General features: G+C 72.7%; 41 protein-coding genes and 1 pseudogene (1 of these 42 running past the window's edge). 25 read left to right on the top strand and 17 right to left on the bottom strand.

What is annotated here, in order from left to right; all coding sequences use genetic code 11:
• The 3 genes from meaB to ACTWP8_RS15665 are packed head-to-tail and all read right to left on the bottom strand — an operon-like array spanning nucleotide 1 to nucleotide 5,091.
• Nucleotides 1-984, bottom strand: coding sequence for a methylmalonyl Co-A mutase-associated GTPase MeaB (gene meaB / locus ACTWP8_RS15675; RefSeq protein ID WP_443322765.1), 984 nt, complete (start codon nucleotides 982-984; stop codon nucleotides 1-3).
• Between the two features lie 4 nt (nucleotides 985-988).
• Nucleotides 989-3,214, bottom strand: coding sequence for a methylmalonyl-CoA mutase (scpA, locus tag ACTWP8_RS15670; protein WP_443322764.1), 2,226 nt, complete (start codon nucleotides 3,212-3,214; stop codon nucleotides 989-991).
• On the bottom strand, nucleotides 3,214-5,091 hold the full coding sequence (locus ACTWP8_RS15665) for a methylmalonyl-CoA mutase family protein (protein WP_443322763.1): 1,878 nt from the start codon (nucleotides 5,089-5,091) through the stop codon (nucleotides 3,214-3,216). The genes scpA and ACTWP8_RS15665 overlap by 1 nt, the downstream gene beginning before the upstream one ends.
• Nucleotides 5,092-5,214: 123 nt before the next feature.
• On the opposite strand from ACTWP8_RS15665, the gene cobF reads away from it, so the two are divergent.
• The gene (cobF, locus tag ACTWP8_RS15660; protein WP_443322776.1) at nucleotides 5,215-5,991 is read left to right on the top strand and encodes a precorrin-6A synthase (deacetylating); all 777 of its coding nucleotides are present in this window, start codon (nucleotides 5,215-5,217) and stop codon (nucleotides 5,989-5,991) included.
• Between the two features lie 65 nt (nucleotides 5,992-6,056).
• Here the strand turns inward: cobF and ACTWP8_RS15655 are convergent, their stop codons facing one another.
• Complete coding sequence (locus tag ACTWP8_RS15655) at nucleotides 6,057-6,860, bottom strand: cobalt-precorrin-6A reductase (protein WP_443322762.1); 804 nt, start codon at nucleotides 6,858-6,860, stop codon at nucleotides 6,057-6,059.
• A gap of 121 nt (nucleotides 6,861-6,981) precedes the next feature.
• Between ACTWP8_RS15655 and ACTWP8_RS15650 the strand changes: the two genes are divergently transcribed.
• From ACTWP8_RS15650 to ACTWP8_RS15610, 9 genes and pseudogenes are all read left to right on the top strand, one after another.
• Nucleotides 6,982-7,380, top strand: a complete 399-nt coding sequence (locus tag ACTWP8_RS15650) for a MerR family transcriptional regulator (RefSeq protein ID WP_443322761.1) — start codon at nucleotides 6,982-6,984, stop codon at nucleotides 7,378-7,380.
• A 61-nt stretch (nucleotides 7,381-7,441) separates the two neighbouring features.
• A complete protein-coding gene (locus tag ACTWP8_RS15645; RefSeq protein ID WP_443322760.1) occupies nucleotides 7,442-8,380 on the top strand; it encodes a hypothetical protein in 939 nt (312 codons plus the stop codon).
• The gene (locus ACTWP8_RS15640) at nucleotides 8,377-9,402 is read left to right on the top strand and encodes a zinc-dependent alcohol dehydrogenase family protein (RefSeq protein WP_443322759.1); all 1,026 of its coding nucleotides are present in this window, start codon (nucleotides 8,377-8,379) and stop codon (nucleotides 9,400-9,402) included. Before ACTWP8_RS15645 ends, ACTWP8_RS15640 begins: the two co-directional genes overlap by 4 nt.
• A 177-nt stretch (nucleotides 9,403-9,579) precedes the next feature.
• Nucleotides 9,580-10,080 carry a helix-turn-helix domain-containing protein gene (locus ACTWP8_RS15635; RefSeq protein WP_443322758.1) on the top strand — a complete coding sequence of 167 codons (501 nt, stop codon included), beginning with the start codon at nucleotides 9,580-9,582 and terminating at the stop codon, nucleotides 10,078-10,080.
• Between the two features lie 383 nt (nucleotides 10,081-10,463).
• Nucleotides 10,464-10,709: pseudogene (locus ACTWP8_RS15630) on the top strand (cytochrome P450); the annotation flags it as partial.
• Nucleotides 10,710-10,812: 103 nt separating this feature from the next.
• Nucleotides 10,813-11,643, top strand: a complete 831-nt coding sequence (locus tag ACTWP8_RS15625) for an HAD-IIA family hydrolase (protein WP_443322757.1) — start codon at nucleotides 10,813-10,815, stop codon at nucleotides 11,641-11,643.
• 4 nt (nucleotides 11,644-11,647) lie between these two features.
• Entirely contained in the window at nucleotides 11,648-12,340 is a 693-nt protein-coding gene (locus ACTWP8_RS15620) for a DUF429 domain-containing protein (RefSeq protein WP_443322756.1), read from the top strand.
• A gap of 91 nt (nucleotides 12,341-12,431) precedes the next feature.
• Entirely contained in the window at nucleotides 12,432-13,220 is a 789-nt protein-coding gene (locus tag ACTWP8_RS15615) for an Fpg/Nei family DNA glycosylase (protein ID WP_443322755.1), read from the top strand.
• 43 nt (nucleotides 13,221-13,263) lie between these two features.
• Nucleotides 13,264-13,878: an MBL fold metallo-hydrolase gene (locus tag ACTWP8_RS15610; protein WP_443322754.1), complete on the top strand. Its 615-nt coding sequence runs from the start codon at nucleotides 13,264-13,266 to the stop codon at nucleotides 13,876-13,878.
• Between the two features lie 60 nt (nucleotides 13,879-13,938).
• Here the strand turns inward: ACTWP8_RS15610 and ACTWP8_RS15605 are convergent, their stop codons facing one another.
• The gene (locus ACTWP8_RS15605; protein ID WP_443322753.1) at nucleotides 13,939-14,127 is read right to left on the bottom strand and encodes a hypothetical protein; all 189 of its coding nucleotides are present in this window, start codon (nucleotides 14,125-14,127) and stop codon (nucleotides 13,939-13,941) included.
• Nucleotides 14,128-14,360: 233 nt separating this feature from the next.
• Between ACTWP8_RS15605 and ACTWP8_RS15600 the strand changes: the two genes are divergently transcribed.
• On the top strand, nucleotides 14,361-15,494 hold the full coding sequence (locus ACTWP8_RS15600) for a glutathione-independent formaldehyde dehydrogenase (RefSeq protein ID WP_443314981.1): 1,134 nt from the start codon (nucleotides 14,361-14,363) through the stop codon (nucleotides 15,492-15,494).
• Between the two features lie 42 nt (nucleotides 15,495-15,536).
• Here ACTWP8_RS15600 and ACTWP8_RS15595 read toward each other — a convergent pair whose 3' ends face one another.
• The 3 genes from ACTWP8_RS15595 to ACTWP8_RS15585 all read right to left on the bottom strand — a co-directional run bounded on the left by ACTWP8_RS15595 (nucleotide 15,537) and on the right by ACTWP8_RS15585 (nucleotide 18,163).
• Nucleotides 15,537-17,366 (bottom strand): AMP-dependent synthetase/ligase, encoded by a 1,830-nt coding sequence (locus ACTWP8_RS15595; RefSeq protein WP_443322752.1) that lies wholly within the window; start codon nucleotides 17,364-17,366, stop codon nucleotides 15,537-15,539.
• 107 nt (nucleotides 17,367-17,473) lie between these two features.
• A complete protein-coding gene (locus ACTWP8_RS15590) occupies nucleotides 17,474-17,731 on the bottom strand; it encodes a hypothetical protein (RefSeq protein WP_443322751.1) in 258 nt (85 codons plus the stop codon).
• A gap of 216 nt (nucleotides 17,732-17,947) precedes the next feature.
• On the bottom strand, nucleotides 17,948-18,163 hold the full coding sequence (locus tag ACTWP8_RS15585) for a hypothetical protein (protein ID WP_443322750.1): 216 nt from the start codon (nucleotides 18,161-18,163) through the stop codon (nucleotides 17,948-17,950).
• Nucleotides 18,164-18,297: 134 nt separating this feature from the next.
• Between ACTWP8_RS15585 and ACTWP8_RS15580 the strand changes: the two genes are divergently transcribed.
• The 3 genes from ACTWP8_RS15580 to ACTWP8_RS15570 all read left to right on the top strand — a co-directional run bounded on the left by ACTWP8_RS15580 (nucleotide 18,298) and on the right by ACTWP8_RS15570 (nucleotide 20,978).
• Entirely contained in the window at nucleotides 18,298-18,471 is a 174-nt protein-coding gene (locus ACTWP8_RS15580; RefSeq protein ID WP_443322749.1) for a hypothetical protein, read from the top strand.
• 105 nt (nucleotides 18,472-18,576) lie between these two features.
• Entirely contained in the window at nucleotides 18,577-19,866 is a 1,290-nt protein-coding gene (locus tag ACTWP8_RS15575) for a cellulase-like family protein (protein WP_443322748.1), read from the top strand.
• Between the two features lie 89 nt (nucleotides 19,867-19,955).
• Nucleotides 19,956-20,978: a serine hydrolase gene (locus tag ACTWP8_RS15570; RefSeq protein ID WP_443322747.1), complete on the top strand. Its 1,023-nt coding sequence runs from the start codon at nucleotides 19,956-19,958 to the stop codon at nucleotides 20,976-20,978.
• A 9-nt stretch (nucleotides 20,979-20,987) separates the two neighbouring features.
• Here the strand turns inward: ACTWP8_RS15570 and ACTWP8_RS15565 are convergent, their stop codons facing one another.
• The 4 genes from ACTWP8_RS15565 to ACTWP8_RS15550 form a co-directional block, all read right to left on the bottom strand.
• A complete protein-coding gene (locus ACTWP8_RS15565; protein ID WP_443322775.1) occupies nucleotides 20,988-22,088 on the bottom strand; it encodes a magnesium and cobalt transport protein CorA in 1,101 nt (366 codons plus the stop codon).
• A 183-nt stretch (nucleotides 22,089-22,271) separates the two neighbouring features.
• Nucleotides 22,272-24,245 (bottom strand): ABC transporter permease, encoded by a 1,974-nt coding sequence (locus ACTWP8_RS15560; protein ID WP_443322746.1) that lies wholly within the window; start codon nucleotides 24,243-24,245, stop codon nucleotides 22,272-22,274.
• A gap of 16 nt (nucleotides 24,246-24,261) precedes the next feature.
• A complete protein-coding gene (gene modA, locus ACTWP8_RS15555) occupies nucleotides 24,262-25,074 on the bottom strand; it encodes a molybdate ABC transporter substrate-binding protein (protein ID WP_443322774.1) in 813 nt (270 codons plus the stop codon).
• Nucleotides 25,075-25,179: 105 nt separating this feature from the next.
• A complete protein-coding gene (locus ACTWP8_RS15550) occupies nucleotides 25,180-25,575 on the bottom strand; it encodes a TOBE domain-containing protein (protein ID WP_443322745.1) in 396 nt (131 codons plus the stop codon).
• A gap of 273 nt (nucleotides 25,576-25,848) precedes the next feature.
• Between ACTWP8_RS15550 and ACTWP8_RS15545 the strand changes: the two genes are divergently transcribed.
• Nucleotides 25,849-26,268: a cell wall hydrolase gene (locus ACTWP8_RS15545; RefSeq protein WP_443322744.1), complete on the top strand. Its 420-nt coding sequence runs from the start codon at nucleotides 25,849-25,851 to the stop codon at nucleotides 26,266-26,268.
• A gap of 8 nt (nucleotides 26,269-26,276) precedes the next feature.
• On the opposite strand, the gene ACTWP8_RS15540 is transcribed toward ACTWP8_RS15545, so the two are convergent.
• A complete protein-coding gene (locus tag ACTWP8_RS15540) occupies nucleotides 26,277-28,385 on the bottom strand; it encodes a SpoIIE family protein phosphatase (RefSeq protein ID WP_443322743.1) in 2,109 nt (702 codons plus the stop codon).
• Nucleotides 28,386-28,597: 212 nt separating this feature from the next.
• On the opposite strand from ACTWP8_RS15540, the gene ACTWP8_RS15535 reads away from it, so the two are divergent.
• Both ACTWP8_RS15535 and ACTWP8_RS15530 read left to right on the top strand, forming a co-directional pair.
• Nucleotides 28,598-30,355 carry a SpoIIE family protein phosphatase gene (locus tag ACTWP8_RS15535; RefSeq protein ID WP_443322742.1) on the top strand — a complete coding sequence of 586 codons (1,758 nt, stop codon included), beginning with the start codon at nucleotides 28,598-28,600 and terminating at the stop codon, nucleotides 30,353-30,355.
• Nucleotides 30,356-30,700: 345 nt separating this feature from the next.
• Complete coding sequence (locus tag ACTWP8_RS15530; protein ID WP_443322741.1) at nucleotides 30,701-31,303, top strand: TIGR03086 family metal-binding protein; 603 nt, start codon at nucleotides 30,701-30,703, stop codon at nucleotides 31,301-31,303.
• 26 nt (nucleotides 31,304-31,329) lie between these two features.
• Here ACTWP8_RS15530 and ACTWP8_RS15525 read toward each other — a convergent pair whose 3' ends face one another.
• The 3 genes from ACTWP8_RS15525 to ACTWP8_RS15515 form a co-directional block, all read right to left on the bottom strand.
• On the bottom strand, nucleotides 31,330-31,749 hold the full coding sequence (locus tag ACTWP8_RS15525) for a TOBE domain-containing protein (protein ID WP_443322740.1): 420 nt from the start codon (nucleotides 31,747-31,749) through the stop codon (nucleotides 31,330-31,332).
• Nucleotides 31,750-31,971: 222 nt separating this feature from the next.
• Nucleotides 31,972-32,484 (bottom strand): methylated-DNA--[protein]-cysteine S-methyltransferase, encoded by a 513-nt coding sequence (locus ACTWP8_RS15520; protein WP_443322739.1) that lies wholly within the window; start codon nucleotides 32,482-32,484, stop codon nucleotides 31,972-31,974.
• Nucleotides 32,481-34,190: an AlkA N-terminal domain-containing protein gene (locus ACTWP8_RS15515; protein ID WP_443322738.1), complete on the bottom strand. Its 1,710-nt coding sequence runs from the start codon at nucleotides 34,188-34,190 to the stop codon at nucleotides 32,481-32,483. The genes ACTWP8_RS15520 and ACTWP8_RS15515 overlap by 4 nt, the downstream gene beginning before the upstream one ends.
• A gap of 228 nt (nucleotides 34,191-34,418) precedes the next feature.
• Between ACTWP8_RS15515 and ACTWP8_RS15510 the strand changes: the two genes are divergently transcribed.
• Nucleotides 34,419-34,781, top strand: a complete 363-nt coding sequence (locus ACTWP8_RS15510; protein WP_443322737.1) for a chaplin — start codon at nucleotides 34,419-34,421, stop codon at nucleotides 34,779-34,781.
• A 113-nt stretch (nucleotides 34,782-34,894) separates the two neighbouring features.
• Here the strand turns inward: ACTWP8_RS15510 and ACTWP8_RS15505 are convergent, their stop codons facing one another.
• Nucleotides 34,895-37,036: a SpoIIE family protein phosphatase gene (locus tag ACTWP8_RS15505; RefSeq protein ID WP_443322736.1), complete on the bottom strand. Its 2,142-nt coding sequence runs from the start codon at nucleotides 37,034-37,036 to the stop codon at nucleotides 34,895-34,897.
• A gap of 149 nt (nucleotides 37,037-37,185) precedes the next feature.
• On the opposite strand from ACTWP8_RS15505, the gene ACTWP8_RS15500 reads away from it, so the two are divergent.
• From ACTWP8_RS15500 to ACTWP8_RS15470, 7 genes are all read left to right on the top strand, one after another.
• Complete coding sequence (locus tag ACTWP8_RS15500; protein WP_443322735.1) at nucleotides 37,186-37,719, top strand: (2Fe-2S)-binding protein; 534 nt, start codon at nucleotides 37,186-37,188, stop codon at nucleotides 37,717-37,719.
• Nucleotides 37,716-40,100 (top strand): xanthine dehydrogenase family protein molybdopterin-binding subunit, encoded by a 2,385-nt coding sequence (locus ACTWP8_RS15495; protein ID WP_443322734.1) that lies wholly within the window; start codon nucleotides 37,716-37,718, stop codon nucleotides 40,098-40,100. The genes ACTWP8_RS15500 and ACTWP8_RS15495 overlap by 4 nt, the downstream gene beginning before the upstream one ends.
• Nucleotides 40,097-40,954, top strand: coding sequence for an FAD binding domain-containing protein (locus tag ACTWP8_RS15490; RefSeq protein ID WP_443322733.1), 858 nt, complete (start codon nucleotides 40,097-40,099; stop codon nucleotides 40,952-40,954). Before ACTWP8_RS15495 ends, ACTWP8_RS15490 begins: the two co-directional genes overlap by 4 nt.
• An 18-nt stretch (nucleotides 40,955-40,972) precedes the next feature.
• Nucleotides 40,973-41,962, top strand: coding sequence for an AAA family ATPase (locus ACTWP8_RS15485; protein ID WP_443322732.1), 990 nt, complete (start codon nucleotides 40,973-40,975; stop codon nucleotides 41,960-41,962).
• Nucleotides 41,963-41,967: 5 nt separating this feature from the next.
• A complete protein-coding gene (locus tag ACTWP8_RS15480; protein ID WP_443322731.1) occupies nucleotides 41,968-43,239 on the top strand; it encodes a vWA domain-containing protein in 1,272 nt (423 codons plus the stop codon).
• Nucleotides 43,232-44,344, top strand: coding sequence for an XdhC family protein (locus ACTWP8_RS15475; RefSeq protein ID WP_443322730.1), 1,113 nt, complete (start codon nucleotides 43,232-43,234; stop codon nucleotides 44,342-44,344). The genes ACTWP8_RS15480 and ACTWP8_RS15475 overlap by 8 nt, the downstream gene beginning before the upstream one ends.
• A gap of 75 nt (nucleotides 44,345-44,419) precedes the next feature.
• Nucleotides 44,420-44,954, top strand: partial view of an SRPBCC family protein gene (locus ACTWP8_RS15470; protein WP_443322729.1) — the 5' portion only. Its footprint extends 98 nt past the window's final position; only the first 535 of its 633 coding nucleotides appear in the window; the start codon lies at nucleotides 44,420-44,422; the stop codon falls past the right edge of the window.

Genomic DNA, 44,954 nt, shown 5'->3' with positions numbered 1-44,954 from the left:
CTACCGGCCGAACGCCGCCAGCAGGCGTTCGGCCGCCAGCGTTGCGGTCAGGGTGCCGTCGCGGACCTGCTGTTCCAGACTGGGCGCGAGGCGCAGGACCTCGGGATGGTCCCGCAGCCGCGCCAGCAGCTGCTCGCGGACCATCGACCACGTCCAGCCGACCTGCTGGTCGCGCCGCTTCTCCGCCAGCCGCCCCGTCGCGTCCAGCACCTTCCGGTGCTGCTCCAGCCTCTCCCACACCGTGTCCAGGCCAGTGCCCTCCCGGGCGCTGCAGGTCAGCACCGGCGGATTCCACTCCGCGTCCACCGGCTGCAACAGCCGCAGCGCCCCTGCCAGTTCGCGCGCCGCCGACCTGGCGTCCCGCTCATGTGGCCCGTCGGCCTTGTTGATGGCCACGACATCGGCCAGCTCCAGCACGCCCTTCTTGATGCCCTGCAGCTGGTCGCCCGTCCGCGCGAGCGACAGCAGCAGAAAGGTGTCGACCATGCCCGCGACGGCCGTCTCGGACTGGCCGACGCCCACCGTCTCCACCAGCACCACGTCGTAGCCCGCGGCCTCCATCACCACCATCGACTCGCGCGTGGCCCGCGCCACCCCGCCCAGCGTCCCGGCGCTCGGCGACGGCCGGACGAAGGCCGCGGGGTCGGCCGCGAGGCGCTCCATCCGGGTCTTGTCGCCGAGGATGGAGCCGCCCGTACGCGTCGACGACGGGTCGACGGCGAGCACCGCGACCCGGTGGCCCCTCCCCGTCAGCATCGATCCGAAGGCGTCGATGAACGTCGACTTGCCGACCCCGGGCACCCCGCTGATCCCGACCCGCCGCGCCGCGCCCGTATGCGGCAGCAGCTCGATCAGCAGCCGCTGGGCGAGCTCCCGGTGGTCGGCCCGGGTGGACTCCACGAGGGTGATGGCCCGGGCGATGTGGGCCCGGGATCCGTCGAGAACGCCCTTGGCGTACGCGTCGATGTCGACCGTCCGCGCCATGGGCTCACAGCTCGTGGCCGAGGACCCCGGCGAGGGTCTTCAGCAGGTCGTGGGCGGCGTCCGGGATGACCGTGCCGGGCAGGAACACCGCGGCCGCGCCCATCTCCCGCAGCGGCTCGACGTCCTGGGGCGGGATGACCCCGCCGACCACGATCGTGATGTCCTCCCGGCCCTGGGCGGCGAGTTCGTCGCGCAGCGCGGGCACCAGCGTCAGGTGCCCGGCCGCGAGCGAGGACACCCCGACGATGTGCACGTCGGCCTCCACGGCCTGGCGGGCGACCTCGGCCGGGGTCTGGAACAGCGGGCCGACATCGACGTCGAAGCCCAGGTCCGCGAAGGCGGTGGCGATCACCTTCTGGCCACGGTCGTGGCCGTCCTGGCCCATCTTCGCGACCAGGATGCGCGGCCGGCGGCCCTCCTCGCGCTCGAAGGCGTCGACCAGCCCCCGGGTGCGCTCCACTCCGGACGACGGACCGGCTTCCTCCCTGTACACACCCGAGATCGTACGGATCTGGCCCGAGTGCCGTCCGTACACCTTCTCCAGGGCGTCCGAGATCTCCCCGACCGTCGCCTTGGCGCGGGCCGCGTTCACGGCCAGGGCCAGCAGATTCCCCTCCAGACCCGCTCCGGCCCCGGCCTCCGCGGCCCGGGTGAGGGCGTGCAGCGCGTCCTGGCACGCGGCCTCGTCGCGCTCCGCGCGCAGCCGCCGGAGCTTGTCGATCTGCTGGGCCCGTACGGCCGAGTTGTCGACCTTGAGGACCTCGATCTCCTCGTCGCCCCCGGCCCGGTACTTGTTGACCCCGATGACCGGCTGGCGCCCGGAGTCGATACGGGCCTGGGTGCGCGCCGCGGCCTCCTCCACCCGGAGCTTGGGGATGCCCGCGTCGATGGCCTTGGCCATGCCGCCCGCGGCTTCGACCTCCTCGATGTGCTGCCAGGCGCGGCGGGCGAGGTCGTGGGTGAGCCGCTCGACGTACGCGCTGCCGCCCCACGGGTCGATGACCCGGCAGGTCCCGGACTCCTGCTGCAGCAGCAGCTGGGTGTTGCGGGCGATGCGGGCGGAGAAGTCGGTGGGCAGGGCCAGCGCCTCGTCGAGGGCGTTGGTGTGCAGCGACTGGGTGTGCCCCTGGGTGGCGGCCATGGCCTCCACGCAGGTGCGGGTCACGTTGTTGAAGACGTCCTGCGCGGTCAGCGACCAGCCGGAGGTCTGCGAATGGGTGCGCAGCGACAGCGACTTGGCGTTCTTCGGCTCGAAGCGCTTGACGAGCTTGGCCCACAGCAGCCGGGCCGCCCGCAGCTTGGCGACCTCCATGAAGAAGTTCATGCCGATCGCCCAGAAGAACGACAGCCGCGGCGCGAAGGCGTCCACGTCCAGGCCCGCGTCACGGCCCGCGCGCAGGTACTCGACGCCGTCGGCCAGGGTGTAGGCCAGCTCCAGGTCGGCCGTGGCCCCGGCCTCCTGGATGTGGTAGCCGGAGATGGAGATGGAGTTGTAGCGCGGCATCTTCTGCGAGGTGAAGGCGAAGATGTCGGAGATGATCCGCATCGAGGGCTGCGGCGGATAGATGTAGGTGTTGCGGACCATGAACTCCTTGAGGATGTCGTTCTGAATGGTCCCCGCCAGCTTCTCGGGCGGTACGCCCTGCTCCTCCGCGGCGACGATGTAGAGCGCGAGCACGGGCAGCACCGCGCCGTTCATCGTCATCGACACGCTCATCCGGTCCAGCGGGATGCCGTCGAAGAGCTGCCGCATGTCGTAGATCGAGTCGATCGCCACGCCCGCCATGCCGACGTCGCCGGTGACCCGCGGGTGGTCGCTGTCGTAGCCGCGGTGCGTGGGCAGGTCGAAGGCGACGGAGAGGCCCTTCTGGCCGGCCGCGAGGTTGCGGCGGTAGAAGGCGTTGGACTCCTCGGCCGTGGAGAATCCGGCGTACTGGCGGACCGTCCAGGGCTGGTTGACGTACATGGTCGGGTAGGGGCCGCGCAGGTACGGCGCGATGCCCGGGTAGGTCTCCAGGAAGTCGAGCCCGGCCAGGTCCTCGGCGGTGTAGAGCGGCTTGACGCCGATGCCCTCCGGGGTCTCCCACACCAGGTCGCCGTCGCGCTTGCCGGTGGACTCCTTCAGCGCGGCCCGCCACTGGTCGCCGGTGACGGCCGAGCCTCCGTCCGGTCCCAGCTCAACTCCCGAGAAGTCGGGGATCGTCGCGGGCTTGCCCGCACTGCCGTGCATCACGCCACTCCCATGTCGTCGAGGGCCGCGGACAAGGCCGCGACCGCGTCGGCGCCTGCGAAAAGGAACTCGTCGACTCCGGCCCGCTCGTAGGCGCCCCGGCTCTCCCCCGGCCTTCCCGCCAGGTAGATACGGGTGGCGCCCGCGGCCTTGAGTTCGGCCGCCGCGGCCTCGGCCTGCTCGGCGTACACCGTGTCGCTCGAGCACAGGCAGGCGGCGCTCGCCCCGCTGGACGCGTAGGACTCGGCGAGCGTGCGGCCATCCTCCGTGGGCACCGGCTCGATGCCGCCCGCCTGGAAGAGGTTGGCGGCGAAGGTCGCGCGGGCGGTGTGGGCGGCTGCCGGGCCAAGGGTGGCCAGGAACACCCGCGGCCGGGTGCCGGTTGCGGCCAGGTGCGCGTCGGAGCGGGACCGCAGCACCTCGTACGCCTCGTCGCGGCGCACCACCGGCAGCCCGCCGGACGGCGCGGCGGGGGCGGGCCCGCGCTGCACCGGCTGCTCGGCCAGGTGCGGGAACTCGCTGACACCGGTGACGGGTTCGCGGCGGTGGGCCAGGTCCCCGGCGCGGCGCTCCCAGGTGGCGGCCAGCCGGTCCGCGACGAGCCCGGAGCGCAGGCCGGAAGCCTGTCCGCCGGCGCGCTCGATCTCCTGGAACCACGACCAGGCGGCCCGGGCCAGCTCGTCGGTCAGCCGCTCCACGTACCAGGAGCCGCCCGCCGGGTCGATGACCCGCGCCAGGTGGGACTCCTCCAGCAGGATCGAGGAGGTGTTGCGTGCGATGCGGCGGGCGAAGCCGTCGGGCAGGCCGAGGGCGCTGTCGAAGGGCAGCACGGTCACCGCGTCCGCTCCCCCGACCCCGGCCCCGAGGCAGGCCACCGTCGTGCGGAGCATGTTCACCCACGGGTCCCGACGGGACATCATCACCGGGGAGGTCACGGCGTGCTGGCGCTGTGCCGCGGCGGCGGGGCCCGCGCCGCAGACCTCCGCGACCCGGGCCCAGAGCCGCCGCGCGGCCCGCAGCTTCGCGATCGTCAGGAACTGGTCGGCGGTGGCGGCGTAGCGGAACTCCAGCTGCGCGCAGGCCGCGTCGACGGAGAGCCCGGCCTCCGTGAGGTCGCGCAGGTAGGCGACGCCGGTGGCGAGCGAACAGCCCAGCTCCTCGGCGGCGGAGCCGCCGGCCTCGTGGTACGGCAGGGCGTCCGCCACCAGGGCCCGTACGCCGGGGTAGTTGTGGTCGCAGCGCGCGGCGAGCGCGGCGGCGGCCGCCGACTGCCGGGCGACGTCGTCGGCCCGGCCCGTGCGGGCGGCCAGCCCGAGCGGGTCGGCGCCGAGCTGGGCGAGGGCGGTCTGCGGCGCGACGCCGACCTCGTCGTAGAGGCGGAAGAGCTCGCGCGCGGCGGACTCGAAGTCGGCGCCGGGATCGAGGACGACGGAGGCCAGGTCCAGGTAGACGCCGTCGAGCGCCTGCGGGAGCCCGGTGACCGGCACTCCGGCCTCTCCGACGGCGAGCCACACGGAGGTTGCGCCGTTCTCGAGGTCGGCGAGCAGGGCCTCGTTGGACGCCTTGGGGTCGGGGTCGGTGTGGCGCTGGCGGACGTCCCATCCGGAGACCGCGGTGCCCTCCGCTCTGCTGCCCCTGACGAACGGGGGGAAGCCCGGGTACCCGGGGTCCGCGGCGCCGTCCTCGGCGGTGTACAGCGGGCGGGCGGTGAGCCCGTCCTCGAGCTCGGTGGAGAGGGCGTCCTCGGCCGCGGTGTCCGAGACGTCGTTCGCACCCGACTTGCGCAGCACGCCTGATACCAGGCTCTGCCACTGCTTGCGGGTCGCTTCCGGGAACTCGGCGGCCAGGGACAGCCCGTCGTCAGGCAGGACCGTCATGGGGGAAGGCTAGGCGAGGTTGCCCCCTGAGCAGCAGTGCGCTCGGATGTGACCTTGACCTCGTTCGATGCCTTGACCACCCACACTGCAGACCTCGGCCACCCGTACGGCAGACTCGGCGCCGTGAGAAAGATCCTCGTCATCGGCATCGGGGCGGGCGACCCCGACCACTTGACCCTGCAGGCCGTGAAGGCGATCACATCGGCCGACGTCTTCTTCATCCTGGACAAGGGTCAGGAGAAGGACGATCTGGTCGCGTTGCGCCGCCACATCCTGGCCCTGCACGCCGGACAGCGGCCGTACCGGCTGGTGGACGCGCGGGACCCGGACCGGGACCGCACGGCCCCGACTCCCGGCTACGGGCCCGCCGTCGGGGACTGGCGCCGTCGCAGGGCCGACGTCTGCGAGCGGCTGATCCGCGACGAGCTCGCGGAAGGCGAGTGCGGGGCGTTCCTGGTGTGGGGCGATCCGGCGCTGTACGACAGCACCATCGGGATCCTGGAGGACATCCTCGCGCGCGGCGAGGTGTCCTTCGACTTCGAGGTGGTCCCCGGCGTGAGCAGCGTCTCGGCGCTGGCGGCCCGGCACCGCACCGGGCTGAACCAGGTGGGCCGCCCGGTGCGGATCACCACGGGACGGAGGCTGTCGGAGGAGGGCTTCCCGGAGGACGCGGACGATGTCGTGGTGATGCTGGACGCGCACCGGACGTATCTCCGCTTCCGGGACGAGGACCTGCACATCTACTGGGGCGCTTACGTGGGGACGCCGGACGAGATCCTGGTCTCCGGCAGGCTGCCGGAGGTCGCGGACGAGATCACGGCGGTGCGGGCGGAGGCCAGGGACCGCAAGGGCTGGATCATGGACACGTATCTGCTCAGGCGCAAGCCGAAACAGGGCTGACCGACGGCGACCGACGGCCGCCCCCCGGCCCCGCGCCTGCGACGCGGGCCTCTTCCCACCCGCCCTCAGATGGGCGGCCGGCTGGGAAATTCCGGCGCGAAGCGCCGGGGCGGCAGGGGCAGGGCGGCGAGCCACGCCAGCGCGTCCGCGACGTCGGGCACGACCCGTACCCCCGGCGGTGGGGTCGGGCGGCGGACGACCACCACCGGCAGTTCCAGCGCACGCGCGGCGGTCAGTTTCGCCGCTGTGGCGGTACCGCCGCTGTCCTTGGTGACCAGGACGTCGATGCGGTGCTCGCGCAGCAGCGCGGTCTCGCCCTCGACGGAATACGGGCCGCGGTCCAGCAGGATGTGCGCGTGGCGCGGCAGCGGTGGCTCCGGCGGCTCCACCGACCGTACGAGGAAGTGGAGTTGGTCCAGGCGCGGGTCCGCGAAGGCGGCCAGGTTCTGTCGTCCTGTGGTGAGGAAGACCCGGCCGCCGGGGCCCGCGATCCCGGGCAGCAGGGCGGCTGCCCCTTCGAGCGAGTCCGCCGGGTGCCAGCGGTCCCCGGGGCCGGCCTCCCAGCCGGGCCTGCGCAGGGCCACCAGCGGGACGCCCGTCGCCGCGGCGGCCCGCGCGGCGCCGGCGCTGATGCCCTCGGCGAAGGGATGCGTCGCGTCGACCACGGCCCCCACCGCGTGCTCCTCGATCCACCGGGCCAGGGCCTCCGGGCCGCCGAACCCGCCGACCCGCACCTCCCCCGCGGGCTTCCGCGGCGCGGCCACCCGCCCGGCGAGCGAGGTGGTGACGCGCGGCGCGGGACGCCGGGCGGCCAGCTCGGCGGCGAGCCGGCGGGCCTCCGTGGTGCCGCCGAGGATCAGCACATGCATGGGCTTCCAGTCTCCGGCCGTCTCCGGCTCCGGCGTTCCCTCTCAGGCCTTCTCAAGCCTCGCAGGCGGCCCTTTCAGGCGTTCCTTGACTCAGACCGCACTCCGCACAGTTAATGCAAACATGAAGTCCAACGATCCCGAGGAGTCGATGACCATCGGCGAGCTCGCCGATCGGTTCGGGCTCCGTCCGCACGTACTGCGGCACTGGGAGGCGACTGGCCTGCTGGCCCCGGCCAGCCGGGTGCACGGCCGCCGCCGTTACACCCGGGGGCACATCGCCCGGGTGGCGATGATCGTCCGGGGAAAGGCCGCCGGCTTCAGCCTGGAGCAGCTGCGGGCCGTCCTGGAGGCGAGCAGCCCGGCCGACCGGCGGGAACTCCTGCACCGCCACCAACGCGAGCTGGAGGAGCGCATCCGGCAGATCGAGGCGTCGAAAGCGCTGGTCGAGCACGCGTTGGAGTGCCCGGAGGACGACTTCACCGACTGCCCCGCTTTCCGCCGGCTGGTGGAGCAGATGTGACAAATGAGGGTATATGTGACGGGACAGGTGATTCAGACGCACGAGTGATGGCGAGGTCGCGATGACCGGAATCCAGAACAGGGCGTACGAGACCACTGCTCCGGGACGTCCCGGGTTCTCCTCCCAGGGGCCGGGCCCGACCTCCCAGAGCCCGGGCAAGACGTCGTTCAACGACATCTACGACCTGCCCGACCCGCGCGGCTACTTCCGCACCCTGCGGCCGCTCGAGTACCAGATCCCGCACCACGGGCAGCGCGTCTTCCGGCGCGTACTGGCCGCCCACACCCCGGTCACCGGGCGCGACGGACCGGTGACGGTGCTGGACCTCTGCTGCTCGTACGGCATCAACGCCGCCCTCCTCAACCACGACCTGACCCTGGGCGACCTGTACGAGCGGTACACGGCGGAGCGCAGGGCCACCCTGAGCACGGCCAGGCTCGCCCAGGAGGACCGGTCCTTCTACGCCGCGCGCCGCCTGCCGCACGCCGTCCACATGACCGGCCTGGACTCGGCGCGCAACGCGGTGGCGTACGCACGGGCCGCGGGCCTGCTCGACGAGGGGTTCGGCGAGGACCTCGAGAGCGACGAGCCCAGCCGCGACCTGGTCAGGGCCCTGGAACCGGTCCGGCTGATCACGGTCACGGGCGGCGTCGGCTACATCACCACCCGCACCTTCGAGCGGCTCCTCCCCCACATCGACGGACCCGTGTGGGTGGCCGCCTTCGTGCTCCGCACGGTCAACTACGGGCCCATCGCAGACGTCCTGGCCGAGGCGGGCCTCGTCACCCAGAAAGCGAACGGGCGGACCTTCCCGCAGCGCCGGTTCAGCGACCCGGACGAGCAGCGGCACGCCATCGAGGCGGTCGAGGCCGCGGGCCTGTCGCCCAGCGGCAAGGAGGCCGCCGGCTACTACCACGCCGAGTTCTATCTGTCGCGGCCGACGGCCCACGCGGCGGCCTTCCCGGTCACGGACCTGCTGGAAGGGGACTGGCCGAGGTGACGGAGGGCGCGAGGACGTCGGCCTGGGTGGTCGAGCGGCCGGGGCCCATCGATTCGGGACCGCTGCGACGCCACGAGCGCCACGTCCCCGCGCCCGGCCCGTACGAGCTGCTGGTGGAGGTGGCGGTCTGCGGTGTCTGCCGTACGGACCTGCACCTGGCGGAGGGCGACCTGCCGCCCCGCACGCCGAACTGCACCCCCGGCCACCAGGTCGTCGGCCGCGTCAGGGCCACGGGCTCCGCGGTCCGGGACTTCTCCGAGGGCGACCGGGTGGGGGCCGCCTGGCTCGCGGGCACCTGCGGCGAGTGCCGCTACTGCCGTACGGGGCGGGAGAACCTGTGCCCGCGCTCCCGCTACACCGGCTGGGACCTCGACGGCGGCTACGCGGGCTTCATGCTCGCCGACGCCCGCTACGCCTACCGGCTGCCCGACGGCTGGAGCGACGAGGAAGCCGCCCCGCTGCTGTGCGCCGGGATCATCGGCTACCGGGCGCTGCAGCGCGCGGAGTTGCCGCCCGGCGGGCGGCTCGGTGTCTACGGCTTCGGGGCCTCCGCGCACCTGACCGCCCAGCTCGCCGTCGCCCGCGGCTCGGCCGTGCACGTCGTCACCCGCTCCCCGGCCGCGCAGCGGCTGGCGCTGGAGCTGGGCGCGGCCTCCGCCGGGTCCGGCGCGCCTCCCGAGCCGCTGGACGCCGCGATCCTCTTCGCGCCGGTCGGCGACCTCGTGCCGGTCGCGCTGGAGGCGCTGGACCGGGGCGGGACTCTGTCCGTGGCCGGAGTCCACCTGACCGGCATCCCGGCGCTGGACTACGAGCGGCATCTGTACCAGGAGCGGACGGTGCGCAGCGTCACCGCGAACACCCGCGAGGACGGCCGCGCCTACCTGGCCGAGGTGGCGCGGCTGCGGCCCACGGTGCAGCTCGCCCGCTACCCGATGGACCGGGCCGACGAGGCGCTGGCCGATCTGGCCGCGGGCCGGATCACCGGAGTTGCCGTGCTGATCCCGGAGGGCTCCGGGCGGTGACCCCCTCCGCCACCCGTCAACTGCCGGTTACGTCGGGGCCTCGCCAACTGCCGGTTAAGTCGGGGCACTCGCCAGCATCCGGTACGGGTCTGGTGCAGTGCGTTCCGCCCATGGCAGGATGCTCTACGCGAGTCAGTTCGACTTAACTGGCCGTGAGGCAAGGGGCCTTGGGGGAAGGTGGAGAAGTCGGTCGGGGAGGGCACATCACCAAAGGCGGCCGGTACTCCGCTCGCGCAGCGGCTGAACTACCTGTTCGCCAACATGCACCCTCCGGGTGCTCCGTACACGAACGCGTACGTGGCCGAGGAGATCAGCAGCGAGGCCGACGCATACGGCGGCGTCACCCTCACCGAGCAGTACCTGTCGATGCTGCGCAACGCCAAGCGGGCCAATCCGAGCCCCGATGTCCTGCGCGCGCTGGCCAAGTTCTTCGGGGTGCCGGTCGGCTATCTGCTGGGTGACCTGTCGGAGTCGCAGGCCGAACGGGTCGAGGAAGAGGTCCAGTTCCTGGTCGCCATGCGCGATCAGCGGGTGCGCGCCATCGCGCTGCGCTCCGTCGGCCTCCCGCCGGAGGTGCAGGACAGCCTCAGCGAGATCATCTGCCAGTTCCGCCGGCAGATGAACCTCCCTGACGGCCCACCGGATTCCGGGGGCGAGACGTCCGGTGGAGGCAACTGAGGTGCTGCATCCGGCCATGTGCGGACCGAGTCTTGCCGCGATCGGCGTCCTGTGCTGCCACCTGCCGCCGGTGGACCACGCGCTCGAGCAGCTGCGGGAACGGCAGCAGGCGCAGCGCCGGTGACAGCGGCACCCGCCAGCGAGGTGGCCCTGGACGGGGGTCTGGGCCGCCTGCGACAAGGGCGGCGCCGGGGAGACGACACCCTCGGCGCCGCCCCTGCGACCCTCCCGGGAGCGCCCCGTACCTGCCTGCGACGGTCCAGGCCCGGAAGTCGTGCCGGTCCCGTTCCGGGACGCCGAGGAGGTCACTCGGTGCCGGCCCTCCTCGACCACCCGGACCTACTGCGCGAGTTGCGTCGAAATCCAGTCGGACTCGGTGCCGCGACCGCGTGGACCCGCACCGTGGCCAGACGGGGCACCTCGCCCTGGGCCACGGCATCCACTACTGCCTCGGCGCGCCCCTGGCCCGGATGGAGACCGAGACCGCTCTCGCCGCGCTGCTGAGCCGCTTTCCCGGGCTCTCGCTCGCCGTTCCGCGCGGCGAGCTGCGTTGGCGACCGTCGATCCGGGCGCGTGGCCTGATCTCGCTGCCGGTCTTCTGGGTTCCGGAAAAGCGAACAGGCATTTGATGCACGACCCCACCCCCATGAGGTAGAAAGGTCCTCGTGCCCGCCCGGTGTGCATCCCCCGTCGCACCGGGCGGGCCGCCTTGCGTCACGCTACGGTCGTCGCATGACGGCCGTAGAGGCGCTGCTGATCGACATCGACGGTGTGCTCACCGTGTCCTGGAAGCCACTGCCCGGCGCTGTCGGGGCGATGGAACGGCTGCGGGCGGCGGGGATTCCGCTGGCGCTCGTGACCAACACCACGTCGCGTACGCGGGCTTCGATCGCGCAGGAGCTGAGCGGGGCAGGGTTCCCGGTCGGCGTCGACGACATCCTCACGGCGCCCGCCGTCACCGCCGTCCATCTCGCCGAGCACTATCCGGGCGCGCGGTGTCTGCTGCTCAACAGCGGTGACATCCGGGAGGATCTGCCGGGCGTCACCCTCGTCGAGGACCAGGCCGAGGACGAGGGCGAGGGCGAGAACCGGGGCGACGGGACGCCGGACGTGGTCGTCGTGGGCGGCGCCGGGCCCGAGTTCGGATACGCGCAGCTGAACCGCGTGTTCGGCCATCTGCAGCGCGGAGCCCGGCTCGTCGCGATGCACCGCAACCTGTACTGGCGGACCGATGCGGGCCTGCAGCTCGACGCGGGAGCCTTCCTCCTGGGGCTCGAGCGCGCGGCGCGCACGGAGGCGGAGGTGGTGGGCAAGCCCGCGGCCCCGTTCTTCGCGGCCGCGCTGTCCCGTCTCGGCGCCGACGCCTCCGCGGCGCTGATGGTCGGCGACGACATCGAGGCCGACGTCCTGGCGGCGCAGCGGGCCGGGATCACCGGCGTGCTGGTGAAGACGGGCAAGTATGTGCCCGAGGCGGTCGAAGCCGCCGACGGCACGCCCGATCACGTCATCGACTCCTTCGCCGACCTGCCCGGGCTGCCCGGCCTCGCCGAGCGGCTGACGTGACGCCGTGAGCCGCGCCCGTACCGAGGTCATGGGGGTGGACGCCTGCCCGACCGGCTGGGTGGGCGTGCTGTTGCGCGACGGCCGGTTCGCCGCCGCGCACACGGCGACGGACCTGGACGGGCTGCTGGAGCACGCGCGGGAAGCGGCCGTCGTGGGCATCGACATCCCCCTCGGGCTGCTGGACTCCCGGTGGCGGCAGGCCGACCGGCTCGCCGCCGCCCGCCTCGGGCCGCAGCGGGCCCGGGTCTTCGCGGTGCCACCCCGCCAGGTGTGGGAGGAGGACGACTATGCCGCCGCCAACCACCGCTGCCAGATGATCACCGGGTCCGGGCTGAGCCGCCAGAGCTGGGGACTGGTGAAGAAGCTCCGCGAGGCGAACCTCCGCCGGGACGCGGGCGATCAGCGGCTGCACGAGGTGCACCCGGAGATCTCGTTCACGGCCATGGCGGACGGCGCCCCCGTGACCTGGAGCAAGAAGAGCTGGAATGGACAGCAGGTCCGCCGCGGCCTGCTGCGGGCCCGCGGCATCGCCTTCCCCGAGGACCTGGGCGCCGCAGGCCGGGTCCCGCCCGATGACCTGCTCGACGCCGCGGCCGCCGCGTGGAGCGCCGACCGGATCGCCCGGGGCGCGGCCGAGCTGCTGCCCGACCCGCCGGAGCGCACGGCGAGCGGCCTGCCCATCGCCATCTGGTGGTGATCGAGCGGCGGTGCGAGCCTGGACGTACGCGATGTGCGCCACGTACGGCAGATACGCCAGGCACGTGAGGTACGGATCGGCGGTAGGTGTCATGCCCGAACTGCCCGACGTCGAGGGGTTCCGGGAGGTCCTGGCCTCCTGTGCTGAAGGCAAGCGGATCGAGCGGGTCGAGGTGAACGACGCGGGCGTCCTGCACGGGGTGAGCGCGCGGCGGTTGCGCCGCGACCTGGAGGGCCGCCGGTTCACTGAGCCGGAGCGGCACGGAAAGTGGCTGCTCGCCCGCACCGACGGCCCGACCGTGCTGCTGCACTTCGGCATGACCGGGGAGCTGGTCTGCTGCCGCGAGAGCGATCCGCCCGATCCGCACGACCGCGTCGTCTTCACCCTGGGCCGCGACCAGCTGCGCTACCGCGACCAGCGCAAACTCCGGGGCCTCTGGCTCGACGACGGCACCGGAGCCGCTGTCGCCCGGATCCTCGACGACCAGGGTCCCGACGCGATGGAAATCGGCCGATCCGAGTTCGAGGAGCTGCTGGCCGGGCGGCGCGGCCGTATCAAGGCGGCCCTGACCGACCAGTCTCTGCTGGCCGGACTCGGCAATCTGCTGGCCGACGAGATCCTGTGGCGCGCCCGTATCCATCCGGCGCGCAGCGCCGGTGATCTCACGGCCGACGAACGCGGGCGGCTCTATACAGAGATGCGCCGCACCCTGCGCTCGGCGGTGCGCGCCGGATGCGTGCCCCCGCGGAATTCCTGGCTCACCGGCCGCCGCGACGACCCGGACCCGGTGTGCCCGCGCTGTGACGGTCCGCTGCGCCGGAGCCGCATCGGCGGGCGCGGCACCCTGTGGTGCCCCCGCTGCCAGCCGGACAGCACGTGAGCGGCGAAGCGCCATGCCAGCGGGTCCTGTGCGGACGAGTCCGGTGCGGCTCACTCTCCTCGGCGTCGGCGCGATGAACTCGCCGCGCTTCGCCCCCGCCGGCCTGCTCCTCGAGCACGGCCGGGACCGCGTCGCCCTCGACGGCGGCCCCGGAGCCGTCCCCGGGGGCCGGCTGGACGCCTGGCTGGTCACCGACGAGCACAGCGAGCTGCGCACCCAGCTGCGCCACCTCGCCGGGCGGCACGGTACGGAGCCGGCCATGACCGCGTACGAGAGCGAGCGCGGCGATCTGCGGATCGAGCCGTGCCCGGTCGCGCACACCAGACACCCGACCTGCGGCTACCGGATCCTTGCCGGTGACGCGGTGGCGGTGTGGGCGCCGGAGTTCTGGGAGTTCCCGGCCTGGGCGGCGGGTGCCGACCTGATGTTCGCCGACGCCGCGGGCTGGGACCGCCCCATCCGCTTCCGCGGGGGCGTGGGCGGCCACGCGAGCGTCCGGGAGACCGCGGAGGCGGCCGTGCACCACGGCGTACGGCACCTGGTCTTCGCACACATCGGACGCCCGTCGATCAGGGCGATGGACGCGGGGCTGCGCCCCGGTGTCGGGGAGTGGGGTACGGAGGGGCGCACCTACATGCTGCGGCAGCCGCCGCGCTAGGTGTCCGCCCGCTCACTTGTGGTCACGCCGCGGAGTCCCGGGTCGGGGGTGCGGCGGGGTTCAGCGGTCGGCGACGTCCTCACGGAGGCCGTCGGAGAACTCCCACCACATCAGGGGAAGCCAGTCACCGTGGACGAAGGCATCGACAGTCGCCCCGCGACCGCGGATGGTCACCGTCGTGCCAGGCGGGTACGTGGTGCCGGAGAGGCCGATGACGGGGACAAGCAGGGTCCCGAGGCGCTGTGCCATTTCCCGACCTCCTTCGCATTTCCGAGTGCACTACCGGCTCAATATTCCTGTCGACTGTACCCGGGTTGTCGGATACTCCCCTCGGGGGAATCATGAGAGATAGGTCACGTGGACGAGCGGCGCCAGGCCGCCTCGATGTTTCCCGACCCTGCGCGGGCGAAATCCGCCCGACGGTGCCGTTCACCTGCGGGGCAACCACAATTCTGCATCACCCGAGCGGAGAGGTGGTGGCCATGAAGGCTGTCGTCTACAAAGGACCGTTCACCGTGGCGGTCGAAGAGGTCGAGAAGCCCAAGCTCCAGCACCCGAACGACGTGCTCGTGCGGGTCACCTCCACCGCGATCTGCGGCTCTGACCTGCACATGTACGAGGGCCGTACGGCGGCGGAGCCCGGCATCGTATTCGGCCACGAGAACATGGGCATCATCGAGGAATGCGGCCAGGGCGTCACATCCCTCAAAGAGGGCGACCGGGTCGTCATGCCCTTCAACGTCGCGTGCGGATTCTGCACCAACTGCGTGGAGGGCTACACCGGATTCTGTCAGACCGTCAACCCCGGTTTCGCAGGCGGCGCTTACGGCTATGTCGCCATGGGGCCCTATACAGGCGGCCAGGCCGAATACCTGCGGGTGCCCTACGCCGACTTCAACTGCCTGAAACTCCCGGCCGGCAAGGAAAAAGAGACCGACTTCATGCTGCTCGCCGACATCTTCCCCACCGGCTACCACGGCTGCGAACTCGCCCAGGTGCGCCCGGGCGAGAGCGTCGTGGTGTACGGCGGTGGCCCCGTCGGCCTCATGGCGGCCTACTCCGCCCTGCTGCGCGGCGCGAAGAAGGTCTTCTCGGTGGACCGCGTCCCCGAGCGGCTGGAGAAGGCGCGCGAGATCGGTGCGGTCCCGATCAACTTCACCGAGGGCAACCCGGCGGAGCAGATCAAGGACCAGACCGAGGGCGTCGGCACGGACAAGGGCGTGGACGCCGTCGGGTACCAGGCGATGGCGCGCACGGAGGAGCGCGAGGAGCCCGCGATCGTCCTGAACTCGCTCATCGACACCGTGCGGCCGACCGGATGGCTCGGCATCCCCGGGCTCTACGTCCCGGCCGACCCCGGAGGCCCCGACGAGCAGGCCAAGCGCGGCATGCTCCAGGTCTGGATCGGCAAGCTCTTCGAGAAGGGCCTGCGCCTGGGGACCGGACAGTGCAACGTCAAGCGCTACAACCGGTACCTGCGCGACCTGATCATCGAGGACCGGGCCAAGCCGAGCTTCGTCGTCAGCCACGAGCTGCCTCTGGACCAGGCACCGTCGGCGTACGACAAGTTCGACAAGCGGATCGAGGGCTACACGAAGGTCGTGCTGCACCCGTAAGCGCGGCGCTTCCCGTTCGGCGGTGAGAGGTCTTCAGGCCTCTCACCGCCCGTCGTACATGGCGTCGATCTCCTCGCGGTGGGCCTCCTCGATCCGGTGGCGGCGGAGCTTGCGCGAGGGCGTGAGCATGCCCCGCTCCTCGGTGAACGGGGTGGGCAGCACCCGGAACGCACGGATCGACTCCGCCTTCGAGACCAGGGTGTTGGCGGCCTGCACCGCCCTGCGGATCTCCGCCTCCAGATCCAGGTCCACCGCCGGATCCCACTCCTCGAGCGGCGGCTTGCGCCGCAGCGCCAGCCAGTGCTTCACCGCCTCGAAGTCCAGGGTCACCAGCGCCGCGACGCACGGCCGGTCGTTTCCGACGACGAGGCAGTGCTCGATCAGCGGGTGTTCCCGCACCCGCTCCTCCAGGGGAGCCGGTGACAGGTTCTTGGCGCTGGCGGTGACGATGATCTCCTTCTTGCGGCCGGTGATGGTGAGATAGCCGTCCACGTCGAAGGCACCCAGATCCCCGGTGGCCAGCCAGCCGTCCTCCCGCAGCACCTCTGCCGTGCCCTCCGGGTCGTCCAGATACCCGGAAAAGACCGTTCCGCCGCGCAGCAGGATCTCGCCGTCGTCCTTGAGCCGCACGGTGGTTCCCGGGACGGGCGTGCCCACGGTGCCGAAGCGGACCCGCCCCGGCGGGTTGGCGGTGGCGGCGGCGGTGGACTCGGTGAGCCCGTAGCCCTCGTAGATCGTCACCCCGGCGCCGTCGAAGAACAGCCCCAGCCGACGGCCCATGGTCGAGCCGCCGCTGACCGCGTTGCGCACCTTCCCGCCCAGCGCCTCGCGGACCTTGCTGTAGACGAGCGCGTCGAAGAACCGGTGCTGTACGCGCAGGGCGGCGGTGGGGCCGGGACCCTCGCCGAACGACCGCCGCTCCCGAGCCTCCGCGAACCGCACCGCCACATCCACGGCCTTGTCGAACACGCCGAGGTTCCCCGCCTGCTCGGCCTTGTCCCGAGCGGCGTTGAAGACCTTCTCGAAGACGTAGGGGACGGCGAGGACGAAGGTCGGCCGGAAGGCGGCGAAGTCGGGCATCAACGCCTCGGCCGTCATCTCCGGCTGGTGCCCGAGACGCCCCCTGGCCCGGACCGCGGCGACCTCCACCATGCGGCCGAAGACGTGCGCGAGCGGGAGGAAGAGGAGCGTCGAGGGCTGGTACTTGCCGGAGGGCTCGAAGAGCGGATTCCAGCGCGCGATGAGGTTGTCGCACTCGGCCATGAAGTTGGAGTGGGTGAGCACGCAGCCGCGGGGGCGGCCCGTCGTACCGGAGGTGTAGATCACGGTGGCGACGGAGCCGGGGGTGACCGCGAGCCGCTGCCGGTGCACCACGCCGTCGGGGATCCGCTCCCCTTCCCCGACCAGCTTCTCGACGACCCCGGTGTCCAACTGCCATACGCGCTCCAGCGCGGGAAGCCGACCGATGACAGAACCGAGGGTCATCGCGTGGTCCTCGTGCTCGACGACGACGGCGACGGCGGCCGTGTCGCGCAGGATCCAGGCGACCTGCTCGGCCGACGAGGTCGGGTAGACGGGGACGGGCTGGGCGCCGATGGTCCACAGCGCGAAGTCGAACAGCGTCCACTCGTACCGGGTGCGGGACATGATGGCCACGCGGTCGCCGAACCGGACGCCCTTCGCGAGCAACCCCTTGGCCAGGGCCACCACCTGATCCCGGAACTCGGCGGCCGACACGTCGTGCCACTCCCCGTCCACCTTGCGCCCGAGTGCCGCCCTGCCCGGGTCCTCCGAGGCGTTCTCGAAGACGGCATCGGCCAGGCCACCGACCGGGGGTGCGGTGACCAAGGCGGGCGTGGTGAACTCGCGCACGCATGCTCCAAGTGAGGGGAGAGGGAGCGGAGATCATGAACGCTAGCGCCTGCACTGACACGATGAAAGCGCTGCACCGAGCGCTTGCGGAGCGTTGCGGATTCGTGCTAGCCGCGTGACCTCCGCGTGCGCGCGGAACGCAGCCGTCCGCCGCGTATCAGCCCGCCCTCGGAGCCGACGGGGCGCGGAGGCGTGATGTGCGAGTGCGTCGTGTGCGAGCACTGGAGCCAGTCGAGTTGGTCGCTGCCAAGCCGACCGGAGGGGGCGCCCTGCACCTTCGAGTCCAGCACCACCACGGTCAGCTCGGGATGTTCGACTACGTAGCGTGTGCTCCTGGTGCCACCCAACCTGTCGGCTGTCGACATGTCGGCAGTGTCGGCCACGGTCCGGCTGACGGCATTCGGCTCGGCCGGGCGCCGCTCGAAGAGGGCCGGTTGACGGGGGTGGCGCGGGCCTTCAAGAACGGCGACACGGAGGCTTGTTGGGCAACATGCTCAGCCATCCCTGCGTACTGGAGCGGCGCGCCGGTTCCTGGCCGGCCGCATGAGCCGCTGCCAGGCCCCCGCCCCGAAGCGATCCCGTCAGCCGCTCCCCGGTGGCTCTTCCGTGACGGATACGCCGTCCTCACGGATGACGACGCGCTGACGCGGGCCGCCGGGCCAGGCGATGCGGACCTCGTCGCCGGTCACCCGTACGCCGGCGACGAGGGGTTCCGGATCCGGCTCGCCCGTCAGCCGGGCCAGGCAGATGAACAGCGCGCCGCTCCCGTCCTCGGCCGAGCCGGTCAGCACGGACATCCGGTTCTGCCCGGCGTAGGCGGTGCTCCCGGTGGCGACGTATGCGGCTGCGGCACCGAAGCCGTGGACGGGCCGCAGTTCGGAGATGACGTCCGCGTCCGCGGCCCAGCCGGACTGCCGTACGGCGGTGCCGCGTGCCGCGCCGGAGACCCACGACCCTGGCGCGCACCGTCGACGCCGGGCAGCTGGCCGCCGACCCGGTGAACGCGCTGGCGCCGCTGCCCCTGGTCGCGTACGGCGAGGAGCTGCCCATCATCCGCCGCTACTGGCGCTCGGAGGTGGAGCCGGTGGCAGCCCATGAGCATTGACAGCCGTTTGCTCCGCGCAGCCATCTGACCAACGGCGCGTTATGTACGAATACTTGGAAGCGGCCGACCGCTCCGCCGCCACCCCTCCCCCAAAGGAGGCCATCCGTGCCGACCCCCGTACCGGCCCATCTGCCCGACCGGCTCACGATCTCGCTCTGGGACTTCACCTGGTACACCCGCACCGGGCCCGGTGAGCCTTTCGAGGACCTCGACCGCGCCTTCGCCGAAGCCGTCGCGCGCGGCTACAACACCGTGCGGATCTGCGCCATGCCGTATCTGCTCTTCGGCTCGGGCCTCGACACGGCGCGGCTGGCCCTCGGGCCGCTGGGCGGGGGGAACGGGGCGTACGGGCAGCGCACCCGCTGGTACGACGTGCGCGCCGCGACGACCATCGACGGCCGGGGGCAGCTGCTCGCGCTCTTCGAGGCCGCCCGCCGCCACGACTGCTACGTCATCGTCTCCAGCTGGGAGTACCAGCAGAGCCCGTCCTTCGCGGCCGGACCCGCTTGGTACGAGGCCCTCTACGCCATCGACCCCGAGCGGCGCGCCGAGGCGCTGGCCGACGCGCTGGCCGACCTCGTCGACTTCCTCGCCGCCCACGGCCTCGACGACCGGATCGCCTTCACCGAGCTGCACAACGAGGTCCAGGGCAGCCGCCTCACCGAGGGCCTGCCGCCGGAGGCCGACCGGGTCGTCGCCCTGCGGCCCCGCCTGGAGCGCGGGCTCGCCAGGTTCAAGGAGCGCCACCCGGATCAGCCGGTCACGGTCAACTTCGCCAAAGTACCGGTCGGTTCGCTGCGGGGCGTCCCGCGCACCGCCGACGTGGCGGTCTTCCACCCGTACGTCTACGGCGTGCTCGGCGAGCTCATCCGCACCTTCGCGCTGCGCGACGCCTCCCGCCCCTTCCCGCAGGAGGAACTCCGCCGCGAGCTGCTCCGCCCGGACGCGCCCGACCTCGCCGACTGGACCTCGGACCCGGCGCAGGTGTGGCGGAGCGCGGCCACCACGGTCCAGCAGCGCGAGGTGTACGCGCACGACTGGTGCGATCCGGAGAAATGGGACCGCTGGCTGTACGACCACTACGCGGTGCACCGCCGCGCCATGACGTCGACGCTGACGCTGTGGATGGATGCGGCGGCCGACTGGGCGGCGGACGCCGGTGTCCCGCTCGTGTTCGGCGAGGGCTGGATCGGCTATACGCCCCTGCACGGAACGTTCGAGGAAGGCCCGGTGGGCGCCGCGTTCTGCCGTCTCGCGGTTGCCGAAGCCGTACGTGTCGGCGCCTGGGGCACGGTCGTCTGCTCGAACGCAGCCCCGCACCACCCCATGTGGGCGGACACCGCCCTCCAGCTGGACTGCACGTCGGCCTTCCGCGACGGGAAGCCCACCGGCTGACGGCGCGACCCGGGGCCCCGGCACTTCTCACGCAGTCTTCATACGGATCTCACGTGGGGAGGTAGGCGGAGTCCATAGCGTCCCCGGCCATGGACGAGGACATTGCGGAACGGCTCGGTCCGCGGATGCCGTACCGCGCGATAGGCACGGCCGTCGCTGCAGCGCTGCTCATGGGCGGCGGGGTGGCGGCGGCCGCCTATGGCTCCACGCACGCCCGGCCCGAGGGGGGTACCGAAGCGGCAGCGGCCGCCTCCGCCCGCCCTTCCGCCTCGGCCAATGCCTCCGCCGGAGTCCCGGGGGTGCGCGCGGCGCCCGAGGAGACGGCACGTCCGGCTCGGGAAACCATAGATACGGCGGAAAGGTATAAAACGCACAACGTCCCCCAGCCCGTAGACCTCACGGCAGCCCTTGCGCCCGTCGTCGCCGCCACCAACGGCGACCTGTCGGTCGCGGTGCTGGACACCGCGAGCGGCGAGCGGGCCGTATACGGCGACGGCGGCTCCTTCGACACGGCCAGCATCGTCAAGGTCGACATCCTCGCGGCCCTGCTGCTGCGGGCGCAGGACGCGGGACGGCAGCTGACCGCGCAGGAGGAGTCGTACGCCACCGCCATGATCGAGTCCAGCGACAACGCTTCCGCGACCGCCCTGTGGGCCGCCATCGGCAGGGCGGACGGGCTCGGCGCCGCGAACCAGCGCCTGGGACTGGCCGAAACCCGGGGCGGCTACGGCGACCACTGGGGCCTGACCCAGACCACCGCGGCCGACCAGCTGAAACTGCTCGAGGCGGTCTTCGGCGAGGACTCCCCGCTCGGCGCGGCCGCCCGGGCGTACGTCCAGGGGCTGATGGAGTCGATAGTCCCCGGACAGGACTGGGGCGTCTCGGCCGCGGCCGCAGGCGACGGGGCGGACACGGCGCTGAAGAACGGCTGGCTGTCGCGGAGCGCGACGGGGCTGTGGGACATCAACAGCATCGGCCGCGTCGAATCCGGCGGCCGGTCCTTCCTCGTCGCCGTGCTGTCGAACGGCAGCGGGACGCAGGCCGCGGGCATCGGGACGGTGGAGGACGCGGCACGCGCGGCCGTCGGCGCGTTTACCGCCGCCGGGGCCTGAACGCCCGCGTCACAGCCACCCGTTCCTGCGGAAGCCGCGGTGGACGACGACGCAGACGATGACCATGACGCAGACGAAAAGCGGGTAGCCGTACGTCCAGCGCAGCTCCGGCATGTGCTCGAAGTTCATGCCGTAGACACCGCAGACCATGGTCGGAACGGCGATGATCGCCACCCAGGCGCTGATCCTGCGCATGTCCTCGTTCTGGGCCACCGTCACCTGGGCGAGGTTGGCCTGAAGGATCGAGTTGAGCAGGTCGTCGAAGGCGGTTATCTGCTCGGTGACCCGGGCCAGGTGGTCGGCGACGTCGCGGAAGTACGCCCGGATGTCCGGGTCCACTCCCGGCAGGGACTGTCCCGGCACGGGCAGGGCGGACAGCGTCTGCAGCGGGCGGTCCAGCGGCGCCACGGCCCGCTTGAGCTCCAGCAGTTCCCGCTTCAGCTGATAGATCCTGCCGGTGTCGGCCCCGCCCCTGCGGCTCGCGAAGACGTCGGTCTCCACGTCGTCGATGTCGTGCTGGAGCGCGTCGGCGACCGCGAGGTAGTCGTCGACCACATGGTCGGCGATGGCGTGCAGTACGGCCGAGGGGCCCTTGGCCAGCTGCTCGGGCACCGTCTCGAGATCTTCGCGCAGCGGGCCGAGCGAGCCGTGGTGGCCGTGCCGGACGGTGACCACGAAGTCGGGTCCGGTGAAGACCATGATCTCGCCGGTGTCCACCACCTCGCTGGTCGACGTCAACTCGGCGTGCTCGACGTAGCGGACGGTCTTGAAGACGGTGAACAGCGTGTCGTCGTACCGCTCCAGCTTCGGACGCTGGTGCGCGTCCACCGCGTCCTCGACCGCGAGCGGATGGAGCCCGAACAGCTCGGCGACACCGGCGAATTCCTGCTGGCTCGGCTCGTGCAGCCCGATCCACACGAAGCCGTTGCCGCAACTGCGCACGTGCTCGATCGCCTCCGCGGCCGGGCAGTGGCCGATCTGCCGCACTCCGTCGAGATAGACCACACAGTTGACGACCGCGCTGCCGAGCGGCGAACGGGCCGGGTGGCTGAGGTCCACGACACGGCGGCGGTGCGGCAGGCGGACGGCCTTGCGCAGATTGCTGATCATCGACACGACGGGCGCTCCTTCTCGCTGCAAACGGCCAGTGTTGCAGGACAGGCCGGGGCCGGACCCCCGGACCCCGGGGGGTCCGGGGGCCTGAGGGCCTGAGGGCGAAGCCCCCAGTTTCGGGAAGGGGCGGGGCAGGGGAAAGGCCCGCCGCAGGCGCGCGACCTGGCCCGCCGGACACGCCTAGATCTCAACGAGCCGCACCTCCGTGGCCTTGATGCTGAGCCATATGGCGCTGTGCTCGGCCAGACCCAGTTCCGCCGCCGCGGCAGGAGTGATCTCGGCGACGACGTCGGGCACATCGACGGCGGCGACGACGACCCGCAACCGGCTTCCGAGCGCGGTGATCTCGCGGACCTCGCCGTGCCACACGTTGCGCGGGCTGCCGGTTGGCCGCTCGCCGTGCAGCGAGACGGCTTCAGGACCTATCACAGCAAGGGCCTCGGAGCCTTCGGGCAGCGGGTCCGCGGCGACGACGCGGCCGCCCCCGGGCAGGGCCAGCCCGTCGCAGACCGCCTTGCCCGGCCAGGCGTTGCGCCCGAGCATGCGGGCCACCCAGGGTGAGCGGGGTGAGCGCGTCACCTCGGCGGGGGACGCGTCCTGGAGCACCTGCCCGTCGTCGAGTACGAGGACCCGGTCGGCGAGGGAGACGGCCTCGACCGGGTCGTGGGTGACGATGAGGCAGACGCCGCCGAAGCCGGCGAGGTGTTCACGGAGGGTGTGCCGGACGTGGGCACGGGTCGTCTGGTCGAGCGCGGCGAGCGGCTCGTCGAGCAGCAGCAGCCGGGGGCGGGTGGCCAGCGCGCGGGCCAGCGCCACCCGCTGGGCCTGACCGCCGGAGAGCTGGCCCGGCCTGCGGTGGGCGAGGTGGCCGACACCGAGGCGGTCCAGCCACTCCTGGGCCGCCCGGCGCGCCTCCCGGCGGGGTACGCGGTGGGCACGCAGCCCGTACGCGGTGTTGCTCAGCGCGCTCACGTGCGGGAACAGCGCGCCGTCCTGGGGGACCCAGGCCACGCCCCTGCCGTGCGGGGGCAGCCCGGCGGCGTCCGCGCCGTCCCCCATCCGGAGCGCGGTGGTGCGGGCGCGCGGGGTGAGACCGAGGAGGGCGCGCAACAGGGTTGTCTTCCCTGCCCCGTTGGGGCCGACCACGGCGATCGTCTCGCCGGGAGCGGCGTCCAGGGTGAGCCGGGGATAGCCCACGACCTGGGCGTGCAGAGGCCATTCCGCGCGCTCGGGACCGGCGGGCGCCTGCGCGGACCCGCGCCCTGCGGCGGGGGCGGTCGGCCGGTCCGTGCGCTCCTCGGGCGCAGGGCCGGGCGAGGGGAGCCGGGCCGCCCCGCGGGACGGCCGGGCGGCCCCCGCCCACCGGCCCCGCAGGGCGAGCAGCACGAGCATCGCGATGGCGAGGAGGAGCAGGGACACCGCGGTCGCGGCCTGCGGCTGCTCCTGGAGGAGCAGGTAGACCTGGAGCGGCAGGGTCTGCGTGACGCCGGGCAGATTGCCCGCGAACGTGATCGTCGCGCCGAACTCGCCCAGCGCCCGCGCCCAGGTGAGCGCCGCCCCGGCGACCAGACCCGGGGCGACCATGGGCAGGGTGACCGTGAGGAAGACCCGTACCGGCGGCGCCCCGAGCGACGCTGCGGTCTCCTCGTACCGGAGGTGCAGCCCGGCGAGCGTCCCCTCCAGGCTGATCACCAGGAACGGCATCGCGACGAAGGTCGCCGCGACGACCGCGCCGGGCGTCGTGAACGGCAGCGTGAGCCCGAACCAGTCCTCCAGCCACCCACCGAGCAGCCCCTGCCGGCCGAAGGCGAGCAGCAGCGCCACACCGCCCACGGTCGGCGGCAGCACCATCGGCAGCAGGGCGAGGGAGCGTACGAGCGCCTTGCCCGGGAACTCGACGCGGGCCAGCAGCCAGGCGAGCGGCACGCCCAGAAGGAGCGACAGGCCGAGCGACCAGAAGGAGACCACCAGCGACAGCCTGAACGCCTGGCTGACGCCCGGCCCTGTGAGGTGCGAGCCGAGGTCCGCCCACGGGGTGCGGGCCAGCACACCGACGAGCGGCAGGAGCAGCAGCGCCACCGCGGCCGCGGCCGGTACGGCGAGTGGCAGCGGTACGCGATGGGGGCCGCGCTGGGGCGGTGGCGGAGCTTTCATGCCGGACACGCTGCGCTCACGGCTTGAGGAAACCGGCGTCGCGCAGGATCTTCTGGCCCTGTGCGGAGCCGAGCCAGTGGATGAAGTCGGCGGCCGCGTCCGCGTTCTCGGACCCCTTCAGGGTGGCCGCCGGGTACCGGGCGATGGCGTTCTGGTCGTCGGGTATCTCGACGCTCCCGACCTTGCCCTCGGCGGAGGTCGCGTCGGTGACGTAGGCGATTCCGGCGTCGGCCTCGCCGAGCTCGACCTTGCTGAGCACCCCGCGCACGCTCGCCTCCTGCGAGACCGGCCGCACGGTGACCTTCTGGGCGTCCAGGATCTGCTTGCTGTACCGGCCGACGGGCACCTCGGGCGCCGCGAGGACGACCTTCACCTTCTTGTCCGCCAGGTCCTTCAGGCCGTCGATCTTCTTCGGATTGCCCTTGGCGGTGGCGATGACGAGCCGGTTCCTGGCGATGACGGCCGGGGCGCCGGTGTCGTTCCGCAGCCCGTCCATCGTCGTGGTGTCGGCGGTCACGAGGGCGTCGGCCGGAGCGCCCTGCCGTACCTGGGCGGCGAGTTCCTGGGAGCCCGCGAAGGAGAAGGTCACGTGGGTGCCGGGGTGCTCGTCCTCGTAGGCCTCGCCCGCCTCCTTGAAGACGTCGGTGAGGGAGGCCGCGGCCAGCACCGTGAGCGTGGCCTGCTTCCCCGGCGCCGATCCGGAACCCGCCCCCTCGCCCTCGCCGGACTCGTTGCCGCAGGCGACGGCGAGCGGGATGAGAAGCGCGGCGGTGAGGGCGACCGCGGCGGTACGGGTGGCTGCGCGCCGACAGTGGACGACGAGGGCCATGGGGTCGTTCTCCTTCATGCTGTTGCGAGCGAATGAGCGGGAGGGCGGCTCGCGGCGGTTGGCTCCGGCGCACGGGGGAACGGCCCGGGCTGCGGTGATACGGGGTCAGGCGCGGTCGATGTGGACGTTGGTCGACTTGACCCGGGCCACGGCCTCGACGCCCACCTCCAGGCCCAGTTCCTCGACGGCCTCGCGGGTGAGCAGCGACACGAGGCGGTGGGGCCCGGCCTGGATCTCCACCTGGGCGGCGACGTCGCCGAGCTTGACAGCCGTCACGATGCCGGGGAAGGCGTTGCGGGCCGAGGTGTAGGAGGCCTCCTCGTCGGCCGCGGCGCTCTCGCCGAGGGTGACCGAGAAGGCCGCCAGGTCCCGGCCGTCGACCAGACGGCGCCCCGACTCGTCGCGGTGCGTCCGCACTTTCCCGGCGTCGGCCCAGCGGCGCGCCGTGTCCGGGCTGACGCCCAGCAGCCGGGCCGCCTGACCGATGGTGTAGGACCGCATGTGCGGCACTCTAGGGATCACAGGTTGTGATCTGCAAGGCTTCGGGCGCATCCGGCCAGCAGTTGCCAGGCTCCTGGCCGGATCCTCCGAAGCCCGCCGGACAGGGCCTATCGGAACAGCGGCCACGGCGGAGGCGAGGAGGGACTGGAGAGATCTGGATGAGCGCACGGCCGGCACGCTCGCATCACCCGGGTTCGCGCCCGCACGGCTCCGCCGGATTGTTCCTGCAGCCTTGACATCGTCACAGCGGCTCCGGTTCCGAGGGGATGCTCGATGGGGGTTCACGGTCCGTTGGACGACCTGCCCGCGCATCTGCGCAACACCCCGTACGTGGCGGGGCGTTACCCCGGGGCGCCCGGAGGTGAAGGGGTCGAGGGCGGGGCCAACTGCCAGCGGTACGCGTATGCCGTGCTCGCGTGGTTCGGGATCGGCGTGCCGCCGCTGCGTTCCGCGGAGTTGTGGGCGGATACGACCGCGACCCGGCGGGTCATGGTCCAACAGCCGCTGGATCTCGTGCTGTTCGACCGCGGAGCCGTACCGGGGCTGCCGGAGGGGTACGGCGCGCACGTGGGCGTGCACCTGGCGCCCGGCCGGGTGCTGCATCTGTGTGCGGAGGCCGGCCGCCCGGCGGTGTGGGGATACGGCGAGTTCGCCGCGCGGCCGCGCTACGCGCGGTTACTGGGCGTGGGATAAGCGGCCGGTTATCCCGGGCCCCGGACCGGCAGCTTGAACCAGATCCGCTTGCCCGCCCCCAGCGGCTCCGCCCCCCACTCCTGCGCCAGCTGTTCCACGATCAGCAGCCCGCGGCTGCCCGACGACGTGTCCGAGGGCATTCTGAGCTGCGGCAGCCTGCTCGAGTTGTCCTGGACCTCGATCTTGAGCTGGGCGCCCGTCCGGTCCCCGTTCTGCCGCAGCAGCCGCGCCGTCAGCATGGCGTCCCCGTCCGTGTGCATGACCGCGTTGGCAATCAGCTCGTTGGCCGCCGTCACGGCGGCGTCGCACTGGTCGCCGAGCCCCCAGTGGGTCAGGGTGTTCCGGAGCATCTGGCGGGCCAGGGCGGGGGCCTGCGGGTCCGAGTGCGTGACCAGACAGCTCCAGTGCCGCCGCTCCTCGGGCTGCCGGTCGCCGGTCAGGCCCACCAGCAGCAGGGCGACGTCGTCCTCCTGACCCTGCCGCGCCTCGATGGTGGCGACGATGTGCTCCGCCAGCTCGTCCATGTCGGCAGGGCCGCCGCGCAGGATCGTCTCGACCTGCTGCACGCCCTCATCGATGTCCATGCCGTGGAACTCGACCAGCCCGTCGGTGCACAGCAGCAGGGTTTCCTCCGCGCCGAGCTGGAGGCGGGTCGTCGGGTACGGCGCGTGGCTGCTGTACTGCGGCAGGCCGAGCGGCAGCCCGCCGTGGATGTACGGGCGTGAGCACCGGCCGTCGGCGTGCTTGACCAACGGGCCGTGGTGCCCTGCGCGTACCAGCTCGGCATGGCCTGTCGCCGGGTCGAGGTCGGCGTAGATGCAGGTGGCGAAGCGGTCGGTGTCGAGGTCGTGGAGGAAGCTGGAGGCCCGGGCCATAAGGGTGGAGGGCGGGTGGCCCTCGGCGGCGTAGGCGCGCAGGGCGATGCGCAGCTGCCCCATGACCGCCGAGGCGTGGATGTCGTGTCCCTGGACGTCGCCGACGACCAGGCCGACCCGGCCGGTGGGGAGCGGCACGACGTCGTACCAGTCGCCTCCTATCTGATGGCCGGTGCGGGCCGGGCGGTAGCGCACGGCTATCTCTGTGCCGGGTACGTCCGGGATGCTGGCCGGGAGCATGGCCTGCTGGAGGCCGACGGCCATGGCGTGCTCCTCGTCGTAGAGCACGGCGCGCTGTACGGACTGGGCGACGGTGCCGCCCAGGGCGATCAGGAGGTTGCGCTCCTCGGGAGTGAACTCGTCCTTGTCCCGGTAGGTGATGGCCAGCGCGCCGATCGGCTGGGCCTGGGCGATGAGGGGCAGGATGGCGGAAGCGGTCAGGTCGCTGCCCTCGACGTGCGGCCGCAGCCGGGGGTGGGTCAGGGCCTCCTCCTTCATGGTGAAGCGAGGAGTCTGGGTACGGACCGCTTCGGCGACCGGCAGCGACTCGTCGAGGCGGACGTACCGCAGGTCGCGGGAGAACTCGGGCGGCATCCCCGCGGCGGCGACGATCCGCAGCCGGTCCTTCTCGACGAGGCTGAGGACGATGCTGCCCGCTCCGATGGCGCCCATGATCTCTTTGCTGGTCAGAGCGGCCGTCACGTCCTGGATGGTCAGTGCCTGGGACAGCACGCTGGTGGTCACCTGGACGACGTCCGTCTGGCGCTTCCGGTCCGCTTTGAGGGTGGCCTGCTGCGTGAGGTGCTCGAGCTCGGGGCTCGCGTCCCGGACGATGCCGACGACGCGGCGGGCGCGGCCCGCTCCGTCGCGCTGGATACGGCCCTGGGTGTGGCTCCAGCGAATGGTGCCGTCGGAGCAGCGGACGCGGAAGTAGGCGCCGTAGCCGTCTTTCGACGCGAGAGCGTCGTCGACGGTGTCCCGGAGCGCGGCTATGTCCTCGGGCATGATCCTCTGGGCCAGGGTTTCCGTCCGGCCGTCGTACTCGTCGGGGTCGAGGTCGTAGACGGCGAGCCCGCCCGGGTCGAGGAAGAACGTGTCGGCGTCCAGGTCCCACAGGAAGCCGCCCATGCCGTTGAGAGCCAGGACCCGGGGGAGATCCACCCGGAGGTCCGCCTCGAGCACCTCGAATCGCATCGCCGGATACAGCTTCGGCGGCGGTTGAAGGGTGTGATGGCGTGCCATGAGGTCTCCGGACGGCTCGTGCGCGACCTACTAAAAGGTACTCGATTGTCCTTGATGCCCAAATAATGGATATACGAGTCATTTACTCCAGGATTTATGACGTCCCGCAAGAAAGTCTTCCGGGAGGCGGCGGGGGCAAGGGATGCAGATCCTTCGCCGCCGACCGACGATGGCACCACGCGGTTCCGATGCGCGGACGAGGAGGTACCCGGGTGTGCCCCCAGGCTTCCAGCCGCGACGGCGCCGGCACCTTCCTCGACAAGGCGACGGCCGCCATCTCGGCGGACAGCGCCGAACAGGTACTGCGGCACGTGCTGGCCGATACGCCCGCCGGGGTCGCCATCCTGGACACGAGCCTGCGCTTCCTCTACGTCAACCCCGCCTTCGCGGGCATGGCGGACATCCCGGCCGCGGGCCTCATCGGCCGGACCCTGACCGAGGTGGCGCCCGGCATCGAGAGCCGTACGGACGTGCTCCGCCAGGTGCTCCAGGACGGGGAGCCCCGCGAGGCGATCACCAGCGGCCGCACCCGGGCCGAGCCCCCGTACGAACGCCGCTGGTGGCACGGCGCCTACCACCGGCTCGAGATCGCAGGGCGGGTGTCCGGGGTCGTCGTCATGGTGCTCGAGGTCACGACGGCTCAGCGGCAGCAGCGCGACCTGGAGCAGGCCCGCGCGCGGCTGGCCCTGCTCGACGCCGCCGCCACGCGGATCGGGACCACCCTGGACATGGATATGACCTGCACACAGCTGGCGGACTTCCTCGTTCCGCTGCTCGCCGACATGGCCACCGTCGAGGTGCTGCCCAGCGAGGTGCCGGAGAGCAAGCCGCTGAAACCGACCGGTGGGCTGCGCATGCGGCGGGCCGCCCTGGCCTCCGTACCCGCGCTGCGCGATGCCCTGCGCCACTTCGGGAAGGCCGGCGAGTACGTGGCCCACCAGCCGGGCTCGGCGGTAGCCCGCTGCCTGGCGACCGCGGGTCCCGTGCTGGAGAACCTGCAGACCGACGAGGAGCTGAGCCGCTCGGCGCCGGACGCGGGGCGCCTGGCGGTGTACCGGGCCGCGGGCATCCACTCCACCCTCGTCATACCGCTCGCCGCCCTGGACCACCCCTTCGGCACCGTGTCCCTGGCGCGGGCCGGGGACTCCCCCGGGTTCACCGACGAGGAGGTGGTGATCAGCCAGGACCTGGCAGGCCGTGCCGCCATCAGCATCGGCAACGCCCGCCGCTACGCCCGCTCGCAGGGCATCGCTCTGGAGCTGCAGCGCGCCCTGCTCGCCGAGCCAGGCAGCCCGCACCCCAACATCGAGCTGGCCTCCCGCTACCTCCCCTCCGGCAGCAGCGCCCTGGTCGGCGGCGACTGGTACGAGACGGTCCGGCTGTCGTTCGGCAGGACCCTGCTGGTCATGGGGGACGTGATGGGCCATGGTGTCGAGGCGGCCGTCGACATGAGCTACTACCGGTCGACGCTGCGCTACGTGGCGGCGACGGGCCTGCCGCCGCACCGGATCCTGCGGCAGCTCGACGCGACGGTCTCCGACAGCGAGTCGGCCCGCCCTGCCTCGTGCCTCCTCGCGCTGGCCGACCCGGCCCGCGGCATCTGCTCGTTCGCCAGCGCCGGGCACCTGCCGCCCGCCCTCTTCTCCGCGGACGGCACCGCCGAGCTGCTGGACCTGCCGAACGGGCCACCACTGGGCACCGGCCTGGGGGGCTACGAGCAGGCCACCCGCGAGCTCCGCGAGGGACAGGTTCTGCTGCTCTATACCGACGGCCTGGTGGAGCGGCGCGACGAGGACATCGACGTATCCCTGGCCCGCCTGGCCGACCTGCGGCCTTCGGTGACGGGCGACCTCGACGAGCTGCTGGACGAGGTGCTGCGGCACCAGGTCGGCGAGGCCGCGGACGACGACGTGGCGGTCCTCGCCGCGCGGATCCGCACCCCGCAGAGCACCAGGACGGAGGGCCCCTGACCAAGGCGCGTCCGGCGGTTCTTCCTGCGGCTGTCCGGGGCGGGCAGCAGCCTTGGCCTGAGGAGGAGGGGCACCGCACACGGCCCGTACGCCTCGCGAGGAGGAGCCGTGGAGTTCGACATCGTCGTGGAAATCCCGCAGGGTCGGTCGACGGCGCCTCCCGGGACGACCGCGACGCCGCCGAAACCGAGATCGAAGCCTCCCGCGAGCGCCTGCAGCGGCAGCGATGAGTTCTGCCCTCCGGCCCCGTCCTAAGGGTTATGGGCACCGCAACAGCACGCGCCGCGGACCGCGGACGCATCGTGATCGCCGCAGCAGGGACGCGCGGCCAGAAGGGGGCAGCACATGACCGCCATGCTTGACCTCGAGCCGCCGACCCGGCAGGTGGCGCTGCTCCTGGACAACATCACCGACGACCAGCTCTCCGCACCCACGCCGTGCGAGTCCTACTCCGTACGGGATCTGCTGGGGCATCTGCTCGGCCTCACGGCCGCTTTCCGGGACGCCGCGACGAAGACGCTCGGGCCGTCGACGCAGGCCGACCCGAGCACCACGGCGCTGCCACCGCTGGCCGGCGACTGGCGCGGCCGCCTCGCCCAGCAGCTGGGAGAACTCGCCGAGGCCTGGCGGGACCCTGCGGCCTGGGAGGGGATGACCCAGGCGGGCGGCATCACCTTCCCGGCCTCGGAAGCCGGCCGGGTCGCCCTCAACGAGGTGCTCCTCCACGGCTGGGATCTCGCCCGCGCCACCGGCCAGGCGTACACCGGCGACGAGGCGAGCCTGCGGGCCTCGATCGCGCTTCTGGGCCGGTCCATGGATCCCGAGGACCGCGAGGGCATGTTCGGGCCCGTCGTCGAGGTCCCGGAGGATGCGCCGCTCCTCGACCGCGCGGTCGCCCTCAGCGGACGGCAGCCGTCCTGGTCACCGCCAGCGCCGTCGAAACCGTAGGCGTGGCGTGCAGAACCGCTGCGTCGTCAGGCGGAGGCGAGGGCGACCTCGGTCGCCTTGATCAGCGCCGCCACGGGGGCCCCGGGCGCGAGCGACAGGTCGTCGGCGGCGTCCTTGGTGATCGCGGCGGTCAGCACGCCGCCTTCCACGCGCACTCTGACGACGGCCATGGCCCCGCCGGCCGCGATCCCCTCAACGGTGCCCGCGATCTGGTTGCGGATGCTGATACCCGCCACCGGTTCGGTCGCCAGTGACACCTCGGTGGACTTGACGAGGGCCCGCACGGCGGAGCCCGCGGCGATGCCCAGCTCCTCGACCGCGTCCCGCGTGACAGCGGCGGTGATCTCCTGCCCGCTGTCGAGGCGGACCTTGACCGCGGCCATCACCTCGCCTGCGGTGACGGAAGTGACGGTGCCTCGGAACTGGTTGCGGATGCTCAGGCTCATGGGAGTTCTGCCTCGCGGTCGGTGAGCGGCCAGGATGCCACCCGCCGCGCCCCGGGAACCGCCGTGACACTCCGCAAGCCCGCAGGTCCGGGCCCGTACGACGGTGCGTGCTGTACCTGCCGTGCGTGCCGTACGTGCCGTACGTGTTGGCGCCGCGAGCCGCGTCGTCACGTCATGCGGCGTCGTGGAGGGCCCGCCCGGTGCGGGAGGCGGCCGTCGTGGTCACGCCGCCTCCACGGGGTGCTCGCTCTCGTGCCGCAGCAGCAGCCGCTTGCGCTCGAGGCCTCCCGCGTAGCCGGTCAGCGAACCGTCGGCGCCGATCACGCGGTGGCAAGGGCGTACGAGGAGCAGCGGGTTCGCGCCGATGGCCGTCCCCACCGCGCGGACCGCCGCACGCGGCGCACCGATCAGGCCGGCCAGCATGCCGTACGTCGTCGTGGTGCCGTACGGGATGGTGTCCAGCGCCTTCCACACCCGCTGCTGGAAGTCGGTGCCGCGGGTGGTGTGCTCGATATCGAAGCGGGTCAGCCGGCCGTCGAAGTAGGCGCGGAGCTGCCGGGCGATCTCGGCGAAGGCGTCAGGGGCCCGCCGCCAGCCGTCCTGGACGACCGCACCGCCCCTCTGGCCGGGCACGGACAGCGAGGCGAGCGCAATGCCGCCGTTCGCGGTCGCCGACTCCTCGCCCACCACGAGCAGTCCGCCCAGCGGGCTGTCGATCGTCGTGTAGACCGTCATCGGTCCGTCCTTCCTTGCTGTTTCCTGTCGTTCACCGGTTTCACCGACGAGTCTGCGCTGTCGGCTGCGCCGTTTCCGGCGGGATTCGGACGTCGCATTCCCGCTGGCGCGGAGGGCTCGTCAACGACGGCCGAGTTCCACAGGTGGTGCATGGCGTACGTGCGCCAGGGTCGCCACCGCTCGGCGTCCTCCGCCGTGGCCCCCACGCGCCGCAGGCCGGCGCGGATGGCGGCGTCCCCGGTCAGCAGCACGTCGGGGTCGCCGAGGGCGCGCATGCGGACGTATCCGGCGGTCCAGGGCCCGATGCCGCGCAGGTCGAGCAGGGCTCGCTCGGCCTCGTCGCGGTCGGCGCCCGGATCGAGGCAGACGGTGCCGTCGGCGAGCACCCGGCTGAGGGTGCGCAGGGCGGCCCGGCGGGACTCCGGCATCCCGATGTCCTCGAGGGCCGCCTCGGCGAGCTCGGTCACCTGTGGAAACAGGTGGGTGAGGCCGCCGTCCGGCGACGGCAGCGGCTCGCCGTACGCCGCCACCAGCGCGCCGCCCAAGCGCCGCCCGGCCGCCACCGAGACCTGCTGCCCGAGTACGGCGCGGACGGCCAGCTCGTGCCCGTCGGCCGCGCCCGGGGCCCGAAGTCCCGGGCGGCGGGCGACGAGGGCGGCGAGCGCCGGGTCGTCGGCGAGGCGCTCGGCCACCGCGTACGGGTCGGCGTCCAGGTCGAACAGGCGCCGTACCCGCTGGGTCGCCGTGGTCAGATCGCGCAGCTCGCTCAGGTGCAGCCGGCACTCCAGCCAGCCTCCTCCCCCGGATCTCGTCCGTCGGGTGCCGCCGCCCGGCCGCTCCCGGACCTCGACGACACCGGTGCCGTGCGGCAGCCGCAGCGTGCGGCGATAGGTGCGGTCGCCGGGTTCGCCCGTGATCTCCTCAATGCCGGTGATGGCACGCCGCGCCAGGTAGTCGAAGACTTCGGCGGACCCGTAAGGACCGCGGTACGCGAGCCTGAGGGGCACCCTGGCGGCTCCGGTCTCCGTAGCAGCTCGGGGCTCCGTGGGGGCTCCGGTCTCCCGCGGAGACCGCCTCTCCCGCGCAGTCCGGATCTCCCGCAGCGTCCGGGGCTCGTGGGCCGCCACCGAGCCGGAGCGCAACGTAGGCCCGCCGCCCGCGGCACGCAGCTCGCTGGGCGTGAGGGCGTAGATCTCCCTGATCGTGTCATTGAACTGCCGCACGCTCGCGAAGCCGGCGGCGAAGGCGATCTCGGCCGCCTGCAGCCCGGTGGTCTGCAGCAGTACGCGCGCCGTGTGCGCGCGCTGGGCCCGGGCCAGGGCTATCGGGCCCGCCCCGAGCTCGGCGTTCAGCTGCCGCTGTACCTGGCGGGCGCTGTAGCCCAGCCTGGCGGCCAGGCCCGCGACGCCTTCCCGGTCCACGACACCGTCGCCGATCAGCCGCATGGCCCGGCCGACGACATCGGCGCGGGCGTTCCACTCGGCGGAGCCGGGCACCGCGTCCGGGCGGCAGCGCCGGCAGGCGCGGAAGCCCGAGCCCTGGGCTGCGGCCGCGGTGGGAAAGAACGTGACATTCCTGCGCTTGGGCGTCATCGCAGGACAGCTGGGCCGGCAGTAGATACCCGTCGTGGAGACGGCGAAGAAGAATTCCCCGTCGAATCTGGCGTCCCGGCTGCGCACCGCCTCGAATTTGCTGTCCTCGCTCATCACACATCCCAGTGTGTGCTATTCCGTGCGCAGTGGCTGGCGGAAATCGGACACGAAATTTCCGGCCGCGGCACGTACGCCGCCGTCGGCGGGCCCTCCCGCCCGTTCGGAGTGGCTGTGATCCCTTCGGCTCATCACCGCGTAACCCGCCGACATATAGGGCGTTATGACCGATTGCTATCGCCGTCGAAAGACGGCGGAGGTTCCTTTTGCAGAAGGAGAAAGTCAATGTCACGTATCGTCAGGGCCGCAGCGGTCACTGCGGTCGCAAGCGCGATGGTTACCGGCGCTGCCGGCACCGCAGTCGCCGGCACGGACGCCAAGGGTGCGGCCGTCAACTCGGGCGGGGTCATCGCCGGCAACGTCGTCCAGATTCCGATCCACGTCCCGATCAACTTCTGCGGTAACAACGTCAGCTGGCCGGGCGGCGCCAGCTTCTTGAGCCCGACCATCGGCAACACCTGCGTCAACGCCGAGGGCAAGTTCGACAAGGACAAGGACGACCGCAAGAGGCACAAGGACAACGGCCACGGCCACGGCTCGAAGGACGACGGCAAGAACGGCAAGAACGGCAAGAAGTACGGCTACTGACCGCCCCGCGGCCGGCGGATGACAGCGCATCATCCCCCGGCGGCCTGCTCTGAGCCCGAAAGCCACCAGTGGCCTCCCGCACGAGCGGGAGGCCACCGCGCGTTGCGGCGGACTCAGCCCCGCTCCGGGACGGGGCGGAGCAGCAGCAGCGCGGTGTCGTCGGTGCGGTCGCCGGAGGGCTGCGCGCGCTGGATGAGGCCGTCGGCGAGATCGTCCAGACCCTGGCCCCCGGCGTGGCTGAGGGTGTCGGCGAGACCGGCGACGGTGCGTTCCTCGTCGGTGCCGGGAGCTTCGATGAGGCCGTCGGTGTAGAGCGCGAGGAGCGAGCCGGGCGGCAGGCCGATCTCGAGGGTGGGGTACCGGCTGTCGCGGTCGATGCCCAGCAGCAGCCCGGGAGGAGGGGCGAGGACCTCGGTCCGGCCGTCGGGGTGGCGCAGCAGGGGTTGCGGGTGGCCGGCGGAGGCCATGCGGGCCCGCTGCCGTCGCAGGTCGAGGTGGACGTAGAGACAGCTGGTGAACAGGCCCGGGTCCAGATCGATGAACAGGCGGTTCGTACGGGCCAGAACGACGTCGGGGCTCGCGCCCGCGACGGCGTGGGCGTGGACGGCGGTGCGGACCTGTCCCATGAGGGCGGCGGCGGTGACGCTGTGGCCCTGAACGTCGCCGATGACGGCGGCCGCGGTGTCGCTGTCGAGGCGGATGAGGTCGTAGAAGTCGCCGCCGATGTCCATGCCGCGGGTGGAGGGCAGATAGCGGGCGGCGACGTCCAGTCCGGTGACGCGGGGCAGCGTGGGCGGAAGGAGCGCGGACTGCAGGCCGCGGGCGAGCCGGTGCTTGGTGTCGTACAGCCGGGCGCGGTCCAGGGCCTGGGCGATGAGGCCGCTGAGCGAGCTGAGGGCGGCGCGCTCGTCGGGGGTGAAGGGGTGGGGCTGTTCGTAGGCCATGAGGCAGCAGCCGACGGGGCGGCCGGAGGCGATCAGGGGCAGGAAGGCCCAGGCGGACATGTCGGAGTGGATCGGGGCGAGGGCCGGATACTCCCGTTCCAGCTCGTCGCGGGAGGCGAAGAAGGACGGCTCGCCCGCGGTCAGGGCGCGGACGCCGGGGGTGGGCGCGGAGAGCGGGGTGCCGTCGAAGGTCTCCACGGTCTCGGGCGCGTAGCCGCGGAAGCCGATGACGCGCAGCCTGCCGCCCTCGGCGACCAGCAGGGCGAGCCCCTGGGCGCCGAAGGCGGGCAGGATCTGGTCGGCCACGAGGTCGGCGACGTCCTGCACGCCGACGGCCTCCGTCAGCGCACCGGCCAGCAGCATCAGGTGGTAGATCGCTCCCACCCGGGTGGGGGCCGTGTCCGGCCTGGCCTCCGGGGGGAGCCGGCCCTGCGGGCGGTCCTTGATACGGGTGGGGGTGATGCGCACGCTGATGCCGGAGCCGTCCGGGTACAGCTGGAAGAACAGCCACTGGCCGGACGGGCGCCGGGCGGTGAAGGACGTCGGCCGACGGCTGAAGACGGCGGCGCGGTAGCGGTCCTCGTAGACCGGGTCGGCCAGCCAGGGCAGCGCCTCCCACAGCCGCGCCCCGACCAGCCCCCGGGTGTCCTCGCCGAGCAGGTCGGCAGCCTTGCGGCTGATGAACGTGATCCGCCCCTCCAGATCCAGTCCGCATCCGCCTCCGGGAAGGCGGTCGACGAACTCCACCGCCGCCAGAGCCTCTGCCCGGCCCGGGGGCTCGGGGCGCACTTGGGGCAGCACTCGCGGCTCGTGCCCGGGTTCGATGCGCTGCCCGGACTCGGCGGCCTGCTGCAGCAGCCCGGCCAGGCGGGCGCAGGCGCCGTCGATCCGGTCGAGTTCGGTCGCGTTGAGCTGCTCCGGGTGCGAACCGGGCCAGAGCAGCAGCAGCGCGCCCCACACGGTGGTCTCGGTGGCGATGGGGGCGGCGGCCAGCGCGAAGTGATACGGGAGGACGAGGGCGGCGCGCGGATAGCGGCGGGCCAGCTCACCCTGGGCGCCCACCCACACCAGGTGTCCTTCGTGCACCGCGTCGGTCACGGGCAGCGGAGCGGCCAGGCCCACGCGCGCCCACGGTGTGGCGAACTCCCGCGGCACCCCGGTCATGGCCTCCAGGCCCAGCATCTGCCGGCCGGGAACCAGCAGGTAGACCCCGCCCGCGTACGCGCCCGTGTCGCGCACGACCTCGGCCAGGATCCGGTCCAGCAGCCGCCGTGCGAATTCCGGACCCGGGGTCCGAGCGGCGTGGCCCATAGTGCGGACCTTACGCCCGGGGCAAGGCGTTGGCACGCGCGGCTTCCGCGCATCCCAGCGGGTCGCGTACGCCCACGCCGCAACCTACAGTGGCGGATATCTGGAGGAATGGCGTATATCGCCCATCGCCCTGGCCATTGGGAGGGCACATGACCCGTATCTCGGTGACGGTGGACGGCACTGCGTACGAGGACGATGTGGAGCCCCGCCTCCTGCTCGTCCACTACGTGCGGGACCGCTTGGGCCTGACCGGCACCCCCGTCGGATGCGACACCACGAACTGCGGGACCTGCACGGTCGACCTCGACGGGGAGAGCGTGAAGAGCTGCACGGTGCTGGCCGTCCAGGCCGACGGGAGCCGGGTGACGACGATCCAGGGGCTCGCCCCGGGCGGCGAGTGGCACCCCCTGCAGACCGCGTTCCACCAGCAGCACGCCCTGCAGTGCGGCTACTGCACCCCGGGCATGATCATGGCCGCCCGGGACCTGCTCCGGGAGAACCCGGACCCCACCCCGGACGAGGTCCGCCACGGCCTGGAGGGCAACCTCTGCCGGTGCACCGGCTACCAGAACATCGTGCGTGCCGTGCTCGCCGCGGCCGCCGAGATGCGCCGCCGCGGCGCCCCCGCGCCCGGCGCCGAGGAGGCCGCGCCCACCGCGGCCGGGCGGAGGGCTCCGGTATGACCACCCAGCCGCTCGCGGGCGGCGAACTCGGCCGCTCCCGGGTCCGCAAGGAAGACGCCCGGCTGGTCACCGGCAGGACCAGGTGGACCGACAACATCACCGTCCCCGGTCTGCTGCACATGGCGCTCCTCCGCAGCCCGATGGCGCACGCCCGGCTCGACCGCGTGAACGTCGCGCCCGCCCTCGAACGGCCCGGCGTGATCGCCGCCTTCAGCGGCCGCGACCTGGCCGACGAGCTCGGCTCCCTGCCCTGCGTCTGGCCGCTGACCGAGGACATCGTCATGCCGGACCACCCGCCGCTCGCCGTCGACGAAGTCCGGTACGCCGGCGACCCGGTGGCCGTCGTCGTCGCGCGCGACCGGTACGCGGCGGCCGACGCGCTCGAGGCCGTCGAGGTGGACTACGAACCGCTGCCTCCCGTGCTCGACATGGAGGCCGCGCTGGCCGAGGGCGCCCCGCTGGTCCACTCCGGCAAGGGCACGAACCGCTGCTACACCTGGCCGCTCGCCACCGGCGACTACGACGAGGCCAGGGGGCGGGCCGACGTCGTACTCCGCCGCCGCTACCACCAGCAGCGGCTCATCCCCAACGCGATGGAGCCGCGGGCCGTGGTCGCCACCCCGCCCACCGGCTCGGACGAGTTCACCCTCTACTCCTCGACCCAGGTCCCGCACATCGCGCGCGTGACGCTCTCCATGACCACCGGCATCCCCGAGCACCGGCTGCGCGTGGTCGCCCCCGACGTCGGCGGCGGCTTCGGCTCCAAACTCCAGGTGTACGGCGAGGAGGCCCTCGCCCTCGCGGTGGCCAGGCGGCTCGACCGCCCGGTGAAGTGGACCGAGTCCCGGTCCGAGGGCTACCTGGCGACCCATCACGGCCGCGGCCAGATCCAGGACGTCGAGATCGCGGCCACCCGGGACGGCACACTGCTGGGCCTGAAGGTGGACCTGCTCGCGGACATGGGCGCGTACCTGATGCTGATCGCCCCCGGCACCCCGATCCTCGGCTCCTTCATGTACCCGGGCATCTACAAGATGGACGCCTACAGCTTCACTTGCACCGGCGTGTTCACCACGATGACGCCGGTGGACGCCTACCGCGGCGCCGGCAGGCCCGAGGCGACCTTCGCCATCGAGCGGACGATGGACGAGCTGGCCGCCGAGCTCGGCGTGGACCCCATCGAGCTGCGCCGCCACAACTGGATCCGGCACGAGGAGTTCCCGTACACCACGGCCGGCGGGCTCACCTACGACACCGGCAACTACGAGGTGGCCACCAGCCGGGCTCTCGCGCTCTTCGGCTACGACGACCTCAGGGCCGAGCAGCGGCAGCGCACCGCCATGGGCGACAGCGTCCGCCTCGGCATCGGCGTCTCCACGTACACCGAGATGTGCGGCCTCGCCCCGAGCCGGGTGCTGCGCGACCTCCGCTACGCCGCGGGCGGTTGGGAGGCGGCCGCCATCCGGATGCTGCCCACCGGCAAGGTCCAGGTGGTCACCGGCACGAGCCCGCACGGGCAGGGCCATGTGACCAGCTGGAGCCAGATCGCCGCGGACGTGCTGGGCGTGCCGTTCGAGGACGTCGACGTGGTGCACGGCGACACCAAGGTCGCGCCACAGGGCATGGACACCTACGGCTCGCGCTCGCTCGTGGTCGGCGGGGTCGCGGTCCACCACGCAGCGCTGAAGGTGGTGGAGAAGGCCCGCAAGGTCGCCGCGCACCTGCTCGAGGCGAGCGAGGCCGACCTGGAGTTCTCCGGCGGCACGTTCTCGGTGAAGGGCTCGCCCGAGGCGCGGAAGACGATCCAGGAAGTGGCGTTCGAGGCGTTCTCCTCGCACGACCTGCCCGAGGGCATGGAGCCGACGATCAACGCCGAGCACCTGATGGACCCGGACAACTTCTCGTTCCCGCACGGCACCCACCTGTGCGCGGTCGAGGTCGACACCGAGACGGGCCAGGTCCGTATCCGCTCCTATGTGTGCGTCGACGACGTCGGCCGGGTGATCAACCCGATGATCGTCGAGGGCCAGGTGCACGGCGGCGTGGCACAGGGCATCGCCCAGGCGCTGTACGAGGAGGCGGTGTACGACGCGGACGGCAACCTGGTCTCCGGAACGATGGCCGACTACCTCGTGCCCTCGGCCCCCGACCTGCCCGACTTCGTCACCGACCGCACCGAGACACCGGCGACGTCCAACGCACTGGGCGTCAAGGGCGTCGGCGAGGCCGGGACGATCGCCTCGACCCCGGCGGTCGTCAACGCGGTCGTGGACGCGCTGCGTCCGCTGGGAGTCCGCGATGTCCGCATGCCGTGCACGCCCGAGCGGATCTGGCAGGCCATCAGGCAGGCGGAGGAAGCAGTCGAGGAGGGTGAGCAATGATTTCCGCCGCATTCGACTACGCACGGCCGCAGAGCCTCGACGAGGCGGTGAGCGCGCTGGCCGAGGGTGGCGAGGAGGCGAAGGTGCTGGCCGGCGGCCAGAGCCTGCTCCCGATCCTCCGGCTGCGGCTCGCCTTCCCGGAGCTGCTGGTCGACGTCGGGCGCGTGCCGGAGCTGCGGGGGGTGCGCGAGGAGGCCGGGACGCTGGTCATCGGCGCGATGACCAGCCACCATGACGTCATCCGCGACCCGTTGGTGCGCCGGTACGCCGGGCTGCTGGCAGCGGCGGCCGAGACCGTCGCCGACCCCGCCGTACGCCACCGGGGCACCCTCGGCGGTTCGCTCGCCCACGCCGACCCCGCGGGCGACCTCCCGGCGGTGGCCCTCGCCCTCGACGCCGAGCTCGTCGCGGCGGGGCCGCAGGGGCGGCGCACCATCCCGGCGCGCGAGTTCTTCACCGACTACCTGCAGACCGCGCTGCTGCCCGGCGAGCTGCTGGTGGAGGTCCGGGTGCCGAAGATGGAGAACTGGGGTTTCCACTACGAGAAGTTCCACCGGGTCGCGCAGTCCTGGGCGGTCGTCGGGGTGGCCACGGCGGTACGGCGCGACGACGGCCGCATCGCGGAGGCCCGTATCGGCCTGACCAACATGGGGCCGACTCCGGTGCGGGCGAGCGCCTGCGAGTCGGCGCTGGCCGGGGCCGAATCCGAACCGGGCGCCGTGGCGCGGGCCGCCGAGTCGGCGGCGGAGGGCACCCGGCCGGCTTCCGACCTCTCCGGGTCGCCCGAGTACCGCGAGCACCTCGCCCGGGTGCTGACCCGGCGTGCGGTGATGACAGCGGCCGGGGTGGAGTGAGGACGGCGGGCGGAGCGGATGAGCCCGAGTACGCGAAGGAGCCCGGCGGCGGGAAGCGGTGGCGCGCGGCGGGACACCGGCGCCGTACCCACGGACCCGCGGGATGTCCACCCGGCGCCCGGGGATCCGTCCGGTGGCAGCCCCTCCGCGATGCGGGCGCGCCTGGAGGAGACCGGCTATCTCGTGGACGACGGGCTCGCCATCGCCTGCTTCCTCGCGCTGAAGCTGCACCGTCCGCTCTTCTGCGAGGGCGACGCGGGCGCGGGCAAGACCTCGCTCGCCTCCGCCCTCGCCCAGGTCCTCGGTGCACCGCTGATCCGGCTGCAGTGCTACGAGGGCATCGACGCCGCCCAGGCGCTCTACGACTGGGACTTCCCGCGCCAGCTGCTGCATCTGCGGGCCGCCGAGGCCGCGGGGGTCACGGAGGCGGACCGGCTGGAGAGCGAGCTCTACAGCAGGCGCTTCCTCATCGCCCGCCCGCTGCTGCAGGCGCTGGAGACCCATCCTTCGGTACTCCTGGTCGACGAAGTCGACCGCGCCGACGACGAGTTCGAGGCGTTTCTGCTCGAGCTGCTGTCGGAGTACGCGGTCACGATCCCCGAACTGGGCACCCTGCGGGCCGAGTCGCCGCCCGTCGTGGTGGTCACCTCCAACCGGACCCGCGAGGTCCACGACGCCCTGAAGCGGCGTTGCCTCTACCACTGGTTCGGCCACCCCGGCTTCGAGCGCGAGCTGGCGATCGTACGCCGCAGGCAGCCGCAGGTGAGCGAGCGGCTCGCCGCCCAGGTCACGGCCGTGGTGCAGACGCTGCGCGGGCAGGATCTGGTCAAGCCGCCCGGCGTGGCCGAGACGATCGACTGGGCCGAGGCCCTGGACGCGCTCGGCGCGAGCGAGCTCGACGCGGAGCTGGCCGTCGCCACCCTCGGCTCGGTGCTCAAGTACCGCGAGGACGCGGACCGGGCCCGCGGCCTGGACCTGACGGCGATCCTCGCGGGGCGGGGGGTGTAAGCGGCATGCGGAACTGGTGTGGGCAGTCGTTCCGCAGGGGCGATGGGGGTGCCCCCATGCCGTCCAGGCTATGGGGGAGGGTGGGCACACCGGACCCGCACCCGGCGACGGCGAGCAGCCACGGCCGGACCGGCCCCGCTGCGGATGCGACCACCGTCCTGGTCGGCTTCGCACGGGCCCTGCGCGCCGCGGGCGTCGACGCGGGGCCCGACCGCGTGCAGGCGTTCCTCCGTGCGCTCGACGTCCTCGGACCCGGCTCGCGTAACAACGTCTACTGGGCCGGGCGGCTCACACTCTGCGGAGACGAGGACGATCTGCGGCGCTACGACCGGGTCTTCGCCGCGTACTTCGACACCCGGCCGGACATCGCCGGGCCGGCTCGTCCGCATCCCCGGCCGGCGGTGCGGCTCGCACCGGCCGCAACTGCGCGGACCGGCACGGGCGATGAGAACTTGGGCGGGGCCGCGCCGCCCGTTGCCGCCCTGGCCAGCCCCGCGGAAGTGCTGCGCCACCGCGACGTGGGCGAGCTGTCCTCGTCCGAACGGGCAGCGCTGCGGCGGCTGCTCGCGGCGTTCTCGCTGAGCGGCGAGCCGCGCCGAACGCCGCGGCTGCGCCCGGCCGGGCGCGGGGCCGTCGATCCGCGGCGCACCGTACGGGAGTTGCTGCGCGGCGGCGGCGAACCGGCCCGGCTGCGCTACCGCGCCCCGTCCGCCAAGCCCCGCCGGGTGGTGCTGCTGCTCGACGTGAGCGGCTCGATGGCCCCGTACGCCGATGCTCTGCTGCGCTTTGCGCACGCCGCCGCCCATGGACAGGCGGGGCCGGGGGCACGGGCCCGGAACCGTACGGAGGTGTTCACCGTCGGCACCCGGCTGACCCGCGTGACCCGGGAGTTGGCGCACCGGGACCCGGACGCCGCCATGGCCGCGGTCGGGGCCGCGGTGCCCGACTGGAGCGGCGGCACCCGCCTCGGCGAGATGCTCCGCGCCTTCCTCGACCGGTGGGGGCAGCGCGGCATGGCCCGCGGGGCGGTGGTCGTCCTGCTGTCCGACGGATGGGAGCGCGGCGACCCGGCGCTGCTCGCGGCGCAGATGCGGCGGCTGCACCGGCTCGCGCACCGGGTGGTCTGGGCGAACCCGCGCAAGGGGCGCCCCGGTTACGCGCCGCTCGCGGCCGGTATGGCGGCGGCCCTGCCCAGCGTCGACTCCTTCGTCGAGGGGCACAGCCTGGGCGCCCTGGAGCACGTGGCGGCGGTCGTGAGGGGGGCGGTCGATGCGTGAGATCCTCCCGGCCCTGCGCCGCTGGTACGAGTCGGGGACGCCGTTCGGGCTCGCCACGGTCGTCGCCGTGACCCGCAGCGCGCCGCGCGGCCCGGGGGCGGCGATGGCGGTGGGCCCGGAGGACGAGGTGGTGGGCAGTGTCTCCGGCGGCTGCGTGGAGGGCGCGGTCTTCGAGCTGGCGAAGGAGGTCGTGGAGACCGGGCAGGCACAGCTGGAGACGTTCGGCTACAGCGACGAGGACGCGTTCGCCGTCGGGCTCACCTGCGGCGGCGAGATCACGCTGCTGGTGCGGCCGGTGTCGCAGGCGACGGACCCGGCGTTCGCGGAGGTCGCAGAGGCGGTGGCCGACCAGCGCCCGGTCGCGATGGCCACCGTCCTCGACGGGCCGGGCCCGCGCGGCGCCACGCTCGCCGTCTGGCCCGACCGGGTCTCCGGCACGCTCGGCTCCGGCGGCCTCGACGCGGCGGTCGCGGCGGACGTGCGCGGGGAGCTGGCGCAGGGCGCGACCGGGCAGCGCCACTACGGGCCGCACGGCGAGCGGCGGGAGGACGATGTCGCCGTATTCCTGCAGTCGTTCGCCCCGCCGCCGCGGATGCTGGTGTTCGGCGCGATCGACTTCGCGGCGGCCGTGGCCCGCATCGGCGCGTTCCTCGGCTACCGGGTCACCGTGTGCGACGCACGGCCGGTCTTCGCCACGCCCAAGCGCTTCCCCGAAGGCGTGGAGGTGGTCGTGGACTGGCCGCACCGCTACCTGCGGAACACCCAGACGGACGGACGGACCGTGATCTGCGTGCTCACCCACGACCCCAAGTTCGACGTGCCGCTCCTCGAGGTCGCGCTGCGCTCCCCCGCCGCGTACGTCGGCGCGATGGGCAGCCGCCGCACCCACGAGGACCGCCTGAAGGCGCTGCGGGAGACGGGACTTGAGGACGCGGAGCTGGCGCGGCTGCGCTCGCCGATCGGCCTCGACCTGGGCGCCCGTACGCCCGAGGAGGTGGCCGTCTCGATCGCGGCGGAGATCGTGGCGTTGCGCTGGGGCGGCAGCGGCGCGGCGCTGACGGAGACGGCGGGCGCGATCCACCCTCCGCATCTGAAACCGGTGTGAGGAGGAGCCGGCCGGTGTGCGGAGGCTGAGCAGGCTGAGGACGAGGAGGACGCCGAGGAGGCTGAGGAGGAGAACATGGAGCTGCACCACGAGTTCACCGTCCCGGTCCCGGTCGACGAGGCGTGGCGGGTGCTGCTGGACATCGAGCGGGTGGCGCCCTGCATGCCGGGGGCGTCGGTCGAGGGGTTCGACGGCGAGACCATCACCGGCGCCGTGAAGGTGAAGGTCGGCCCGATCACTGTGACGTACCGGGGCACGGCGACCTTCCAGGAGCAGGACGAGTCCGCGCACCGGATCGTCCTGGCCGCCAACGGCCGGGAGGTCCGCGGGCAGGGCACGGCACGGGCCACGGTGACAGGGACGCTGGCCGGACACGACGGCGGGGAGACGGCGGTGACCGTGGCGACCGACCTGACGGTCTCCGGGCGGCCGGCCCAGTTCGGGCGCGGGGTGATGGCCGAGGTGGGCGAGAAGCTCATCGGCCAGTTCGCCGCGTGCCTGTCGGAGCAACTGGCCCGTACGGCACCGGCTGCGGCGACCGCCGAGACCGCCCCTGCGGCCCCGGAACCGGCTCCGGAACCGGAGATCCAGCCGATCGACCTCCTCCGCG

Source organism: Streptomyces sp. 7N604 (assembly GCF_052245475.1).
Classification (GTDB): domain Bacteria; phylum Actinomycetota; class Actinomycetes; order Streptomycetales; family Streptomycetaceae; genus Streptomyces.
This window is presented reverse-complemented; position numbering and strand designations above follow the sequence as displayed.

Bases quoted from the DNA above. Each gene is read 5' to 3' on its own strand.
- ACTWP8_RS15510 (WP_443322737.1), top strand. From the start codon at position 34,419: ATGTCACGTATCGTCAGGGCCGCAGCGGTCACTGCGGTCGCAAGCGCG.
- ACTWP8_RS15560 (WP_443322746.1), bottom strand. From the start codon at position 24,245: ATGAAAGCTCCGCCACCGCCCCAGCGCGGCCCCCATCGCGTACCGCTG.
- ACTWP8_RS15605 (WP_443322753.1), bottom strand. From the start codon at position 14,127: ATGGCACAGCGCCTCGGGACCCTGCTTGTCCCCGTCATCGGCCTCTCC.
- ACTWP8_RS15650 (WP_443322761.1), top strand. From the start codon at position 6,982: ATGAAGTCCAACGATCCCGAGGAGTCGATGACCATCGGCGAGCTCGCC.
- ACTWP8_RS15490 (WP_443322733.1), top strand. From the start codon at position 40,097: ATGATTTCCGCCGCATTCGACTACGCACGGCCGCAGAGCCTCGACGAG.
- ACTWP8_RS15615 (WP_443322755.1), top strand. From the start codon at position 12,432: ATGCCCGAACTGCCCGACGTCGAGGGGTTCCGGGAGGTCCTGGCCTCC.
- ACTWP8_RS15480 (WP_443322731.1), top strand. From the start codon at position 41,968: ATGCGGAACTGGTGTGGGCAGTCGTTCCGCAGGGGCGATGGGGGTGCC.
- ACTWP8_RS15545 (WP_443322744.1), top strand. From the start codon at position 25,849: ATGGGGGTTCACGGTCCGTTGGACGACCTGCCCGCGCATCTGCGCAAC.
- ACTWP8_RS15585 (WP_443322750.1), bottom strand. From the start codon at position 18,163: ATGTCCGTGCTGACCGGCTCGGCCGAGGACGGGAGCGGCGCGCTGTTC.
- scpA (WP_443322764.1), bottom strand. From the start codon at position 3,214: ATGCACGGCAGTGCGGGCAAGCCCGCGACGATCCCCGACTTCTCGGGA.
- ACTWP8_RS15515 (WP_443322738.1), bottom strand. From the start codon at position 34,190: ATGAGCGAGGACAGCAAATTCGAGGCGGTGCGCAGCCGGGACGCCAGA.
- ACTWP8_RS15625 (WP_443322757.1), top strand. From the start codon at position 10,813: ATGACGGCCGTAGAGGCGCTGCTGATCGACATCGACGGTGTGCTCACC.
- modA (WP_443322774.1), bottom strand. From the start codon at position 25,074: ATGGCCCTCGTCGTCCACTGTCGGCGCGCAGCCACCCGTACCGCCGCG.
- ACTWP8_RS15530 (WP_443322741.1), top strand. From the start codon at position 30,701: ATGACCGCCATGCTTGACCTCGAGCCGCCGACCCGGCAGGTGGCGCTG.
- ACTWP8_RS15475 (WP_443322730.1), top strand. From the start codon at position 43,232: ATGCGTGAGATCCTCCCGGCCCTGCGCCGCTGGTACGAGTCGGGGACG.
- ACTWP8_RS15550 (WP_443322745.1), bottom strand. From the start codon at position 25,575: ATGCGGTCCTACACCATCGGTCAGGCGGCCCGGCTGCTGGGCGTCAGC.
- ACTWP8_RS15645 (WP_443322760.1), top strand. From the start codon at position 7,442: ATGACCGGAATCCAGAACAGGGCGTACGAGACCACTGCTCCGGGACGT.
- ACTWP8_RS15665 (WP_443322763.1), bottom strand. From the start codon at position 5,091: ATGACGGTCCTGCCTGACGACGGGCTGTCCCTGGCCGCCGAGTTCCCG.
- ACTWP8_RS15590 (WP_443322751.1), bottom strand. From the start codon at position 17,731: ATGTCGACAGCCGACAGGTTGGGTGGCACCAGGAGCACACGCTACGTA.
- ACTWP8_RS15540 (WP_443322743.1), bottom strand. From the start codon at position 28,385: ATGGCACGCCATCACACCCTTCAACCGCCGCCGAAGCTGTATCCGGCG.
- meaB (WP_443322765.1), bottom strand. From the start codon at position 984: ATGGCGCGGACGGTCGACATCGACGCGTACGCCAAGGGCGTTCTCGAC.
- ACTWP8_RS15500 (WP_443322735.1), top strand. From the start codon at position 37,186: ATGACCCGTATCTCGGTGACGGTGGACGGCACTGCGTACGAGGACGAT.
- ACTWP8_RS15570 (WP_443322747.1), top strand. From the start codon at position 19,956: ATGGACGAGGACATTGCGGAACGGCTCGGTCCGCGGATGCCGTACCGC.
- ACTWP8_RS15655 (WP_443322762.1), bottom strand. From the start codon at position 6,860: ATGCATGTGCTGATCCTCGGCGGCACCACGGAGGCCCGCCGGCTCGCC.
- ACTWP8_RS15505 (WP_443322736.1), bottom strand. From the start codon at position 37,036: ATGGGCCACGCCGCTCGGACCCCGGGTCCGGAATTCGCACGGCGGCTG.
- ACTWP8_RS15485 (WP_443322732.1), top strand. From the start codon at position 40,973: ATGAGCCCGAGTACGCGAAGGAGCCCGGCGGCGGGAAGCGGTGGCGCG.
- ACTWP8_RS15520 (WP_443322739.1), bottom strand. From the start codon at position 32,484: ATGACGGTCTACACGACGATCGACAGCCCGCTGGGCGGACTGCTCGTG.
- ACTWP8_RS15495 (WP_443322734.1), top strand. From the start codon at position 37,716: ATGACCACCCAGCCGCTCGCGGGCGGCGAACTCGGCCGCTCCCGGGTC.
- ACTWP8_RS15600 (WP_443314981.1), top strand. From the start codon at position 14,361: ATGAAGGCTGTCGTCTACAAAGGACCGTTCACCGTGGCGGTCGAAGAG.
- ACTWP8_RS15525 (WP_443322740.1), bottom strand. From the start codon at position 31,749: ATGAGCCTGAGCATCCGCAACCAGTTCCGAGGCACCGTCACTTCCGTC.
- ACTWP8_RS15565 (WP_443322775.1), bottom strand. From the start codon at position 22,088: ATGATCAGCAATCTGCGCAAGGCCGTCCGCCTGCCGCACCGCCGCCGT.